Genomic DNA, 48,052 nt, shown 5'->3' on the forward strand with positions numbered 1-48,052 from the left:
ATAGAAGTAGATTTTGTTTGTTTTTGGGTGAGCCTGACGGTTCACCCTTTTTTGTCTCTACTTCTATTCTCTCAAATTCTTATTTCTGCTTCCCCCAACCGCTAGATGCGCCCGAGGCTGAAGCAGTTGATATGCCTGTTTCCAACGCCGTTGGCCATTATTCCGCACAACACATTGTCGTTTAAAGCTTCATTTACATTTCATTTGAGTTACTCCAAGAACAATTGTCTTTAGAGCGTTGCCCAGTTAATCCTTAGCTCAATAGTTTAACGGTATTCGGCTTAGGCCAAGATGGGCAGGTGTTAGTCCTCATACCTTACCTCTCTCCTATTTTTGCCACACTACTATTTTTCACCTGTTGGTTTAAGTTGACAGTACCTGATAAGTCAAGTAAAATTCTTGGCGATATCTTAAGCCAAGTTAAATTTCAACTGACTCTCAAGGAAAGATGAGGAGCATAACCCTACTCCAGTAGGCTACAAATTGTTTCAGTTAAACCAGCGAGCTACTATCACTCCCAGAATCGTTTCACTGGTGTCATAAGCTTCTCCATCGCTTGCATTTCTCCTAACAGGAATGGCAGTTCAAGTCTGAGAAGCGATGTTGCACGTAAACTCAGCGGCAATAATATCGTCTCTTCATCTACTATTCAAGTTACCGTCGGGCGAATGAAGGTACGATCGCTAAGGTCATTTCTTCCAATCCGTCACCGCTCAGCGCCGCAGGCTTCTAAACTTTCTTTACACAACTTCTAAAATTTCGCAGTGGAGGCGACGGATGAGTAGTGCCCTTGCGATCGGAGCAGTCAGCGCAGTCATTAAGAATCTGCTGGAAAATGGTTTAATTCGGCGGGGCATTGCGAGTAGTTTAGGAGACTCTCCGACCATTACAATGCTGGCACCAGAGCTAGACGGGTCAAATGCGGGTGCGTTGGCAAAAAGTCGGCTGAATCTTTTTCTCTACCAAACAACGCCCAACTTAGGATGGCGCAACATGGGACTGCCGTCACGAGATAGTCGGGGCGAAGAACTGACGAATCCACCGTTGGCACTCGATTTGCACTATTTACTGACTGCTTACAGCCGGGAAGCTTTTCATGCTGAAATTATGCTGGGTTATGCGATGCAGCTCTTGCATGAATTTCCAGTACTGACACGAGGTGGAATTCGTTCTGCTTTAGAAAGTTTGGCATCGAGTGATAGTGCTGCCGAAAGAGCCTTGGCGACATCAGAGCTGGCGGATCAGATTGAACAGATTAAGATTAGTCCCCAGAGTATGAACACAGAGGAAATCTCTAAACTCTGGTCTGCCCTCCAGTCTCAGTATCGTCCTACAGTAGTTTATCAAGCGTCGGTCGTGCTGATTGAAGGACATCGCCCAACTAAATCTGCTTTACCAGTCCGCGATCGAAACCTCATCACGTTGCCATTTAATCGTCCTGTGATTGAAACAATCTCTCCACAGATGATCTTGGCAGGGGAAACCCTCACGATTCAAGGACAGAATCTGAAAGCAGAGCTGGTGCAAGTGAGTTTTGGCATGGAAGCCGGAGTGCCGCAAAATCCAGCCAATGTGACCAATACGCAAATTCAGGTGCCACTTCCAGCGGGTCTTCGAGCCGGAGTCAATACGGTTCAGATTGTTCATCCGCTTGATTTTGGTACGGGAAGCTACTCTGAACCTCACCGTGGGGTTGAGTCCAACATTGTGGCGTTCGTATTGGCACCCAAAATTATCCCGTCTTCCCAGTCATCCCCCACCGTTCTCCAAGCTTCCCAAGGCAGTACATTAACCCTCTCAGTCGAGCCACCGGTTGGTCGTAAGCAAAGAGTGGCTTTGCTGATTGGCGATCGCGTCATCGCAATTCCTTCCCGTTCCGCCACCGGATCTGAATCGACAAGTGATCTCAGTTTTCCCATTCCAATTGATTTCCCGCTAGGCATTTTTCTCATGCGCTTACGGGTTGATGGGGCAGAAAGTGTCCTGGAAGTTGATACAAAGCTAGACAGCCCGACATTTAACCAATACATTGGACCTAAGCTTGAAATCACATGATTGTGGCAACATCGCAGAATTGGCAACTCGCGAATCAGCAGTATTTGGCAATTGCTTTGGAGAGAGTTCGGGTTGCTTTGCAACAGTATGTGGCGCGATCGCAGGGCGAGGAACTTACAGACATTGAGGACAAGACTGCACTTGCAGAACTAGAAGCCATCGCTACCCAACTTTCGCCACCGCCAGCCCTATTGAGCGTATGTAGCGCGTTTGGGCTAACCCCCTTTGAGCAGGATGTGTTGTTATTGTGTGCAGGGGTTGAGCTGAGCGCTTCTTTCGCTCAACTGTGTGGAACGGTGAACGGGACTCAACAGGCTTACCCCACCTTCAGCCTGGCACTGGCTGCCCTACCAGATGCTAATTGGGGCGCTCTCACGCCAGCACGGCCACTGCGACGTTGGCGGTTGATCGACATCAATCATGGCGAAAGTTTGACTCAGAGCCGCTTACGGATTGATGAGCGGGTGTTGCATTATCTGAATGGCATTTCCTATTTAGACGATCGCCTGGCTGGGTTGGTGCAGCCATTGACTATTTCGGCTGAACTCCCGCGATCGCACCAGCAGTTGGCAGAACGCATTGTGGATAGATGGTCTGAAGCCTTGGATAGACTGCCTATCATCCAGCTTTGTGGTGAAGACCCGGTGAGCAAATCGGCGATCGCAGTTTCGGCTTGCAACCAGCTTGGTCTTCAGCTTCACCGGATCCGGGCGGTGGATATTCCTGCTGCTGCCGCAGAACGGGAAGCCCTGGCGCGGCTCTGGGAACGGGAAGCCTTTTTTAGTCAGAGTGCCCTGCTAGTAGATTGTCACGAGTTTGATGCGACGATTCAACGCGCCACACTCCCATTTCTCGAATCGCTGCAAGGAATGGCGATCGTCACCGGACACGAGCCGCTAGACTTGCAAGAGCGCTTGAGTCTGCGTTTAGACGTGCATAAACCCACCACTGCGGAACAACGGGAACTCTGGCAGTGCGCGCTCGGTGTCTCAACCGCTAACCTCAATGGGCAGCTAGACACGCTCGTTTCCCACTTCAATCTCAGCCCCCTGACGATCCAGTCCATTACGGAAGCGTTTAAAACGCAAACTACAAACCACAAAACTCCCGACTCCAAACTGCTTTGGGAGGTTTGCCGGACTCAAGCCCGCACCCGGTTAGACAATCTGGCACAGCGAATTCCACCCGCCGCACGATGGGATGATCTAGTGTTGCCAGAATCGCAAAAGCAAACCTTGCGGGAAATTGCAGCTCAAATTCGGCAACGCACGACCGTTTATGAGATCTGGGAATTTGCTACCCACAGTGCCAACGGGTTAGGCATTAGCGCGTTATTTGCGGGTGCCAGTGGAACGGGAAAAACCATGGCAGCGGAAGTGCTGGCTCAAGATTTAAAGCTAGACCTGTATCGCATTGACCTGAGCCAGGTGGTGAGCAAGTACATTGGCGAAACGGAGAAAAACCTGCGTCGCGTATTTGATGCGGCTGAAATGGGTGGAGCAATTCTGTTGTTTGATGAAGCGGATGCGCTGTTTGGCAAACGGAGTGAGGTGAAAGATAGCCACGATCGCTATGCCAATATTGAAGTGAGCTATCTGTTGCAACGGATGGAAGCCTATCGAGGTTTAGCCATTTTGACGACGAATTTGAGAAGCGCGATTGACCCTGCCTTTCTCCGCCGGATTCGCTTTGTGGTGCAGTTTCCGTTTCCCGATGTGGCGCAACGTACGGAGATCTGGCAGCGGATGTTTCCAGCGAAGTTGCCCACCGAGGGCCTGGATTACGGCAAGCTAGCTCAATTGAGTGTGGCAGGCGGCAATATTCGCAACATCGCTTTGAATGCCGCATTTTTAGCTGCTGATAGCCGCGAACCTTTACAGATGAAACATTTACTACGAGCGGCTCAGAGTGAGTACACCAAATTAGAAAAAACCCTCACCAATGCCGAAGCCGGAGGTTGGGTATGAGCAGCGCAAACCAGATCGCACAATCAATTGATGGAGGATTGGGTGAATGAGCAGGCAGCAATCAACTTCAGCCAAAGCAGAATCAAAGCCAGTCACCACTTCAACCCAGACTCGGTTGCTGCAAAATAGTTGGGGCGATCGCGAACCCTCCCCACAAGCTGAACATGCTGCACCGACTCCAGTTCTACATGAAGCATTGGATATCCCCATTCATTCAATCGATCGTCCCATTGTTCAACGTAAGCTGAGGAGCGGATCTGCCAGCAATACGGTTGGACAGGAGAGGAATCCTCCAGGACAGACGGAGAACCAGCAATCGAATCAAACCGGATTGCCTGCTCCTCTCAAGGCTGGGGTTGAGCGCCTTTCCGGTTTCTCAATGGATCGGGTTAACGTTCACTACAACTCATCCAAACCAGCCCGGTTACAAGCATCGGCTTATACAAAGGGTACAGACATTTATATAGGACCGGGGCAAGAAAAGCATTTGCCCCATGAAGCGTGGCATGTGGTACAGCAAAAACGGGGTCGCGTCAGTCCGACGCTACGGTTGAAGGATGGAAGACCAGGCAACGATGATGAGCGACTAGAGCATGAAGCAGATGTAATGGGGGAGAAGGCTCTGCAAATGAGACGTTCCGAATACATTGCAACCAGATCATCGGCACAACCAGCAATGAAAGTACAGCAAGAAGGAGAGCTAACGGAAGCCTCAGTAGCTCCAAAGAAGACTATTGCCACATCTGGGGGAGAAATTCAAACGCATTTCTCCCCCATCATTCAGTTTGTCGCCAAAAGACCGTTAAATCCTTCTACATCTGAATCAGACGCTGAATCAGACGTCGAAACAGACGCTGAATCTAAACGCACTAAAACGGATAAGCTCGATGTTGAATATTGGCTGCGCGCAGTGGTAAAACCCAATGCATCAGCAGCAACAGTCAAGTCAGACGATGTCGTACTTGGATCGGTGTGGATTTCAGAACAACGACGACCCACAGCGCAAGAACCGCAACAAGGCGATCATTTAGTTGCATGGGCGGCAATGGTGTCGTTTTGGAGTCAAACGCTGACAGGTTTGCCGCTCAAGAAGGCGCTGGAGCAATTGCAAGAATGGCTGTTGAAGGATCAGATTTACGATGTCATGCTAGGTGGTAAAAACGAGGATAAAGATAAACGTACAACCGCACTTACCATGATTCAAAATGTTATGAACACTGAGGACACCCTCGAACTCAAGATGGTGCAGTTTGAGGAGATTGTCTCGCTATTTGTAGAGGCGAATCAACACAGCCAATTTGCCACGATCGGTAAAGCAAGTGGTGGGCATGGCGAAGCAGATGCCAGAGAAAAGCTTAAGCGACTCAATGAGCAAGCAGGAGATTCCGAAAAGTTTGATGACGTATCGGCAACTGATGTCAAGGAGTTAGCACTCATCCTGCTCGATATCGGTAAAGTGAATACCGATGAGAGTGGTGCAAGAATTGTTGAAAAGGCTGTTGCCTCATGGTATGAAATGCTGATCTCTACGTATAAGAAATTGAAAGTACAAGGCAAATTTGGGGAGCTAGAATCACATGTCATTAAGGGCAAAACTGTTGATCAATGGGTACAGGCGTCTACAGCGCAATACTACGATAAGAAAAAAGACTATCTGAAGGATACAGGCGAGCTAAAGACCCTAGCAACTAATGTGCCAACAAATCTGCTTGACCAACAGCGCTCCACGTTAGCGACCGCAGAATTGCTATCAAATCAAGCAGCAGGCATCACCGAATACAGTCCGTCTGAGGTGATTCTGGCATATATTGAGGTTCCCGATGTGCGTGCCGAAACACAGTTTGGAGACAAACAGGGGGCACACACGATTGCTTGGACATTCAAGCGGCAGAGCTTACAAAACATGTTTAAAGAAATTTTGTGCAAGGAGGCGTTAGAGGGACTTGAAGAACTGACCAATAGTGATAAAGAAAACATCGATACAATGGGTGGCAAACCGGGCGTACGAAAAAAAGTCAAGGATAAGCAAGACAAAATTCTCTCCCGTGTCGAGCGCGCAAAAAAAGAGAAGTACACGTTGACTGCATGGAAGCGATTGATCGAAGACTTACTCGGTATTTATGTAGAAGCGAACCAAATGCTGCCCGCAACTACCTATTACGGCGCTTATAACCCAACGGGACATGCTGAAGGTTCAGTGAACAAAGTGTTTGCTGACGCAAATCCATATAACAAGACTCAGCACTACGCGGCTCTTGTCAAGGCTGTGCCCCGACTTGTTGACCTGGGTATCCTTTATCTGCCGATGCTTACGGATGTCGAGAACTACGCGACGTATACCTATCTTGGCAACCCAGTTGTAGAAGGCGATGACACAAAGTTGGATAAGGTAATTGAGGACATCAGAGAGAAGGCTGATGAGATGAGGGATTCTCATGCGAATGCAACAAACATCTTTGGCTCCATACTTCAACAGAGCCCGTTTTCCTATAAAAAAGTGGGTCCTTTTATTAGCAGGCTGCCGATAGATAAATTTGATGAAGTAGCCGCTTCGATCAAGCTGCTATTTACCTATTTATCGGGTGACTTGAATTACAAGAAACCGCTTGAAGGACTTCTACTTGATGATCCTGATAAACTTCCTTATGTACGTCAGTTCACAAACAATATTTTCAATTGTTCGTCAATCGATGACTTCAACAAAAACAAACTAGGACTGGTAAAGCGGCTTAAGGGCTTATCAGAAGAAGTCATTCCAAACTACCGAAATACTAACGCTTCAGTCAAGGTTGAGGCGGCAGAGCGGCAGAAGATTCTTGGTAAAAAGCTCAAAGATCCAGTCAGCTATTTTGACAATCTCTATACGGAGAATGAGAATGTGGTCAATAAGATCATCGGCGAATACTGGCATCATTTGCCGTACTATCACAGCAAGTTTTATGCAGACTTAAAAGGCGATGAAGACTCGAAAAAGAAAATTCTTAAGAAGATATTTCTCGAACCAATGAAAGCAAGCGATGAAGGGATCGGTGTCGCACTCAGAAATCATCTGATTAGGGCAAGCTTTGACAAAAAGTATATCGAAAACCTTGAAAGTGCTATTGGAACAAAGGCTGAGGGTCAGGTGGCTACGCTGATGCCGGATCTATCAATGAGTCCATAAAATTATTTGTAGAGTTGGTGAAATCCCTCTCTCCCTTCATTATTGGGGACTATTGCAACCAAGGGTAGCTTCATGATGATTCACCCTGGGCTAATCGATGAACTGCTACAAGTGCGATCTCCCTCGCTTGAAGTGAGTTAATGAAGGAAAGCCAATACCATCATCTTTTTGGGTTAATCCAAATAAAAATGTGACCTTTGATTTCGTTTGTTCTTGCGATCCCCAACATTGATGATGGAAGTGCGCTTATAGTCAGGTAATCGCCGTGGGAAGGATAATTATTGGAAGAGGGCAATCGCATTAAGGATAAAAGAACCTCAGAGCGATCGCCCTCATAAGGTGAGGCAGATGGCGTGATAGTGGTCGATTGCCTCCTCTATTTCTTGAACCTGCACAATGACATTGCTTGGCTCGATTCTGCGTTGATTAGGAAATAGTATTAATATCCAGATAACACTATTGAGGTGGTGAGTATGCGATCGCGCTTGAAATCTCAAACGGCTCCGCAATCGCTCTTGACTGCCACTTCAAGCCGATCGCTTCAGTATCCAGTAACACCTCAACACGGTACCGCTATTGATCGACCGCCAATATTGCATGAGGCACTCAACTTGTCGGTTCCCTCGACCAATCATCGGTTGATTCAGCCGAAGCTGATGATTGGTGCAGTGGGTGATAAGTATGAGCAAGAAGCCGATCGCGTGGCAGCGCAAGTCGTCGATCGCATCAATGCCCCTCAAGCGTCTCAACCTAAGGAAACCACTCAACACCAACCAACTGATGAGGAAGACGACAGACTGCAAATGAAACCCCGATTGCAAAGCCCATCGGCAGGTATGCCTGCCACACCGGAATTAGAAGCTGGGATTGGGCGATCGCGGGGTCATGGAACTCCCCTGACTGAAGCGATTCGTAAACCCATGGAACAGGTTTTTAATGCAGATTTTAGCCACGTTAAAGTGCATACCGATGCTCAGGCAGACCAGTTGAATCAATCAATTCACGCCAGAGCTTTCACCACCAAACAGGACATCTACTTCCGCCAAGGAGCATATCAGCCAAATAGTCGGACTGGGCAGGAGGTGATTGCTCATGAGTTAACCCATGTGGTGCAGCAGAGCGGTACAGTGGTGCAGCAGAAGCGAGGGCATCGCAACCTGCACAGTCAGTCCTTAAAACAGCAAGCTCATCGCAAAGGGATTGAGTTAGCCAACCCAAAGAAATCGATTAATCCATTAGAGGGAGTTGTGCAATGCTATGACGATGTTCCAAGCCGCAGGTCATGGAAATGGGATACAAGCATGTTAGGCTACAAGCGATCGGCTGAATTAGACGCGATTGACAACGCTGTTAAGGGTTGGGACGACGTTGCTGGAAGCGGCGATCGCCTCGCCCAACGACAAGCACTTCAAACCATCCTCTACTCAATTGGATACTGGCGCAATGCCAAAGCTAAAAAGTACACGAATTCTAATTCTAATCAGAGCCGACGAGATGACAAAATTACGGAACTAGAAAATGCAGTCATTGCCAAGCAAGGGCAAATTGCAGATTTAATTAGACTACCACTAACATATCAAGCTATAACTTTTGAGGATGCTGTCAATAATGGTACTTTTGCTCGAATTCGCACCAGAGCAAGGGTTCTGAATGATAAGGATCCAGAGTACTTTCGTGAACTGCTTAAGAAAAGCATGACAGCTTCCGCTGGTACGGTAGACAAGTGGATGAAGTATTACTTCACTGCTCCTATCAATACTTATGGTCAAGGAGATTTAACCCCTGCTGCATTGGCAACAAAGAATTCTTATGGATGGATGACCACCCCTATTGCCGATGATATCATCACTAATTTTCTGACGCCTTTGAAGGATCAACCTGGTAATCGTGCAGTAGTTCAACTTTTCCAAATTGCTAATTTCTTAATTGCTTTGGAAACCCATGCAACTCCTGCCGTATTCAACAAGTTAGTAAACGAGACTCCTCAATTAGCCGTGCTGTATAACGCCAGAGATCGGGTGAAAAGAACCAAAGGTGCAGCAGCAGTAACGACGGATGTGCTGTCGATCGCGGATCAAGTCTTTGCTGGATTCATAGGAGCAACTGGAATCAGTGCCAGGGATCGCGGTATTAAGGCGATCTATTCTGCAACAACACCGGGTGTTAACCCAATTGAGATGCGAAAGCATCGGTCAGTCAAGGCAGAAGCTGCTTGCCATGATTTAGTGGCAATCTTAGAAAATATTTTCCAAACTTGGACTGGAACTACACCTACAATTGGACACGGCTATATTGATCCACCCGTGTTGACCCACAATTTATCAACCATACCTAGAACTCATGAAGGATTAATTCATAGCACTTTTCCTGGAAATGTTTTTACAGACACGGGAGGAGGCTATGTAGCAGCCGGGCGAATCTTTTTCACTGCTCAACCCCGTTCCCATACATGGCTAACGGTGAACGGTAAAGCTTATGACGTTTTGTTTGGTACGACTGCTGCTCAGGTTCCTACGGTACCAGATGAAGAATTTTCCCCTCAACCAGGTAATGATGATGTTTACGTTGGGCGGAGCACAGGACGCCGGTTGATTCGTACTCCAGCACTTTATGACCCTAGCCGGGCATATAATTTTGGGTCGGGCTATATTCTTGAACCTCCTAGTCGTTAAATCAATCATCCATTTAGAGAGGATGTGGTGAATGAGCAGGCAACTCTCAGCCTCCGTTAAGGCAGAGCTAAAGAAACCCGTTCCCTCAACACACCCTAAGTTGTTGCAGCGGGGATGGAGCAATCCCGGTCTGTCTCAATCTATGCCCTCTAAAGCGCCTCTTTTGCATGAAGCACTCAACTTGTCGGTTCCCTCTACCAATTATCTGTTAATTCAGCCGAAGCTAATAATCGGTGCAGTGGAAGATAAGTATGAGCAAGAAGCCGATCGCGTAGCAGCGCAAGCCGTCAATCACATCAATGCCCCTCAAGCGTCTCAACCTGAGGAAACTATTCAACGCCAACCCACCGATGAGGACAACGACGGTAGGTTGCAAATGAAGCCTTTAGTCCAAAGCCCATCCGCAAGCACACCCGCAACACCGGAGTTAGCAGCGGGAATTGGGCGATCGCGGGGTGGTGGAACGCCTCTGGCTGAAACGATTCGTAAACCCATGGAACAGGCTTTTGAGGCAGATTTTAGCCGAGTGAAGATCCACACCGATGCCAGGGCAGATCAGTTGAATCGATCGATTCACGCCAGAGCCTTTACAACCCAACAGGACATCTTCTTTCGGCAGGGGGAATATCAACCAGGGAACCGCAGAGGCCAGGAGTTGATTGCGCACGAGCTAACCCATGTGATGCAGAAAAGTGAGAATCCACTCACAGCAGTCATCCAAAGAGCGCCATTTCCGAATAAAGAAGCGAAGTTTAGAACCGATAATGGAGATCCGAATATCGCCAATTCCGAGTATTTGATAGACCCGCGCGGATATACAAGATATGCCCCGATCAATAAGTATCGATTACCCAGTCAGGTGTTTCACAGCGGTAAGAGAACGTTCATGTATTTCAGAAGTTATGAAACAGCGGTGGGATTTAACAGCTACTTCAGCAAGAGAAAGGTTACAGGTGAGAAGGTTGGTAATGACATCCAATTCCAATACTTCAGTTTGACTCACGACACATGGCTGCCGATTCCAGAGTCTTTCTCCGCAAAGTGGAGCCCGGCTGAAAAAATGACCGTGTTTGACTGTGATATGGATGACGATGGAAACATACGACATAGGGGTTCACATTTTGGTCATCCGGTTAAAGATTTGAATGTGCAACTACCAGAATTGGATACACCCACTCGGCTCAAGGAATTGCGGAAACTACAGGAGTGGTTAGATCAGATTATCGCAACTGGACAATTAGGCGCGGACTTAAACAGTGGCCCATTTACGGAACAGCAATTGTTTAACGCATGGGAGCGCGCACACGATACAGAAAACGTTACCCTGGTCGAGTGGAAGACTTATCTGAAATACGTCGATTATATTAATGACCTATTTGGGGCTTTAGAAGGAGAATTGCGAGAAAACTGGAATTTTTGGGGAATGAACAGATGAGCGATCGCGCGATCGGCAAAAACTCATAATCAACACCCGCTCTACTGTTCATCCAACTTTGGCAACGGGGATAAAATGATGCAATGGTGAGTAGTTACAACGCTAACGGCTCTGAAGAGTTTTGTGGTTGAATTGCCTCTGAATTGGGAACAGCCATATTCGATGAAAAGCCATTACTCTCAGAAGTTTCGCTCAACACTTCCTCTAACACCTGAATTGCCCCACTAATGCGAAGCAAAGTTTGATGTAAATTGGTCTGTTTGGCTTCCAATTCAGCTAATATCTTTTGTCCTTCCTCAAACTCAGATTTAAGAGATTGTAATCGCTGTTGAAGTTTTTCTTTCATTATACTTACCTTATTATCTTGATAAGCTAAGTTTATAAGAAGAAGTCCGCCACTTGCAACTCTAGATGCCTAATGCTTCCCCATTTGGTTTCATTCGCTGCCTTTACCGAAAAATAAATCCTGCAATTAACATCGAGGTTTTCAAACTCCGGAACTACTTTCCATTCTGTATATTCATCGATCGTGAGATTGGCGACGTAGGAATTTTTAGAAAGAGTGAAAGATGCAGAAGGGTCAGAAGAATTAACTTTAATGAATTTAATTTCCGTTTTTAATGCTATGTTTGAGCTTGGACTTGTATAGGCTGCATATTCTGCATAAAGTCGATATTTGCGAGAAGTATTAGCCTGTTTTTCAGGAACTGCTGCAACTAGTGAGCTCACCTCAACAAGCAATTTCCCTGGATCAACTTCACTTGGTCCACAACTCTGCGGTGTTCCTGAGTAAAGAATGCGCCGATGAACAATTTGCTCCATTAGTGGCTTGGTGTTTACACCTTTAATAATCCCATTTACATCTAACGCTACAGTTGGTTTTTCTACTCCAATACCGACCCTAGCCTGCTGATCAAATACCAATACATTTGAGTAAGACGTCGGGTGATGTCCAAGTTTAAAGCCCCATCGAACAATTCCTGTTTCTGTTGTCGCATTCAACTCCAAATAATACTTTTCAGGTTCTTGTTTAACTTCACATCTAAAGACTTTTCCAGAGTAGGGGTCAATAGTTTGAATAGTTAGTTTTGATATCGGATTCGTTGTACCAATACCCACGTTGCCATTTTCAATGATGAGTCCGTTTTGCTTAACGCCGTTCTTGCTATTTTCGTTAAAAGTAGATTTGATGTGTAGCGCAGTTAGAGCTTGATTGTTTCCTGTTGCCTGAAGACTTCCACTGATTTCTAGTTGTGCTTTTGGGGATGTTGTACCAATACCCAAATTACCACTAATTGCTAAAGCAGCGGTTTGATCGGCATCGTTATAACCGACTGAGGCTTTACCGTTGGTAACTACGAGTTTCTGTTTTGGGTTAATTTCTCCAATACCCAAATTACCTTCCACAATTAACCCATCATTAGGTGCAGCATTCCGAAATGAGTAATTGGAACCGATCGCCACTCCCCCTGCCACTGATAACTTACTTTGAGGTATGGGTGTGCCAACACCAATATTTCCTTCAACGAGAAGACCGTTTTCAGGGGCAGAATTACTACCCGCGTAACTATACCCGATCGCCACTTCTCCTGCCACGGATAACACACTGTTGGGTAGTGTACCAATACCAATCCTCGCTGCACGAATACTATTTTGGACAAGAAGCTGGCCATCTGATGCCGCAACTAGAGAATTGGAGCCGATCGCGACTCCTCCCGCCACCGATAACATACTTCCTGGAGATGTTGTGCCAATACCAACATTACCATTAATAGCTAAAGCAGCAGTTTGATTGGTACTGTTATAACCGATCGCCGCCTTGCCAGTGACAGAGAGATTCTGCTCGATTGTTAAACTCCCAGTCATAGTGTCGCCTGCTTTGTTGAGCAGCCCAGAGGTGATGGGTTTGAAGATCGATCGCCAATCCGCTAAGACTGAAAAGATTCCGTCTTTTCGCTCCAGCAAAGCCAGGCTACAATAACGATGTCTTATGCCGTGGGCAGATTGGGCTTCAGGCGACCATTCAATGCTGCCGGTTAGAGCACGAGATGGAATCAACCAATAATCCCCTGTTTTATAGAGTTTGCCTAATTCAAACTTGACTGTGATGCTTTGTTCTAGTTCATAAAATTCATTAAAACTCTCGATCCCGATCTCCTTACTGCAATCCCAACGACGGGCGATCGTAAGCTCCTTCAAGTTTTCAGGAGGCTGAGTATCAGGAGCCTTCCATTCAACGGTTAAGCGGTTGCTCTGCACCCGCTTAACCGTTGCCAGTATTCCGGGCTTTCCATTCAAAGGCAAGTTTGCATTACTAAACTCAACTAACGCACCTACCGGAAATGCCAAATCAGCATCACGTCCAGCATTCTTAATGATGAAGTCTTCGTCAGTACTTGCTTCTACCTGGGCTGCGATCGCGCCATTATCCCGTGACCATTTAAAGCTAACGTTATCGGTCGATTTAGTTTTACTCCCTTCGTTACCCTGATGAATTTCGACTCGGTAAAGCTGGTTTTCTGTAATCGCTCCAGGGGTCGCTTTGACGGTTAATTTTCCCTCGCTAATCGCGGCTTCTCCCTCAGGTTGCCAACCAGGCCCCCCATAATCACTTCTGTTGAGGGTGTCTGCATCTTCTAACTTGCAAAGTTTGACCTGCCAGACATTTTTGACTCGTGTGGTTGTATCTGCTCCCCCCAGCGCAATGTCTCGGATAGTAGGAGCTTCCAAAGCTGTGATGTGATGCTGACAGACATCTAAATAAACTAGGTATTTTCCATCTGGTTTTCTTTTAGATAAAAAGTCCTCAATTGTGGCATTGGGGAAATCTGGTTGGTTTGTAAAGGTGACATCGACATCTGCTGAGTATGAGTAGTTCTCAAATAGCATGCCCTCAATATAGAAGCGACCTTGACCAATCTTCAAATTCGTCCCTTCATCAATGACTGAAATTACAAATCCAGCATTGTTTTCGGGTGCACCGCTTTGCCCGATAAAATCAGTAATTTCTGTTTCAGTTCGATAGGCTGAAATATCGAGTTGCTCATTCCAATCCGCATCAAGTTGTACCCGTCCCTGCTGCATTAAGACGCGACTATAACGATTTTTAGAGTCAAACGTAAACCGGGAAAAATCGCCTTTCATAATTACCTCGAACTGCAAGTCGCTAATCACGTGATATAAAAAATGCCAATATCTAAACCAGACGGAACATACTCCTCTAAGTTGAGCTGTAAGTAGGCCCTGCGCTGCGGCTGATGCAGCAGATGAAAAACACCCATTTCAGAACCATCATCTGCCCCAGCCGCAATTTCCTGAGCACAGTGCTGACTGAGTTGAGCATAACCCGGTTCTCCGTAAGTGACAGAGGTAAAGCGGGGAGTGAGTTGTAAGAGGCGATCGCGACCATCGATTGAGGCTTCCTGAGTTGGCTGATGCAGCCACAGATCAGGCTGACAGCGATAGCGAGGGGGAGTAGCAGAATCGCTGGGAACATAACTGAAGCGAATTCCACCGGAATATTGGCGTTGTACAGCGACAGGGGCTGTAAAAATGACGTTTGAGGCGAGCGGCAATTCACCCAGATTCACCTGCCCAAAAACCGTTGTTCGTTCTAATGTGGTCACCGGTCCCGGAGCACCTGCTTCATCGGCTGCAATGGCAAAAGTATTGGCTTTTTCAGCGATCGTCGTGGCATCAGGGCGGCTATCGACCATGCTGTCTTGAATGGTCAGAATAGCGCGTTGATCAGGTAAGCGCAGAGGACCCACAATGCTGTAAGCAATCGTCGCTTGTAAGTTGACACTTTGATCGGCTTCAATTCCCCCCAGCACTGTGCAATGAATTAGGGTTAGGTTCAGGTTTCCACGAATGATGAGGTTGCCCTTTATCAGAAAACCATTCAAAATCAGGCTTGCCCCCGCCTCCGCAGCTTCAATCACAATCTGAGGGGATTGAATAGCAGGACGATTTCCATCTGCGGATTCTAGAGTCAATTGACTGAATGCAGGCAGCGTTATCGTCGTCATGGGCTGTTCATTACTGCCATAAACACCGTTGTCTAAAATCTGAATAACGCCCTTGGATTTTGCTGAAGTTTGCCAGTCTGCCAAAACACGCTCAAGACTGCTGTTCGCTGGGACTGTCTGCAACCAGTCTGAGTTAGCCAGGTTTGCCAGAGTTTGCTGACGATCGTAGGGACCTCCCCCCAGATCACTACTAAACCCGTAGCAGTAGCTCACGGATAAGGCAGTGCCTTGATTAGAATCTGGAAGCACTAAACGTCCCCGTTCAACATCGATCGCCACTTGCCCAGCTTCAAGTCTCGGTCGTTGCCAACCTTCCTGTTGCCAGTTCTCTAACCGCAGGCTAACTAACTGGCTGGGTAACACCGATCGCCCATTTCTAGTGATATTGAAACTGCGATCGGGACCATAAAAGTTGCTGTTGGGTGGTTGGTTCGGCTCTTTGTATCGCGTGTTGTACTCCTTTAAGTCTGCTGCGAGTGTTTCAACGCTAAGGGAACAGGGCAGATGAATGACCTCAGTTCGTTGAGTGATATCGGTTTTCGTTTGGGGACGGTTGAATAGGGGCATATCCCTTTTCAACGGATGAACGGTATAGCACCCCCCACTCACAGAAGCGGCAGGACTGTTTCTAATTGGATAACTTTGCAGTCGCCAAACAAACAATCCTAAATTCAAAATATTCGATTGACCTCGGATTGAATATTGCGAGGCAATACGGCGAACATCAACCGTATGAGACGCCGCATCAAACGGCGAATTTAACTGGTCTAATACCGATTTGTTACGAATATCCAACGTTCTACCTTTATCAGGACGAACATGGTTAACTGACTGAGTCACACTCACGCCTTCAAACCCTTCCACAACTTTAGATCGCCAATTGGCGACATCCATCGTGATGTTCTCTAAAATCGCAGGTGTTCCCTTGCGGCGACGATAGGCGATCGTATTTGCCACATAGGATCGATGGCTTAAGCGAGTGCTTTCCTGATCGCTAAGGTTGCTAACACCTAATAAATCGGCAATGTATGGAACAACCCACTCTTCACAGGTTTCAATAAACCAATTTTCATAAAGTCCTTCAATATCAGCTTCGATTGTTTGCAGTTCAGTTTCCATCACCGCAAGCAGCGCACGTAGTGGCTCTCCTTCAGCCTCATCTCGCTGACGATAAATAGCAGGTAGAAGGTGATAGAGGCGTTCTGCACTTGGCTGATTCATGTCCACCTCTCCAAAACAGTTCCTTCTTCAGTGGAGTTTAACAACAAAATCTGAGCAGGCTCTGCTTTTCCACCTTGCCAACGCCCTAACCCGGCTACAAGGAATGATTCGAGTAGATTAGGCTGACTAGCCTGTTTCGTCTGATTCGTTTGATTAGGAGGACTTAGATAGAGCGCATCCAAATCTACAGCCACAACTCCTTCTACAGATTGAATGATTTGAATGACCTGCGACGCTGCGACGCCCTGACCAAACTCCCGTTGGTGAAAGCTAAACGCGTGACTTAATGCTTGTTGAATTTGAGGCTTTACAGTTTCAAATCGATAGCGATCGCCGACTAATATCTTAGCTTCTAAGTTAAACAAACCTTCCTTTGGGTCGTAAGGGACTACTTGAATCGGTTGAAGGGCATTGCCCGCAGCCGCGATCGCATCCCGCAAGGTATTGCACAGCTCCCTAGGAACCGCTTTACCATTCTCATCAGCGACTGTGATGTATATTTGTCGCATCTCCCCTGTCCAAATTAGGGAAGCCTGAGCTTTACCAATGCCCGCAAAACTCCGCGCAAAGTTCTCAAAATCGCGTAGAGACACGACATGATTCAGGGTGAGAACCGTACGGGGCGCGTTTTTACGAACAATCTCAAAGGAATCGCGATCAGCGGCTCCGCCCGCAGGAAGCGGATTCGTCACTTCCCGAATGCCTAAAGGACGGTTCTGAAGTAAGATGAGTGATCCAGCTTTGACTTCACCCACATGACCAATGCCACTGCGATAGGTAGCACGCACATTCTCCTGACCACTGGGTAAGCGGGCACCCCGAATCCCATCTCCAAAAATGATGCGGGTTTGTCCTTGCTCATTGGTCTGCACAATGTAACACTGGCTGCGGGCATCCTGATTGTGCAGGGATTGAACGTGTTGCCAGAGTACCTGATTGACGTAGACCTTGAGCGTACTCTGAATGCCTGTCCCGGCTATGGACGAAACGTAGGTCAATGGTGGCTTTTTCAATCCAAACTGCTGGTTTGCTTTAGTTCCATCACCACTTCCGAGCACTTCATCTGCGATTGTTTCTCCATGCGTTGCAAAAACAACATTGGCATAAATTTTTAGGGTCGAAGGCTCATATTCAGCTGCTTCGAGCGTTTCTTTCAATACGAGTACTGTATGGCTATCCACATCTCCATAAATATCTTCAATAGTTACAACTTTATCCTTGACGCCAGAGTGATTACTACTACTGATAATAATTGCTTGTTCAGGCTTCAGATTGGGATTAACGCGATCGAGTGCGATCGTTGTTTTTCCGTTTTTTTCCTCAATTCGATGTTTGAGTTCAACCGATTGGAAAAGCTCTAACTTCTCACTTTGTAAAAAAACAGTCGTTCGGCGCACGTTAAACTCTTGTTCCTGAACTCTTGAATCAACTTCAAGTCTAGTGACTTGGCTCTCCAAACCAAATTCAGCATGAAAAATAGCGGAGCTACTAATGACTTTGCAAAGTTTAGTTTTAAGTTGAGTTGTAACAGTGCCGTTTGACAACTCAGGTTGACTTAAAAGAATCCAACTGTTTGATAAAACCCTTAGATAAGCAGCATTCAAATTAATTTGCGTTCCTTCAACACGGGGGTTGGTTCTAATATCTCCCGGTCGAATGAAACTAAATCTTTTTTGGTTCAAAGCAGGATTGAAGGGAGCGTCAACAATCAGACCTGCATCATTTATCGAAACAATGCTTCTCGTCTGGTTATCCTCAGCAATAATAATGTCACCGACTTTAAGCTGGGCTTTGAAGAGGGTATTGTCTCCACTAACGGTGCCCCGTCCCGCTGAACCTGTTCCACTGGAAATCGTACCTTCACCTTGAATCATTGTGTAACTTGATTGAGGCGCATTGTAGCCAAATAGAGCAGCTCTCTGGCGCAATACGAACACCTCAGGATTTGCAGGAGGCCCTGCCCGAAGATTAGCAGAAGGAGTTAGGACATCCAAATTCCAAGTAATTTGTGTGTAATTGGCTTGCAAATTTGGTTCAACTTCTGCGACTGTCCCCACATACCATTTATTGCTCGCTTCGTTTTCTTTTCGTTCATCGCCTACGATCAAAATGATGTCACCAGGTTGAAGTAGCGTATTTGTACCCTGTAGCTTTAGCTGAGATGTATCTTGTTTAATGGTTTGCTTAGCGGCCTCCTCTTGGTGTAGATAGGGAATGATGCAGTTCCACTCTGCTCGCGCCTCGAAATCGCTCACAGTTTCAAAGGTCTGAGGTTGTTCTCCGGGTTGGGTTGGGATACTTTGTACCTGCGTTCCTTGAGGGATCAAAACAGCAGGTTCTGATCCGGGGGAATCTTCTACAGTGAAAACAAGTGGTGCGCTGGCGGCAACACCCGGTCGCAAGCCATAACCGATCGCCTTTGACAATTCCAAGACCGAACGATCCTCGATCGCCGTTCGCAGATAACCCTCATTTGCAATCCGTTCCTGATAAAAACTCAGCACATCGGCAACCACCGCCCAGCTATCCAGCAGTGCAATCGCAGGATCATCGCGGTCGTGAATGGATAGAGCCTGGAGAGGGCGAGTTGGAGCAGTCGTTTCAGATCCCGGAATTTCTTGTTGATGCAGTCGGGAAAGTAAACGCTGCAATATCGTGGCATGAGTTCCATAGCGATAGGCGATCGCGCTCTTTCCAGGAGCATTGTTATGAATTTCGGGAACTTCAGCCGAACCAAACTCTGGAGGGTCGGTGTTCATAAGCCCCCCTGTAAGTGAAATGTAATTCTGCCATTGTTTGGAGCACTTGCCGTATTATCCAAACGGGCAATTTCAAGTGAACTGATGGGGATTTTGCCATTTTCAAGTTCCCCCTGAGCAGCAGCTCCCCAACGCTGAAATTTAATTTCCACCGGCTGATCTCCCTGCTGTGGAAGATAGACACCCGCAACTCCCGGAACTTGCATGGCAGCTTGCACGACCTGACTAAAGTAAACCGATTGACCAAAGGTAAAGCGATCGGGATGGAAAAAGCCCTGCTGACCATTTGGTAAATCAGCGTTACTAAACGCTTCCAGCAAGGATTGTTTAACTGTACTCGCAAAGTATCCGGCTGCCACTTTTACCGTTAAAGCAATATCGATGGGTACATACTGAGGCGCAACAATTTTCAAGTCATAGCCTGCCAACCGATAGCGTTCCAGGTAATTCAATAAGGTCTGCTGAAATGCCGGATCGATCGGTTGATTGCCCCGTCGTTTCACCGCCACAAATGCCGTATACCAGCTTCCCGTCCAGCGCAGGACAGCAGATGCTTGTTGGACCTCTGGATGACGCTCCGTCATCCATTTGTAGTCATCGGCGTTGATACAACGTTGTTGCTCAGCATGAAAGACTTGTGGTGCATAAAGGCGCACCTGTTCGATGTTCTCTGGATCGGTGCCGCCTTGGGCGGGTAGTGGATTTCGTACCTGGATAATTTGTTCGTGGATGTTGAGGGGATCGGCGTCAGCTGGAATCAGATGCGCGATCGCGTGCTGCCCCACATTTCCATGCGTACCATTACCCACTCGGTAGGTCGCAGATAAATGAGAGGTTTGTTTGGGTTGCTTACCCCGTACTCCATCACCAAATCGGAGGTAGGCGAATCCATCACTTTCGGTTTCTACCACAAAGTCACAAGCAAAGCGATCGCTACTCAAAAGGTCGCGCCGTGCCCACCAGGTTTCCTCATTTTCGTAAAGGTTAATCATAGGGATAGCATCCCGTGGATCTTGGACCAGCGCACTGCTAGCGGGTTGAGTTTGAGCCTGAGCGTGGTCATAGGGCACCGCATGAGTCAACTCGGCTTGCTGAAGGCGTGGACAATACCGTTGACGCTCTGGGACAGGAGGCAATGGCTCCTCTTTAATCCGTCGTCCATGTTCAGCCAGCACAATATTCCCACGAGCAACACTGATGGCTCTCAGTATCTGATTGCCTTGCCGTCGCGAAATGAAGAGGGGAAAGGGAAGCGCATCCGCTGTAATCCACTCAATCTGAGTCAATCGTCCAGGCGATCGCAGAGGATCGATTCTATCCTCGTCGTCAACCGCAACATTGGTCAAGCGAATGGGATGACGATGGTTGATATTGGCATCTTCAGCTTGGCCTGTGGTAGGGCTGAGTATTTCCTCTAAAATCAATACATCGCCCACTTTCAAATCTGAAAAACCGTTCTGTAAGACCGCACTGATGGCCCCTTTGGGCAAATAAAATTCTTCTAGCCCCCAATCATAAAAAAGTATCTGGTTATGAGTTTGCACTAGATCGATTACGTGCAACGTCTCAAACATTTGTAATTGAGGTTTCAGCGCCTGATAGACTGGCTGTGCAAGGGTTGGTTCAGCCGACTCCGTTTTAGTCGCTAGGAGCGTTCCGGGGGGTAAGGAGGCTTTGTGATCACCCCGAATCTGAATTTGCACCCAGGCGCGGGCATTACACCCTTCGTGTATGCGGTAATCGATCAATTGAGCGTGCCGTTTGACCGAGATGCGCCGTCGGGCAGTGCCTAAATAGGCTTCGGTGGCAACGGCATCCTGGTAGTAGCTGAGGCGATCGCCCGCGTAGGCTAATACTTCTACTAAAGTGGTACCTAAATCGGCTGGATGGTGTTCCCTCCACTCGGGCATCAACACCGATAACCGATCAAGCATCAGTTGCCGGAAACTGCCATAGTCCCGTGCCAGGTAATCAATCTCGAGTTCCAGTGGCGGCTTAGGTAATCGGCGAGGTAACGCAACAGAGTCAAATTCGCTGATGCGGTCGGTTTCTAGAGAAAATGTCGCCTGGGAAAAAAAGCGATCGAGGTTGGGAACATTAACCAGTTCCAGCGTGTACAGAGAGGAGCTATCTGCCGCATTGGGATCGCTGGGCGATGCATTCATTAAATCAATTCTAAGCACGCTACTACCGACCTGATGCTCAACATCAGATAGGTTGAAATTTAAGGGGGTTGTGCTTAGACCCGACGTGATTTTGATATTCTCAGGTTTGATGTTAGCCGGAACAACAGTTTTCTCAATGCCCTGAGCTGCAGGAATAAAGTGCAACAAGAGTCGCAACGGCTTGAAGTTGACTTCAATAAAATCCAGTCCAGTCAGCCTAGTGTGTTGGCTGATGGCAGTACGCCGCTGTTTACGCGATGTTTCATCCAGTTGAAACTCACTCATCCCACCTAGCTCCGTTCAAACTGGGCAACCTGTCGCTCTTGATTGCGGCGCACAACATACTGCACCGTTACCCTCACTGTGGAGTCTTCGCTTTCTACCTGGATTGCTTCTACCACAATCAAATCACCTAACCACTGCTGTAAGGCTCCTTGCACTAAAAACTGCGCCGCAGCAGCTAGCTCATCACTGTTAGGCGCAAAGACAAGCTGCATCAGTCCAGTGCCAAAAGTGGGACGATTCACTCGCTCACCTGGCGTTGTGAACAGAAGTTGTTCAATCAGCTGATGAATATGATCATCGGAATTGGATTGCGCAATGCGATGGTGGCGATCAATTTGAAATGGATAGGCAATATTGGTCATGCTAAATCCCCTTCACTCGCAACTGGGTTGGCTGCACCAACACCCCGTTTTTCGTAGTCTGACATTCCGCTTGCGAGTCTTGTAATATCACCGGCAATCCATTGGATTTAACCCTTGTAGCCGCCCTTGTCCATTGAGCGATAGCACAAAACGGTCCACCTGAGGGCAATAAAGAGCACCCGGTGATTGCATAGACATAGTTTTTCAAGACAATGGGTTGACTATCTACCCTAACCCTTGGATTAATAGGGACGGTTTGACCAATTCCGCTGTGCATACAGAGAACGGGATCACCCAAACGGAGCAGATAACCAGGCATCAGGTCACCTCCAGTGCGCCATTGTTGACATTGACATTGACATTCGCAAGCTTAACCGTAGCGCTCCCATGTTGTATGTCGAGGCTTGCTTGAGTCAGTTTTACCATCGCTTGAGCTAGGGCCAGCTCAAGCACTTCAGGGGAAAGTTTGACAGTAGCAGGGGTGAGTCCAATTTCAACGCCCTTGGGGGTGAGCTTGAGGGCAGCGGGATTGCATGTCACCACGACCCCTTGTGAATTCAGCACCAGTTTGATCGGCACCTGCACGGCTGGCGGATTGATCTCAATGGTTATGCCCCCGGCTCCTGGTGCATCGTCAAAGGTAAGGGTTATGGTGTCAGTTTTAAACATCTTTGTCGTTGGCGCGGCCGGGGGGGGCAGTGGCAGATCCCCCTTACCCCAAAAGCAACCAGTCCAAATTGGGTAATCGGGGTCACCTGCTTCAAACTCAACCCAAATATTGCTGTTAAGTTTGGGGATCGCGTAGAAACCAACACCCTTGCCGGCATAAGGGACACAAGGTAGGGCCCAACTGAGTCTGCCTTCACCTAAGATGTAAGGGACAGAAACTTGCACTCGGCCCAAGTAGAGTGGGTCGATATTGTTGACCACTTTGCCCCGATACTTACCATAGAAGCGTCTCATGGAATCACCACTGGTGTTGTTGTACCAACCCCCTCACGGGTAAGAGTGAAGCTTTGTTTGTATTCACCCAATCGCAATTGATGGGTAACGCTTTTGACGTAATATAAGCCGTCGTAAGTGCTGCCTACGCCCCTCAAACCGACGACTCCCCGTGCCTTTAAAACTCCGTTGTAACGCATCACATCGAGCTCTCCAGTGGCTTCCACCACCTGATCCATGGAAGTATCAGTAATCACCTGGGCCCGGGAGAGCATCTGAGCGTAGGTTAAACCTGGGCCCTGTTTAGGAAGCACTTTACGAGCTTTAGCCGTTTTCAACATGGCGGATTGGGTGGCCAGGGGCAGCCGCAGGCTAGAGAAGGTTTTGATCGGAAGATTACGTCCCGTCAGACTATCTTCTCCTTGCCCGGAGACAAAGGTAGGAGTCAGAGCTTTGTGCTGAATATTGATAGAATGCACATTGGTAGAGGTTCCCAAATTGACGGAGAGAGCCCGCTGGGGAATGTCTGCACGGGTTGGGGGACCCCAATAGGCAGTGTTTGTACCGGGGACAGGCCCCGGAGAAACGTAAAAGACATAGGCGTAGCGCTCCGCTAGTTCCTCTAGATATTCCAGATCGGTGCCCACCTGTACAGGAACTCGCTCCACGGGGTTAGGAACATCAATAGAGGGAGGGGGAACCACTGTGGGAATCAATCCGTATTGAGCGTAAGTAGCAATGATTTTAGGAACGATCGCAATATCCGGTTGGGCAGGATGCTCTACGATCTTTTCCTCCATATCCATCATGACGCTCACATCTTCGCCCGTGACAGTGAGGAGCCCGGAGTTGTTGCTAGAGGGAGACAACTGTTGATGAGTAATGATGCCATCCATCAGTACATGGGGCGTTGCGTTGACGGTGACGACGATTATTACTCGATTGAAGGGACGCAATAGCGGTAGTTTGAGGATGGGGTAGTCGATCGCGGCAAAGAGCCCACTACGATCGATTTTGAAGGACAGTTGAAAGCCCGATCGCTCCGCGTCCGTTTGGGTAATTTCGATGCTATCTAAGGATTGAATCAGGTTAGGGGGGGCCGGAATCGCTACGGTGGGACCAATTAGAAGAGAAAGCCGAACGCCCTGGAAAAACATAGCAACATCCCTCTAAAACTGGGTTTGAGCAATGTACAAGGTTCGCCCAATTTCAGTCGTTAGTTCAAAAGGATTCATAGCGTTGTTTGCATCACAAATTTGCCAATACTGCTCTGGATCGCCTAAGAGATTTGCAGCTAACGTGTCAAGGCGATCGCCTTCTTTTACCCGTACCTCTAGCACCCTGGATAGGGTTTCTGCTTGAGGCAAAAAGCGCCGACGTTTATAGGAGAGATGCCGCCCTTCAGGAGTGCTCAGAGTGGCGGTGTCTAACTTGTAGTAGCGACTAGTGTGTTCAAACATGATTAACACCTCTACAAAAACGTTCTTCAGATTAGCCTAAAGAGACCCAACTCCGATTAGATACTATTTTCTTGATGAAAATCCAGTGTTAGCTGATTCATCTTTCTAAACTGACTGAAAGTGATTTTTTGAGCATTTTTCTTTATCGCCATCTTCTTAAAACGCTTAGTACTCATTAAAAAATAGAAAATGGAGTTAAATCAAAAATTAGCTTAATAATTTAATGTTTGTGCCTAGCAAGTTATTCAAGCCAGTGCCTGTACCTAACGCTGCCATCGTTTCTTTGACCACTTGATGCGCCAAAAATAGATGATAGCCAGGATGGGTCACCGGGAGATCCGAATAGGTGAGGACACGCATTCCCAGAGATACTTTCGCTCGAATCGGATTGAGGTTTGTATCATGAGCTTCTTCTGTAATACTGAAGTTAGTAATATTCACTGGTAGAATACGTCGCTGTCCCCAAATGAATAGAGTTAACTTGGACGGCGACGGTATAATTTCAATCGTTCCCACTGCTAGCATCATTGTATTGGCAATCACCATCGAACTAGCAGGATAAACCAGCATTTCCAATGCTGAAAGTTGGGGATAAATACCCATATTGATAGCAATATCATTACTTTTTTCCAGCTGATCCGTGGCATCTATCTCAATCTCAATACTAATACTTTCCGCCGCCGCCCCGCTGAGTCTTAAACCAACGGTAGAACCTGCCTGCTCATTCCCCTGTATCTGCGGTTCTAGGGTACGAGTCAATGTTTCAGGATTGTATTGAAATGGAATCACCTTAGGAAGGGAATTGGTGAGATCAAAACCAACGAGCGCACCTTTAAATAAGCGAGGAGAACCAGGAAAACTTGCCATCTAGGTAACTTCAATTATGTTTCAAGGACTTACAAAAACATAAGAATAATTTCAATCTTCAGCGTTTTAATACCTAATGTAATTCACCAACTTTATATTTTTGGATTTGGTGTAAATCCTCTTCTACTTGCAAAATATTTGGTTTCATTTCCCCATTCCCCCATAAATTGCTTGCGCTACCTGGGAGCCAATTGTCTCTACTTCCATTCCTGCCCTGACATCAAACGAAACTCCCTTTAATTCTGTGATTTCATAACTGTCTGAAAATGAAGCAGGAACACCATGTTTTGTAAATAAACGAGTTAATTCTTGTTCAATTTCCTTTTGAATTCGCTCTCCATCCTTTTGGGAAAAACCGTATAATACTAACTCTTGGATGTGCAACTCAATGTTCATTTTCAGATCACTACTCATAGCTAACTCCTGCGTTGTTTTAAGTAAGTATCCAGTGATACGGCAGGACGAGAACGTACTGGAGTTGCTTTGGGTGCAGATGGAGTTGGCATCATTGCCCGAACTTCAACCCGACCGATGATGACACGGATTGTGGGAGATGCCACTACTGATTCAGCTAAGCTTTGTGGGTATGAATCTCTCAAGGCTAAGTTCAAGTTTATTGGAGCAGCGGATTGAGGCAGTGAACTTGAGTTACCTGTCATTGAGTGATCTTGATTATTTGAGCGATCGTTGTAATCTTGCAGTGTAATAGGTTGAGTAAATAAATTGTTACCAGTAGTTTTAGATTGCCTACTTGCTGTGGAGCGATCGCTATAGTTTTGGGCAGAGAGAGGTTTATCCAGTAAATTGTTAGCCTCATTTCTAGAGGCGCTTGGCGCTCCATAGTCGGATTGCTCAGTAGATCGCGAAAGATGAGTGATGACCGGAACGGATTGACTCGGTTGCAAAACTTGGAAAGGTTGTAGAGAAGCCTTTTGATTTGGTTCTTCAATCGTGAATTGACTGGTTGATTTCGAATTAGCAGTAGGAAAAATGACCTGCTTTGAGTTAGGTTGAGGCAGAGTGAAAGATGGTTGTACAACCTGGTTAGGTAGTGATGTAAGAAAGAACTGCTGCTGTACCTGCCTCTGAATTGAATTGAAGGCAATGTCATCTTCTGGTGCAGGGTGTAAAGGTTGGACAGGTTTAATGGATTGGTGAGATGGCATTTCGACGGATGGAGTAGGATCTACTGCCGTAGAAGGATGCTCAGCTTCACGATGCCAGGGCAGATCGGCTTCTTCCACCATCGCTGGTGTGGAACTAAATCTGGATACAATCATTGGTTGCACCATCGGGTTTAACCCTAGGCTACGTTCAGCCAGCCGAGAGAAGAAATTTGCCATTTAACTCACTATGTCTAGATAAAGCTGCCGCCGTGTAGCAGTCATTGACAAAATATCTACCTCGTGCCAACCATACGCTTTAGCTAGCGTATGGACCTCTTGCAGTAAGTGTCGTGCCAGGGCATCCAGTTCCGTCCAAAAAAACGAAACAATATCAAACATTGGCTGCCATTGATACTGACAGTTTGGGCAATCTAGATCTAGCAAGATTTCTGCTTGAGGATCAAAGCTGCTGATATACTGCGTTAATTGAGTCATTACTTCAACGGGTAGAGCGTTCCAGGAAACAAGAGTGCTATCCTGGCTCACTTGGAAAACACAACACTCCACCAAAGAGTGGTAAGCTTCTTCAAACGTTCTAGCATCTGCCAGCAAGGCTAAATCGTAACTATTGGGTAACCGAAATTGGCATTCAAAATCCCCGATTTGCACGATTTGAGGCGCATTGGGAGTATCTGTTAATTCAGCAACACAGATATCGGAGAGATTCAATGCAAACTCAAGACGACCACCGCATTTAGGACAAGTTGTTGTGCAATTTAGTTGAGAACCAATCGTCATTTGCCGCAATGCTAACAAGCGGCGATCTCGCTGCCCTACACTCAGCATCGCTAATTGCTGCTGAGATTGATTCGGGCAGGCAACAGACAATAACGATATTGCTCGCTCCCATGGGCATAACCGTTGGCCTAATTCCCAAATTGTAATTACGTCATTGGCACTTAAGGGACGCATGATTTAGCCCTTCTAAAAGGATCAAGAGGGCTCAACAAAACTGGGTTCACTCGGCTCAGCGACCTCGTAATCTCGCTCCCATCCCTCGTTTTCTAGCTTGAGGGTTTGGATTGCAATCGCATTCGCATTTGCATCTAGCTCAGGCAGCGCCTGGTACTCAGAAACCCAAGCACGGTAAACCTTGTAGGCAATTGCCAACTGTCCGGCTTCGTTATAGACTTCGATGATCAGATCCTTGCGGAAGTCCCTCAGGGACACTTCTGCCCCCAATCCAGCTCCATAGTTCCAAACTTTATTTGCCCACCGCTCGAATTCCGTATCATGAGTGACTCCTCGTTCTAGGGTAATCGCCTCGAAGGTGCTGCGTCCTGGAGAGAGGCGATCGCTGCTTGGATCTCCGCCTTCTCGATGTTTAACAACCTCTGTTGTACGCCTTAAAGCGCTGACCTTACTGACTCCGGCAACATATCGACCATCCCACTTGACTCGAAACTTGAAGTTTTTGTAGGGGTCAAATCGCTGTGCATTAACGCTAAATTGTGCCATTCCTGTTCTCCTCTAAGCTTAAATTTGCCCAGCCATTTGCTGTAGTTGAAGAATCACAAACTCCGCTGGCTTCAATGGTGCAAATCCCACTCTGATGTTGACGATCCCTAAATTGATATCATTCTGAGTCGTAGTTTCGCTGTCACATTTTACAAAATAAGCCTCTCGCGGAGACTTGCCTTGAAACGCACCCTGCCGAAACAGATTGTGCATGAATGCACCCAGATTCAATCGAATTTGTGCCCACAATGATTCATCATTTGGCTCAAAGACAACCCATTGAGTACCTCGATACAGGCTTTCCTGAATGTACAAAGACAAACGACGCACAGGAATATATTTCCACTCTGATGCCAAACGATCGTTACCCTGCAAGGTGCGTGCCCCCCAAAGCACCTGTCCAGATCCTGGCATTGTTCGAATACAGTTAATGCCAAGCTGATTCAGTTGTCCATTTTCAGCATCTGTCAAAGATACGCTCAATTGGGAAACACCAACCAGAGATGCCTCCAATCCAGCTGGCGCTTTCCAAACACCTCGCTGGGCATCTGTCCGCGCAATTACACCTGCAATCGCACCACAGGGTGCAAACTCTTCTATCTGGTTATTCTTTAGTGGATTGGGTTGCCGCAGACTGGGATAGAAAATAGCTGCATTTTTGCTGCGTACTCCTAAATCTAAATCCACAATTGTGCGAACATTTTTAGGCGGATCGATCAAGAGAAAGGCACGGCGTTTTTCGCAATAGCTTTTGGCAGCCTCTAGCAAGCTATTGTCACTGATATTCTCAGAATATAACGGCAGACAAAGCAGATTAAATAAATCCACTTGCTCTAGAGCATACAATCCTTGCTTGTTACTCTCAGTTCCTACTCCTGCAAAATCTGTAGCTTCTAACTGAGTACCATCAGATCCCAGAGTAACTATTGTAAATTCAGCTGTTTCATCAGGGCGCGCAGTCGGCAGGGAAGCAGCAACTCGCACTAAGTTGGACTCATTACTGAGTACATTATTGATTTGTCGAGGACTAGACTTTACTGTGAGATTACGAAACACCTCTGTTATCCCAGTACTCGTGTCTCGGACAGTCAAGTTAAATAAATCCTCTTGTTCTAATCCTGAAGCAGGATAGATTTGAAGCAATTCAGCACCCGTTGGCACGTCATGATCAATGCTAAGTTGGAGATTGTTACCCCAGGTTCCTTCACTGCTTGCGTCTAAAGTGATGGAGTTAGATGACCCAACCTGTAATCTGGCTTTTGCTGGAGACACAACTGAGTTGTCCTCGGCAGACTCAGGATTACGTCTACTCGCTCCTTGGGTGACTTGCCTAGTTTCATTTTTTGAGTGTAAAAGTCGCACAATCACTGCTTGGCTACCACCATTGAGGTAGAAGTCACGCACTGCATAACCCAAGCTACTTTCAACCCACAAGCCGCCAAACATGCGTTCAAAATCTGCAAAGCTATTGATGGTGACTGCCTGATTGACAGGTCCTCGTAAGGCGCGACCAATGAAGGCAGTAATCGATGTTGCCACACCTGTAATAGTGCACACACCACTGGGGATCTCTTCAATATAAACGCCTGGATAGGTGGGGGTAATGGGCATTATCAAGGGTCTCCCTATTGATTTTTTACCAGCACCCTATAAACCACTATGACTAATAGTGGAGGGAACTTCATCGCATATTTTTTATTTAAACCACTTTTCGAGACTTTGAGCGAGGAACACAATAATGTGTTGGGTACAACTCTATTGCTTTAGTGCAAAAAGCACATTACTTATTTCTGATTCAAGCAAATACTTTACATTAATTGATATAAGTATTTGAGCCTTAGTAGCAATTTCCTGTCTGAGAAAGACGCTGGATGTGAAGAATAAGTTCTAGCAAAAACTAAGGTTGCACTATAACAATTCTTTAAAGACGAATGATTTGCCGTACTCGTTCTCTTTATAGAGTTTATGGATCGATTTTGGTTCTATCACAAAAACTATCGGAACGAATGCATGGCTTGAGGGTGTTTGAAAAGCCAGGAAGGACGTAAAAAAGTCACTCAGTATAGGCTGCGAATAGCAAACGTCTACAGCCCTGAGTAAACCAGATAGCTCGATGCTTTTTTTGCGATTCAAGTTGCTACCGTCAATTGCCCCACCAGTCGCTCTAGCTCAGCTATCTTCTGTTCATGTTCGCTGACTACTTCACCCTTTTCAAAAATACTCGGTGCTTGCTCCAGAAATTTCTTGCGCCAACAGTTTAGAACATTTGAGTTCAGCTTGTGTGCTCAACACAGATCGCTGGCGGTTTTCTCACCACTGAGCACTTATAGAACAACTTTTGCTTTGAATTCTGCGGTGTATTGACGACGGTTTGCTGCCATAATTGCCCCCTTTCAAGAACAAGAATACTACTTGTATCTTGGGAGAGTGGCAGACCGTCTACTACTGGGTTTCTCAAAACCGGCTAAGAGCTTGGGTCGCCACACTCTTCGAAGTGCTGAGAACTCGTAAAATCGCCTGGACTCTCAGTCCGCATGGAGCAAGTAAGAGTGCAGCATTCGGCCAACTTTCATTTACTGGAGATTAAGGCACAATGGAACAGCAGTTACAATGGGTCGGTATTGATGTCAGTAAAGCTAGCTTGGATGTTTATTTGCGACCGAGTGGCGAACAGTTCCGAGTTAAAAATCAAACCACTGGCATTGCTGAATTAATTGAACGTCTCCAATCTTTCACAATCGGACAAGTAATTTTAGAAGCCAGTGGAGGACTGGAACTGGAAGCAGCTCAAGCTCTGCAAGAAAAAGAATTTGCTATTTCCATTATTAATCCTCGTCAAGGCCGAGATTTTGCTAAAGCCAGTGGTAAGTTGGCAAAAACGGATCGCATTGATGCTGCCGTGCTAGCTCATTTTGGTGAGGCGATGCAACCGGCTGTTACGGTTTTGGCTAGTGCAAGCGCACAAGCTCTGCAAGAAGCCGTTACCCGCCGTCGCCAATTAGTGGAGATGTTAACGGCTGAGAAAAACCGCCAAAGCTCTTTGCGAGGAAAGATGCAGCAGAATCTAGAGGAGCATTTGGTGTGGCTAGAGGAACATATCCAACAACTCGACCTCGAAATTGAGCAACTCAGTCAATCCCAGGAGCAATGGCGATCGCGAATTGAGTTACTCAAAAGTGTGCCGGGCATTGGTAAGGTAATTGCGACAACACTCGTTGCAGCATTGCCTGAACTGGGACAGGTAAGTGACAAACGTATTAGTGCGTTGGTAGGAGTTGCACCCTTCAATCGGGATAGTGGTAAATACAAAGGGACTCGGACTATATGGGGTGGACGGGCTAACGTTCGTGCTGCATTGTACATGGGAACACTCGTTGCGGTAAGGTATAACCCAGCTTTGAAAGCCTTTTACACTCGTCTAGTAGAACAGGGAAAAGCGAAGAAAGTGGCATTAATTGCGTGTATGCATAAGTTGCTACGAATCCTTAACGCAATGGTTCGAGATGGTAAACCTTGGAATTATCCTACTTAATGCGACAATGATAATAAGGTGACGCTTTATTTTAATAATTTCATCTAAAAGTCAATCACCTTTATATACTTGCAAAATTCAGCAGCAGCTATTTTTTGATATGCTGTGCTATTTTTTATGTTTGACCGTGCGTTATCATCTTACATTCCTATTCTTTTACTTGACATTCAAGATAATCGCTCTTAGCCTCTTGTCTGAAAATAGGGTGTCATTTCAATATCTCCCCTTAACTCAAAAAGTCTTTCTCACCGCGCTTCCTCAGAATACTCGTCATGGTGTAGCCAGGTGTGACACAGAAACACTGCACTTCACAGAGCATCAGAACTCGCGATCAATCGCTTCAGTAGGAAGTGTCAAATCTACTACTTCAATGTAAATTACTATGCCGTATTACCCATCGAAACGCTATTAGGACCCGTTTGAGCTTTATCAAGCGATTTGTGCGCCTGTCACACCTCAGAAATTTCTGGCGCGGTGGGAGGTCAATTACATCGAACTTGCCCGTCTGACCGAGACAAGCCAAAGCACAGTTGGGCACTGGTTTGCAACGCAAGGTTGCTCCCATCGCCAGCCGTCTATCCTGGTCTGTCGGCGATTAGCCGAAGTGGACCTGCTGTGGCGCTATAGCGATCGCCTCCCACCTCAGTTAATTGCACAATATATGCATCAGTCCAAATGACAATGATGTCAAAATAGCATCGAGCTATATTTCTGTACACTGAGTTAGATAGAAATCATCCTCTGTTTGTCCAGGAGTTCGCGCTGTATTGTAAAAACATCCTCTACTCTTTCTTTGATAGAGATTTAAACCCTATCTAGTTAATTAACCCAAGCTTCTCTAAGGCAGCTACAACGGCAGCTGTACGGGTTTTGGCTTCTAGCTTGAGGTAAATTCGCTCTAAATGCTTTCTGACGGTTGCAGCACTAATATACAAAAGCTCAGCAATCTCTAAATTTTCTTTGCCTTTCGCAACCCAGTACAATACCTCAGCTTCTCGAGCGCTCAACCCTATTAGCTTAAAAGACTCAATCGATAATTGAGGTTGTCGTTGCTCTTCCAAAAGCAAAACGTACTGCTCCTGGTTTGGTTCAGTGGCAAAACGAATCGTAAGCCTTTTTCCTTCTTGTTCCATAACCAACGGCAAGCGAGGGTTTAAACTCGATTCACTCTCTAAAAACAAGGACAGTTGATACTTAACCCATTGCTGTAAGTACTCGGGCAACAATTTCCCAGAACAGCTAAACGAGAAATATTGCTTCAACCATCGTTCTGCTTTGTGGCTCATGAATTGGATGTGCCCCTCCTTGGAGAGGAGCACTCCCCCAGCTGCATTGAAAGAGTCATATAACTGGACATTCTCTTGCTTTATTTGAAAGAAGACCTGAGCCGTTTGGCGAATTTGGGTCAGGTGAGGGTGCAGTGTGTTCAGAACGAGGCGATCACGCTCCGTAAAATTCCGTTGGCTACGAAACAGATTAATACATTCAAACTTAATATCTTTTATATGCTCTCCATTCTTAATGCTTGATGATATGGGTAAAGTCTGAGGCAAGGCAAATGACATGGTTTCTTCCATACCCATTAAACGAAGACAATTTTGATAAATCACTTCTGAACGCTTAAGCTGTTCTTCAGTGAGAAAATCAGAAAGCTTATAAGCAGTAAAGTCTAAGTTAGAAAAGCGCTCAGCAAATGGGTGATCATAAAAATGCTGCTGCACATGCTTATATAAATTAGAAAAATTAGGAATAGTTCCTTCTACAGTAAAGAGTTGAGCATTTGCAAAATCAATTGATGTGTAAACAGGGATATCTGCTGGAACAAGTTTTGCGATACCGTTAAGAACATACGCAGGGAAGTTTTGCAAACTATCAAGTGTGTAAATCCCATGCAGAAAATCCAGAATTTTCTGATGATCCTGTACCGTTAAGGTTGTCGTCATGATTGCTCCTGATGGTGGAAGAATTCTTAGGGCTATCTAGGATCTTAAAACACTCAATGAAGGATCTATACCTTCTCCTGGTAACAGGGATAAGTCGGAGAAATTTGAGTAGCAACTGTCCAGCCGAGTACTGCTGAATCAAGAATTGACCCATAACAGATGGCAACGAGCAATTATCTCTAGTCCTGTTCGATGGACGGAGGAATAAAAATATAAAGTTTTGTAAAACCCAAATAAAATATTCCCCTCCTCTCTGAGAACCCATCAGAAGTGATTCATACCTTCAGGAGGACTTCAAGATGGCAACTATTACACTGACCCCCTTCAATGACGTATCTACAGATAGTGCTGCGTCCAACATCATCTATGCTCTAGGCGGAAATGATGTTGTAAATGGTGGAGATGGTAATGACACTATTTATGGTGATCGGATCCCTCCTGGTGTGATCGTTATACCTACCCTGGGAGGAAACGATCGGCTATCCGGAGGAAACGGTAATGATGTTTTATATGGGGAGGAAGGCAATGATACTCTTAATGGAGACAGCGGCAATGACACCCTCTACGGCGGTATCGGACAAGATATCTTGAACGGTGGCTCTGATGCAGATCGCTTATTTGGGAATGCTGGTAATGATACATTAAACGGTGGCTCTGGCAATGATGTATTGGTTGGTACGGATGGTGGTTTGCTTGAAAAAGATACTCTCACAGGAGGAACTGGAGCCGACACCTTCTATCTTTGTAATATTCCAGGCACCGTTCCTTTTTATGCCAGCGGAAACAGATTTGACTACGCTTTAATTACAGACTTTGAACGTGGTATCGATCGTATTTTTGTGGATGGTGCCGGTTCTTATCAGTATGCCCTTACCCAGGTTGACGGCAGAAGTGGTGTTGGTATTATTAGCAATGGTTTACTTGGGCCTGATCTAATTGGCTTAGTTACGAATACGACCAGTGTTACAGATGTGCGAAATAGTGTAACCCCCATTTAAGGCTCATTGGAAGGCGCTATGTTTGCGGCTCACGTTGAGTCGTCATCCAAATGAGACCTTCCCTGGGTATCCTATAAACTTTCCCAGAAATTAGAGTCTGGGAAAGTTTTTTCCTATAAATTCAGGTACAAAGATGCGCTCGGCTCATCAAGGCCTCGATGGCTGATTGCGAGGTTTAGATGTGAAGATGCAAGAATTTATGACTTTGCATCCATTTCATACTTACATCACCAACATTGAACAATTATGGAGTGATTGCATAAAAACAACACTTTTAACTTGAGAATACTGTAGAGATGACTCACGTTCCCTTCTAAATCATGAGTTCACCCGATGATCGATCTGACCAACTGTCCCTAGATGAACGCTTAAGGCAGCTTGCTTTAATGGCACAGCGGTACCCAGCCAAAAGTCGAGAGCGGCAGCGTGCTTTAACAAAGCTATTAAGTGCAATGCAGCGATCCAATCGGTTGGTGCGACCTCAAGTGGGGCAGTTCCAGGGGTTTTACCAGGATATTTATGCTGAGGCGATGCAGCGGCTGTTTGCCTATATCTGCGATCGCATTGACGATTACACGCCTGCTCGTGGAGAAGTGTTGCAGTGGGCTAACTTCCTACTGAGTCGGCGGTTCTTTGTAGAAGCCAGCCGAGACCTGATGCCAACGGTTTACAAAGGAATGGATCCAAAGTCTACTAAGTACATCACGATTGAAGATTTAGATCGGAATAATCCTGCTGAAGTTAACCCTCAACTTACACCTTCCACTGCACAGGAGGTAGAACAGGTTTTGCAGGAAGATCCAGAAGGGCTATTTCAGAAAACCTGTATTGCGGGCCATCCTGATGCCAGTTTTCAAATACTGGCAATGAAGCGAATGGCTGGTTTTTCCTGGCAGGAGATTTCCTCAGAACTGAACATTGCCATACCCACGTTAAGTGGTTTTTATCAGCGTTGTCTTGTCAGATTTGCTCCCAAACTTAAAGAGTATTTACTGTAATCTCGATCCCAGCACCAACACATCCAGGACCATGAATCTCACCGACGACTCCATCTTTACGCTGCCACTCACTCGAGGGGCGCATCAGGTAGCGGAACAGTTTCGCCAGCAACAATCCAATCCCCAGAAAGCAAAGCAGGTGTATCTCAATACGCTGGCGGTACAAGCGGTGAATCACTATTTGGAGTGGATGGGAGTTGAGACTGATTTAGCTGCAAGTGATAGTTGGAACCCAATGCTGCAAAGCCTGGCTGATGTAGCAGATCTCACTCTTGTCAATCAGGGCAAATTAGAATGCCGTCCAGTCTTGCCTGGAGAGCGAACCTTCTATGTTCCTGCTGAGGTATGGGCAGAGCGACTGGGCTATGTTGCCGTACAGTTTGATACTGATTTAACAGAGGCAACCCTGTTAGGATTTCTGCCCTCGGTTCAGGCTCTATCGGTGTCTCTAGAAGAACTACGATCGCTCGATGAACTTTTTGATCACTTAACACCCACCCCAGCGGTTGCAGCGCCAGTGGCCTCGCCTATCATCAACCTGAGCCGTTGGATTGAAGCAGTTGCAGAGGAAGGGTGGCAAACCCTGGATCGCGTATTTGGCTCCCAACAACTTGCCTTTAGTATGCGTGGAGGGGAGGTACAGTCAGGGGATGCGGTCGCCGAGATCAACCGGGGTAAGCCTCTCATTCTGGGTTCCTATGAGGCAGGAGAACCCGTTGTTCTGCTGGTAGGCATTCTTCCTCACCAGAATCAGGAATGGGGGATTTGGGTGAGGGTTGCCCCATCGGGGGGTGAAGGCTACTTACCTACCGATTTACAGGTATCGATTCTCGACGAAATGGGAGTAGCCATTATGCAGGCTCAGTCTCGGCAAACGGAGATGATTCAATTGCGCTTTACAGGACAGCCCGGTGAGCAATTTGATGTTCAACTTGCTTTAGGGGCTGACAGCATTACAGAATCGTTCATTATCTAAACTGTTCCTATACAGCTGTCGCATCGGGAATGACCGGAAAGCTTGTCACACTGCGGTTGGATGGGGATCTGAAGCACCAGGGCTTTCAGGTCATTTTAGAGATTGGCTTTGAAGGTGAACGTCCTCAGGTAGAATTGCAGGGACATCTGCCACCAGACCCGGAATTAGCAAGCTTCCTACAGCAATGGCAGCAGAGCTACGGCGGTTTGGGAATTCAGTCTCGGATTCGGCCCCAAGAAATTGTTTATGGTGGCTCGGTAAACCGTCTGGAGAACTGCCGTCAGTTAGGACGTAAACTGGGCGATCGCTTCAATGATTGGCTACAGTCTGCCTCGTTCCAGAGATTGGATCTGCGCTTGCGGGAAGAACTGCAAAGAACTGACCTCATTCGCATTGTGCTGCGCAGCTCTCACATCGATGTTCGTCAGCTTCCCTGGTATTTGTGGGATTTGATCCAACGCTTTCCTCAGGCTGAACTGGTGTTAAGTGCCCCTACGTTTGAACAAACGGGGGTACCGGAATGTTGTGCTCATGCATCCCGACAAACGGTTCGTATTCTCGCTATTTTGGGACATAGTGCCGATATCGATGTGGAAAGCGATCGCCAGCGACTCATGAATCTCCCTTATGCTGAGGTGACCTTTTTAGCTCAACCTCGGCGGCAGCAGTTCAATGACCACCTCTGGGAGCAGCCCTGGGATATTTTGTTCTTTGCCGGACACAGCCAGACGAAGGGGGAAGCTGGACGCATTTATCTGAACCCGCAGGATAGCCTGACCCTGGAGGAGTTGAGCTATGGCTTACAGCGGGCGATCGCCCAGGGTTTGCAGTTAGCAATTTTTAATTCCTGTGATGGTTTGGGCTTAGCCCAGGAATTAGAACACCTGCATATTCCGCAGGTAATTGTGATGCGGGAGCCGGTACCTGACCCCGTTGCCCAGGCATTTCTCAACTATTTTCTGACTGCTTTTGCCTCTGGGTTGCCACTCCATCTTGCTGTGCGCCAGGCCCGGGAGCGGTTGCAAGGGCTAGAAGATGAGTTTCCTTACGCAAGTTGGCTACCTGTTCTTTGTCAGGCCCCTAATGTTCTCTCCCCAACCTGGGATGGTCTGCGAGGCTATACCGATCCACTTGCCACCCATGAGGTTCCTCCTCGCAATACGATCGCCCTCGCCAGTATTCTTGTAATTGGCCTGGTCTGGGGACTGCAAACGCTGGGCTTTTTGCAATCGTTGGAATTACAAACTTTTGACCAGTTGATGCGCCTACGTCCAGCAGAAAGGGTAGACGATCGCATGCTTGTCGTCACGATTGATGAAGCAGACATCGAGTACCAGGACGTGCAGGGGATGGCACGGCATGGTTCATTGTCGGATCAGGCATTGATGCAATTATTGCAAAAGGTGAATCCCTATCAGCCGCGTGCGGTTGGGTTAGATATTTTTCATGACTTTGAATTTGCACCTGAACTAGCGACCATGCTCAATCAAATGCCTGCTTTTGTGGCAACCTGCGAAATTGCAGCCACGGCTGACAACCCCCATACAATTGCTGCCCCACCGACTACCAAGAAGGAGAATTTAGGATTTAGCGATGTTCCAGTTGACCCTCATTATGTGATTCGCCGTCAGTTTTTAGGAATGACTTCTGTAACAGAATGCCCTACCAGCCAATCCTTAAGCTTACGCTTGGCGATGCACTATTTAAAGGCAGAGGCTGAGATCCAACTACAGCGTAATACCAAAGGCGAGATCCAAATGGGTAGAGCCATCTTTCCAAAACTGCCCTATAACGCTGGAGGCTATCAGTTACCTGTTGATGAAGCGAAAGGTTATCAAATTCTATTAAACTATCGCCAAGCTGAACCTGAACGTGTTTCGTTACGATCAATTCTGAACGGTGAACTGGATTCTCAGTTGCTGAATCTGGTTCGCGATCGCATCATTTTAATTGGTGTTACTAATTCCAAAGATGTGCATCTCACACCTTACGACCGTGGTAATTTAGCCGATCGCATGCCTGGTGTGATTGTTCATGCTCATATGATCAGCCAAATCATCAGTGCGGTTCTCGATCAACGCCCCCTGCTGCGATGGTTGCCTCAGTGGGGGGAATTGTTTTGGATGAGTGCTTGTGCTCTAGTCGGTGCGGCCCTTGTACAGATTGGATCTTCAAACTCAGGTCTTTCGAGCCGCTCCCTCTTCATGATAGGACTGAGGTTGGCGATCGCGATCGCCCTTATTTACGGCATATGTTTTGGCTTGCTCGTGATAGGGTGGTGGCTACCCTTTGTATCAGCCGCGCTAGCTTTGAGTATTGGAGGTAGCAGTGTTGTGCTCATGCACTCCCTGAATCAATCTAACTCCCATTCTGTTTACGGTGGTAGGAGGTATTATGCCCTCTCTCAACTTCCCCCTCAGTAGTGTTCTCCTCATCAGCACACTCAGTAGTGTTCTATTACCCAATTTTGATGCGATCGCGCAGACCACTCAACCAAGTCAATCTGTTGCTCCAGGCCAATTGCTCTTTAATGCCCCAGCAGAGGACTTTGAAAACGAAGGCCGACCACCGAGCCGTACCTCTGCGGGTTCACGGAATGCCTGCTTAGATTTGCTCATTGCCCTGGTGCCGGGGCAGCAAGAGGTTTCTATGGATGAGAGCGGATGTAGTGCCCGATCCGACGCTGCGATGGCATTGACAATCTCAGAACAGCCAACGCTTTGGTTTTACTTACCGGAATTTGCTCGTGAAGGGGCGATTGCCGAACTTGTGCTACTCAATGAGGCGCTGCAACCGACATTTATACAACCTGTCACCCTCGAAAATACTACAGGTATTATTGGTGTGCTGTTAGAGCAACCGCTAGAAGTAGGCCATGTGTATCACTGGGTCTTTTCTGTGGAGAGCAACACCAGTCATTCATCTGAACCACTTGTTGTAGGTGGGTTCATCAAACGAATTGAACCCGATGACACTTTAACCACTGCCTTGTCTTCTGACACATTGGATCAAGAACGTCTAGTACTTTATGCCAATCACGGCATTTGGCATGATGCCCTGACCTTGATAGTGAATCTCCGCAGAGCTAATCAAAATGATCTAACACTGAGGCGGCAGTGGAGCAGTTTCCTTGATTCTGTTGGCCTGGAAGCGATCGCTAATGCTCCCCTATCAACCTGCTGCGAGGAAGAGCAATCGCCCTGAGTCCATACAAGGACGCTTACAAATTTTGGCAGTTGGTAGGTGATTGCCAGGAACTATAGGGTACAACAGTCGGTGAATTGGCTGTTAAAACGACTTCTCCGCGATCGCTCCTGATCCATCCCTGAGCTTCAATGATGGGCGATGATGGAGAAGAAAGTGGGGTGGCGGGTTGAACTGATTGGGCAGGTTGCACTGTCGTATCGGCAAACTCTGTGGGTAATCGCCGATCATCCCAAACGCCGCTACCCCCAAGCATTGCATCTGGTCCCGGCGGAAGTCCTCCCCGGCCTGTTTCGACAAATCGGCTGGTTGTCGTGCTACCGCCTGTCTGACAGCGCTGATCCAGTTGGGCATTGACGGGCGTGCTGGCAAGGGCGACTAAGCCACGGGTGGGGTCTGTATTGGGAGCATTAATTTGAATAGTTCCGTTCACCCCTAATTCAGAACTGGCGGTAATATCACTTTGGTTGGTTAATGCGGGCTGAACTGCTATCCCAAAAACGCCTCTTGCGGTGATGGCGATTGCCCCACCTGCACCGTTATAGGCATTGGCAGTGATGTCACTATTCTCAGGTAGCGCTGTGATAATAAACCCAGAATCAATTGTGATATTGCCACCGTTTCCCCCAGTGCGCGCGCTTCCCGCGTTGGTGGAGATTTGGCTGTTATCCTGCAAGAAGATGAGATCTCTGGCTCGAAGCTGAACATCGCCTCCGTTCCCCGAAGCTGTTGCTGTCAGAATTCTGCCCCTATCCGATAACTCAATGACATTAGCTTCGATGATAGCCCTACCGCCACCACGTGCCCGGTTTTCATCCGAGTTTAGACTGCCGACGGCGATCGTGCCGCGATTGGTGAGTTGTAACCTATCTGTCTGAATCTGCAAGGTACCTCCCCGGCCTGTGGCCTCTGGAAAACCTTCGAATCCAGTGCCAGGGATGCCACCTGATGACGCAATAATACTACTGGGAAAACGGTTCTCGATATCGGCACCAGATACCCGGATAAAGTTGGAAGCCTGTACCTGCATATCGCCTGCATTCCCCAAACCAAAAGTGGTCGTTTGCAGGACAGCCCCATTCAGAATACTGAGCTGTTCGGTGGTAAGAGATAATGCGCCTCCATCCCCACGTGACCCTTGTTCTGTTCCAGCAAAAATTCCACTACCAGACGGTAAAGAACGAGGGGCAAATAGCTGACCTTCATTTAACGCAACCCCATCCAATACAACTTGGTTAGTTGTCACTTGGATTGCCCCTGCATTACCGATGGCAAAGGTGGTAGTGCTGATTTGTGCACCACTCAAAACGTTCAAGCTGGAGGTTGTCAGGGTAATCTTGCCTCCATTTCCCTCGGTATCTGGATATTCGAATCCGCCGATTTGATTAAACAAGCCACTGGGAAGCCACTCGTTGTCCTCTACAACACCCCCTTGCAGATCAATGGAATCCTGCATCGTCACTGTCAGGTTTCCGGTATTGCCTGATGCAGTGTTTATTAGGGTTATATTCGATCCATTCCGCAAGGTCAGGCGATCGCCCTCAACCACAATATTGGCCGTTCGACCCGCTCCTTCCGAAGCGGATAAAATTTCTGATGAACCATCCATCAGCACCTCGGAAGCACGAATTCTAATTTCGCCGCCATCTCGATCAAATACATCAGCAAACCAGAAGGTTTCATTCGTAAGGGTGACGCGTCTCCCTTGTGCTTGGATACTGCCGCCACCCTCGCCACTGACATCAATAGTTGCCGCATCAAAATAAATATCTTGAAAATCCTGAACTCCCTGGTAGTCAATACGCCAACCTTCATCTACCGGAACAAGACGGACAGTACTTCCGGCTCCCACGCTGCCAAATTCGACTCGACCATCTGGAACGGTTACGGCTCCTTCAGGAAAAGCCAACATCCCTCCTATGAAGGCTAATGTTCGATCCGGAATGAGCTGTAGTCCACCAGAAAGAATTGCTCCTGACTGTTCATCCAAAACAACATTGCCGTTCTCATCCAGCAAAGGGACGAGCGATTCATTACGAATGGGGCCGGGGGAAAGGCCAAACTGCAAACCAGTAGGAACGCTTACGGTGAGTAGAGAAGATCGAGTGTTAACGGCACTAAAAGCAGTCCCATCCGCGAAAGTTAGCCGTTCAGCAGTCGTGGCGAGAAACGACCCACCGATATTGAGTGACGCATTAGGGCCAAAAATAATACCGTGGGGGTTGATCAGAAAAAAGTTGGCTGGACTCACAGCCCCATTCGGTTGCAGTACCTCAATACCACCATCAATTCGGGAAGCCGCAGGCCCGGTAACACGGGAAATAACATTAGTGGTATTGCCATTGCTAAGCCGGAAGGAGGCAATCTCTCCTCCTGGCACAGAAAACAACTGAAAACTGTGGAACAGGTTGGTGCCTGCCTGAGAGCCTCCCGTAATAACCAACCGATTACCCTGAGATCGGACGAGGGTGGGATTCGGTAAGGTTCCGTCTGAACGAACCTGGGATTGAGCTACAGGTGGACATAGGAACGTGTTACCGATCGCAATCATCAAGAGTGTGAGCGACCGCAAACTGAACAAGCTAGTGCGCAGCATCACAGTTACCTCATACGTTGAGCGACTTATACAGGCGGCGGCGGAACTGGGACAATTGCACCGCGTCGTATTTGATTGGGAAGAATGCCTTGCACTAGGGCCAGAGAATCAGTTCCCAAGCGGATTAACGTTCCTGATCCCTGATCTTCAAAGACCAGGTTATTCACGCTAATTCCCTGCACCCCTCCCAACTGATCCTGAAATTGCTCAAAATCCACAATGGTCAAGATTCCAGGACCTGTTTGAAGGACGAAGAGATCTCGGCCTGCACCGCCTTGGCCCCTATCCTCGTTGGTTCCTCCATACAAAATGTCATCACCGCTACCACCGATGAGCGTGTCATTTCCCGAACCACCATTTAAGATGTCATTGCCAACTGAGCCGTTAAGCCGATCAGCCCCTTCTCTACCAATCAGCCAATCATCTCTACCGGTGCCATTTATAGAGCTGCCTGCCGGATCCGCAATAATCCGATTACCTTCCATCCCACCAAATCGGATGAAGTTCGTCGCTGAGAGTTCTGGATGACTGGCTGGATTAAGGGGAACTGTCGGATCCCGTAAGACCGCAATACGCTGCCTTGCAGCCGATCCCGTTCCATCGCGATCGAAATATAGGGTTGCAGAACGGCGATTGTAGAGAAATCGATCGTTGACATCCCGTGCCTGCACATTAACTTCTTGAGCCTGATCAAAGGAAACAAATTGATCGGCAGAGAGCGTCAAATTGGGCTGAAAAATTAAACCAGAATTACGGTAGATCCGGGAACTATTCGTTGCATTTCCTAGATAGATGTAGAGATTTTCATTCGACGGATTGAAGTCAATGATAAAATCATCCCCATCATTAAGGGGATCATAGAACTCAAAACGATCCGTCCCTGTTCCCCCCTCTAAAGTGTCTTGACCACCCCCGCCGTACAAAACATCGGATCCCTCCTCTCCAGAGAGGAGATCCGCACCTGATTCTGTCGTGTTGCCACCTCGTAGGGTGTCATTGCCTACCGAACCAAAAAGAGTATCGGTACCAGGGCCACCAAACAAAGAATCGTTACCATCTCCCCCGTCAAGCAGGTCACTACCAGCCGCTAATGAATTTGGGGCCGCTTCGGGTTCACCATATAATTGGTCATTTCCTCGATTACCGGCCAGGTAATCCGATGAATTTTGCCCATGCAGGGTGTCATCGCCATCCCATCCGAACAAGTCATCAATACCATCTGCCCCCTGAATCAAATCATTGCCACCATAACCATAAACGGCGTAACCGTATAGAGAGGCAGGTAGGCGATTTTGTGCGTTCACAAAGTCATTATTGGGTACCTGAATGGTGTCACCGTTTTCGGTACCTCGGAGAATACGTTCGGGTAGCTCATCGTCTTCAATAATGATAGTAACGGTTCGAATCGAACTATTCAGTTGCAAAGGAATATTCTGGGGAGCCGAGTCGATGAACCACTCGCTTGGCTCATCGGGAGAGCCAGGCTGGAAAATGGGATCACCAGCGATCGCCTCATTGAAAACATAGATGTCTTGGCTAAACCCAAAATTAGCATCCTCGTCGATCGTCCAAACCAATGCGCGCGTTCCATCAAACCTGTTATCCCCACGAATTGTAAACCCCATATTTTGGGTCGTTTGTCCGGGCGCAAAGATAATCTCATCCGTGACCACATCCTGTAAGTTCCAATTATCCCCCCAGTCCTCACCCCATAAGGTAAAGTCTCGCTCAGTGCGAGCATTAGCGACAGCAGTACGCCGAATTCGGCGGGATCTAACTCTTCTAGGCATAACTATCAACAGGTGATACTACTTTTATTTCAATTTCAAACGACTCTGGATTTGTCATGATCAGGCCATGTGACTACAACCAATTGCCGAGCAGGATATAAGGAGCCCAAAAGCGGGGAGCTTGATAGCCAGACGAATTTAACAATGTAATTTGGGCGCGGCGCAAGGCCTCTGCTCGTCCAATGGGGTAACTAGTATTGGCTAATTCCCGATAGAACAAGCCCATTAAATTGGCCGTTGAGCGATCATCAACAGCCCAGAGAGACGCAATTGTGCTCCTTGCTCCTGACTGGATAGCGATCCCGGCTAAACCTAACGCGGCTCTGCGATCGCCTTCAGCAGTCTTACACGCACTCAATACCAATAGTTCAATAGGATGAGGATTACTCGAATCTCGACTGTGAAGAATGGCGCTCAGTTCGTTAATAGTAATGCGTTCATCCCATGCCAGAATAAATGTCTCTTCTGGATCTGAGCTAAATTGTCCATGAGTTGCTAGATGAACGATGGGAAAGGGTGACGTATTGACCCAATCCCGCATAGCGTTGCTGGTGAACGCTTGATTCATTAATGTGCGGCTTGAAATGGAAGATTGGACTTCCCGTAACTCGGTCTCAACATTTTCTAAAGGCGCGAATCCTTCATGAGCCGGGAAGCCTTGCCGCGTTTCTGATAACCCAAAGGTTAGGACATTTAAATCAAAGGTACTGAGGGGACGTGGTTCTAGAAGTCGCAACCCAGGTGCCAGGGCAACAGCATACTGTTCAATCAGATAGTGTTGGCCATTATGGAGAATCGCCATTGGAATGTTGCGTAATGATCCATCCAGAACAAAAACTAAAGTTTTGATCTGATTTTCGGTAAGAACGGCTTCTACCGGTTGGATTAGCCAGCTATAAACTTCTTGAGCTAGAGACAAACCCGTTGGAGAAATGTAAGGACGAACCAACTCTCGTCTTAAACGTTTGAGAGTTTGGTCGATGTCTTCTGCAGATCGAGAAATGGCATGAAATTGGAGCTGTTCTGACTGTGGTAATTTAAGAATGACAGCCAGTTGCCCATCTAAAATTATGGTATAAAGAACAGCTGCGGTTGGATCAACGGACTCTTCATTAATTGCAATTGATGGAGCCAGATTACAGCGTAGAAAGTTCTCTAACTCACTAATTTGTAATGCATCAATTGATTGGGCCGCTTGTTGTAAATATTCCTGGCTAGGGTTGTTACCTTCTGCTTGTAGAAGCAGGCTAACCAGTTCTCGGTAGATTGGCTCTACTGTATCGCGAAAGGAGAGTTGTAAATCGGTTTCGATCGCCACTAAGTTCCTTCGCACGACCTGTAGCGTTTCTACAGCTGTTTGATAATGGGCGATCGCCTTCTCATCTTCCCCCAGCGCTTTGTAAATTCGCCCTAGCTGCCACTGCCACTGATAAGCGATTTCCCAGGCATGGACAGCTTGAGCCAAGCCTAATGCAGATTCCGTTAACTGTTGAGCCTGAAACAACTGTTCTGGCTGAACCAAGCCGAGATGTTCGTACAATTCCCCAAGTGTTCCTAGAGCGTAGGATTGCGATCGCTCGTCCTGTAGTTCATTGGCCTGTTGCCGTGCCCTTTGGGTCAGCTCAACAGCAGTGTTGAACCATTGCGCTCCAGCTTTAATAAGTTGCTTGGAAAAATTCAGTTGAGCCAAAATTAGGGTACGGCTTGGTGGTAAATTTGCAAGATTCGCATCTAGCAATGCTCCAATTTGAGCCTGGATCTCTGGCTGTAAATCCTTTACTTCAACGGTAGAACTGTTCTGCTGTTGCCACTGTTGAAAGTCAATGAGTAGGCTGAGCCGTTGTACTTGTGCTTGAATACCAATAATGGTGGTATAAGGATGGCTCGCGCTTTTTGTAATAGTTTCTTGATAGCGGTTCAGTGCCTGTTGAGCGGTGGCTTGGGTGCGATCGCGATCACCTTCTCGCTCCGTTCGTTCATATAAATCTTTAGCCTGGTAATAGAGGGCTCGCTCAGTATTGCCAAGGCTGAGTAACGTCGCATTTTCTATCTGAGCAGATTGCAATTCCTGGCTAAATTCCAGGCTATGCTCCAAAACTTGCTGAGACTGAGGCAAATAACCGATCAATCGTAAAACATTGCCCAAATTACGTAATCCTAAAGCGCGAATGGTCAAATCTAATTGCGTATTCGCTTGAAACGTCCGCACTAATGATTCAACATCCTCAAAAGTAATTTCTTCACAAGATGTTTCACGACCGATGGCTGCTAGCAATGTCGTACAGGCACGTCGATAACGGCCAGTTGCCTCTAAAGCCTGAGATTGATTAATTAGACTTCCAACCATTCCCACTGCATCATTAAGTTGTTGATAAAGATGAGTAGTTTGCTGCCAAGTTTCAAGTGCCACCTCCGGTTGCCCTAATGACAGCTCCAAGCGCCCTCTTGCATTCAAAGCCTGGGCTACTAGTTGTTGCTGTGGTGCGTTGTTACCAGAATGTTGGTGTAGTAGTGCCAGACTGATGGCAATCGATTCTTCAGCCCGCTGCCAATCTCCCAACTCCTGATAAGCCAGTGATAGATAGGTCAGCACCATGGCCTGGTAAGTAGAGTTTCCCTGAGCCTGGTAACTTTGAGCGGCCTCTAGCCAAAGATCAATAGCTTCCTGAAATCGATGCTCAGCATATAAGTCATTCCCCTGTTGCAGCAACCTTTGTAAGGAAGTATCCTCGCCCTGCCTCAGAGTGATTGGATTCTCACTCTGCGTTTCTTTAGAGAAAACAAAACGCGAATCATTTCCTTTAACAGGAAAACCTATAGTTCTCTCTGTAGAAACATTCCTGGGGGCAGCAACGATTGAAATCCCAGATAACTGATGAGAGACTGCAGGAAAAACTTGTAAAGCCAGGAACAGACTAATGAACATGAGTGCAGATAACCAGCGAACACGGTTCCAAGCCAACCCAAGAAAAAGCCGATTTCGCCTATTGCTTCTCCACTTTTTTAAGGTCTTGAGTTGTTGATAACCCTGTTTTCTAAGCATGATTTGTAAAATGTTTTAACACATCCACAACACCTATTTTTTGTGTAGTTATTCAATTGTTAAGACAATTTAAGTTGAACGCTCAACGAGGAGAAATTAGGACTGATCCAAAATCCGCAACAATATAGATTTCTTGAGTAACCAATGTAAATTTAGGTATTTTGAATTTTACTGGTACACGTAAGCTAATTCAGTTCCTTTTTATATAATGGCTTCCGGGTTTCAGCCTTCAGGTTGATAGCTCCTGGTATAACCACGCCTCAATTAGGCAGAATTACAGATCTCGACCATTATCTAGTTTTTCAAGAGAAGTAGTATATCTTAACAAACGTGAACATTCTCTAGAGATGTGCAGTTCAGATATAGGTGTTCTTATCACTGAACAAGTTACCTCTGCACAAGTGAACTCTCTATTAGCCATTTGCCGTATTTTATTGTTAAGCAAGAGTAACCGTAGTAATCCTAAATGAGTTGAGAGAGGATGTGGACGTAGCCCACACCCTCTCTCGCAACTCATCTCATAACTCATTTAGAGCTGGTAGGACTGGTAAACTCAAAGGTAGGTCTTCAGGAGTGAGGTTCGTGTGAGCGAGGGCGTCTCAACGGTTCCCGGAGACAATCTGTCTTTCCGTCAGTAGCGTTGAATACAACACTTAGTCTGGAACCGCAAGGCGTTCCGCTAATACCTCGACCAGAAAATTGCCCAACACCCGGAAGTGTTTCCCACCAAAACTGGGTCAGGCTATTATTTCCAGGGGTTTCGTACCTCGGCCAAACTAGGATTGGTAAGTTGACAAATTCGTTTAGTAGCTAATGGAGAAGTCTATCAACTGCGGCCCAATTTTGCTATGCCTTATAGAACCCATTTGACATCTTTACAATCTCAAATTAAGGTACTGAAATCCCTTGAACCAAGGTACCATGCCATATTCCAGCAGCCTCACTGATGAAGAATGGAACATCCTCG

31 protein-coding genes are annotated in these 48,052 nt (G+C 47.0%); 12 read left to right on the forward strand and 19 right to left on the reverse strand.

Annotated elements, in window-relative coordinates; all coding sequences use genetic code 11:
- The 6 genes from NDI52_RS26290 to NDI52_RS26315 all read left to right on the forward strand — a co-directional run.
- Window positions 1–185 (forward strand): hypothetical protein (locus NDI52_RS26290; RefSeq protein ID WP_348256565.1); only part of this gene is annotated, 185 nt, incomplete at its 5' end.
- 592 nt (window positions 186–777) lie between these two features.
- The gene (locus tag NDI52_RS26295) at window positions 778–2,055 is read left to right on the forward strand and encodes a DUF4255 domain-containing protein (protein ID WP_190775366.1); all 1,278 of its coding nucleotides are present in this window, start codon (window positions 778–780) and stop codon (window positions 2,053–2,055) included.
- Window positions 2,052–4,022, forward strand: coding sequence for an ATP-binding protein (locus NDI52_RS26300; protein ID WP_190775367.1), 1,971 nt, complete (start codon window positions 2,052–2,054; stop codon window positions 4,020–4,022). Before NDI52_RS26295 ends, NDI52_RS26300 begins: the two co-directional genes overlap by 4 nt.
- A 46-nt stretch (window positions 4,023–4,068) precedes the next feature.
- Window positions 4,069–7,185 carry a DUF4157 domain-containing protein gene (locus NDI52_RS26305; protein WP_348256566.1) on the forward strand — a complete coding sequence of 1,039 codons (3,117 nt, stop codon included), beginning with the start codon at window positions 4,069–4,071 and terminating at the stop codon, window positions 7,183–7,185.
- Window positions 7,186–7,658: 473 nt separating this feature from the next.
- The gene (locus NDI52_RS26310; protein WP_348256567.1) at window positions 7,659–9,857 is read left to right on the forward strand and encodes a DUF4157 domain-containing protein; all 2,199 of its coding nucleotides are present in this window, start codon (window positions 7,659–7,661) and stop codon (window positions 9,855–9,857) included.
- 31 nt (window positions 9,858–9,888) lie between these two features.
- On the forward strand, window positions 9,889–11,292 hold the full coding sequence (locus NDI52_RS26315) for a DUF4157 domain-containing protein (protein WP_190775370.1): 1,404 nt from the start codon (window positions 9,889–9,891) through the stop codon (window positions 11,290–11,292).
- Window positions 11,293–11,386: 94 nt separating this feature from the next.
- Here NDI52_RS26315 and NDI52_RS26320 read toward each other — a convergent pair whose 3' ends face one another.
- The 15 genes from NDI52_RS26320 to NDI52_RS26390 form a co-directional block, all read right to left on the reverse strand.
- Window positions 11,387–11,638 carry a hypothetical protein gene (locus tag NDI52_RS26320; RefSeq protein ID WP_190775395.1) on the reverse strand — a complete coding sequence of 84 codons (252 nt, stop codon included), beginning with the start codon at window positions 11,636–11,638 and terminating at the stop codon, window positions 11,387–11,389.
- A gap of 32 nt (window positions 11,639–11,670) precedes the next feature.
- Window positions 11,671–14,436 carry a DUF6519 domain-containing protein gene (locus NDI52_RS26325; RefSeq protein ID WP_348256568.1) on the reverse strand — a complete coding sequence of 922 codons (2,766 nt, stop codon included), beginning with the start codon at window positions 14,434–14,436 and terminating at the stop codon, window positions 11,671–11,673.
- Window positions 14,437–14,462: 26 nt separating this feature from the next.
- The gene (locus NDI52_RS26330; protein ID WP_190775372.1) at window positions 14,463–16,541 is read right to left on the reverse strand and encodes a phage tail protein; all 2,079 of its coding nucleotides are present in this window, start codon (window positions 16,539–16,541) and stop codon (window positions 14,463–14,465) included.
- On the reverse strand, window positions 16,538–19,300 hold the full coding sequence (locus tag NDI52_RS26335) for a putative baseplate assembly protein (protein WP_190775373.1): 2,763 nt from the start codon (window positions 19,298–19,300) through the stop codon (window positions 16,538–16,540). The genes NDI52_RS26330 and NDI52_RS26335 overlap by 4 nt, the downstream gene beginning before the upstream one ends.
- On the reverse strand, window positions 19,297–21,750 hold the full coding sequence (locus NDI52_RS26340; protein WP_348256569.1) for a putative baseplate assembly protein: 2,454 nt from the start codon (window positions 21,748–21,750) through the stop codon (window positions 19,297–19,299). The genes NDI52_RS26335 and NDI52_RS26340 overlap by 4 nt, the downstream gene beginning before the upstream one ends.
- A 5-nt stretch (window positions 21,751–21,755) precedes the next feature.
- Window positions 21,756–22,112 (reverse strand): GPW/gp25 family protein, encoded by a 357-nt coding sequence (locus NDI52_RS26345; RefSeq protein WP_190775375.1) that lies wholly within the window; start codon window positions 22,110–22,112, stop codon window positions 21,756–21,758.
- 318 nt (window positions 22,113–22,430) lie between these two features.
- Window positions 22,431–23,075, reverse strand: coding sequence for a phage baseplate assembly protein V (locus NDI52_RS26350; protein WP_190775376.1), 645 nt, complete (start codon window positions 23,073–23,075; stop codon window positions 22,431–22,433).
- On the reverse strand, window positions 23,072–24,211 hold the full coding sequence (locus NDI52_RS26355; RefSeq protein ID WP_348256570.1) for a hypothetical protein: 1,140 nt from the start codon (window positions 24,209–24,211) through the stop codon (window positions 23,072–23,074). Before NDI52_RS26355 ends, NDI52_RS26350 begins: the two co-directional genes overlap by 4 nt.
- A 12-nt stretch (window positions 24,212–24,223) precedes the next feature.
- Window positions 24,224–24,514, reverse strand: a complete 291-nt coding sequence (locus tag NDI52_RS26360) for a hypothetical protein (RefSeq protein WP_190775378.1) — start codon at window positions 24,512–24,514, stop codon at window positions 24,224–24,226.
- Between the two features lie 207 nt (window positions 24,515–24,721).
- Window positions 24,722–25,381 (reverse strand): hypothetical protein, encoded by a 660-nt coding sequence (locus NDI52_RS26365; RefSeq protein ID WP_348256571.1) that lies wholly within the window; start codon window positions 25,379–25,381, stop codon window positions 24,722–24,724.
- A gap of 144 nt (window positions 25,382–25,525) precedes the next feature.
- On the reverse strand, window positions 25,526–25,795 hold the full coding sequence (locus NDI52_RS26370; protein ID WP_348256572.1) for a hypothetical protein: 270 nt from the start codon (window positions 25,793–25,795) through the stop codon (window positions 25,526–25,528).
- Window positions 25,796–25,797: 2 nt separating this feature from the next.
- Window positions 25,798–26,661 (reverse strand): hypothetical protein, encoded by an 864-nt coding sequence (locus tag NDI52_RS26375; protein WP_348256573.1) that lies wholly within the window; start codon window positions 26,659–26,661, stop codon window positions 25,798–25,800.
- Window positions 26,662–26,724: 63 nt separating this feature from the next.
- Entirely contained in the window at window positions 26,725–27,459 is a 735-nt protein-coding gene (locus NDI52_RS26380; RefSeq protein WP_190775382.1) for a phage baseplate protein, read from the reverse strand.
- 21 nt (window positions 27,460–27,480) lie between these two features.
- Window positions 27,481–28,005, reverse strand: coding sequence for a phage tail protein (locus tag NDI52_RS26385; RefSeq protein ID WP_190775383.1), 525 nt, complete (start codon window positions 28,003–28,005; stop codon window positions 27,481–27,483).
- Between the two features lie 18 nt (window positions 28,006–28,023).
- Window positions 28,024–29,616, reverse strand: a complete 1,593-nt coding sequence (locus tag NDI52_RS26390) for a phage tail sheath subtilisin-like domain-containing protein (protein WP_348256574.1) — start codon at window positions 29,614–29,616, stop codon at window positions 28,024–28,026.
- Between the two features lie 982 nt (window positions 29,617–30,598).
- Here NDI52_RS26390 and NDI52_RS26395 point away from each other — a divergent pair.
- The gene (locus tag NDI52_RS26395) at window positions 30,599–31,537 is read left to right on the forward strand and encodes an IS110 family transposase (protein ID WP_348256575.1); all 939 of its coding nucleotides are present in this window, start codon (window positions 30,599–30,601) and stop codon (window positions 31,535–31,537) included.
- 815 nt (window positions 31,538–32,352) lie between these two features.
- Here the strand turns inward: NDI52_RS26395 and NDI52_RS26400 are convergent.
- Window positions 32,353–33,480 (reverse strand): LuxR C-terminal-related transcriptional regulator, encoded by a 1,128-nt coding sequence (locus NDI52_RS26400; protein WP_348256576.1) that lies wholly within the window; start codon window positions 33,478–33,480, stop codon window positions 32,353–32,355.
- Window positions 33,481–33,779: 299 nt separating this feature from the next.
- Here NDI52_RS26400 and NDI52_RS26405 point away from each other — a divergent pair, with 299 nt between their 5' ends.
- From NDI52_RS26405 to NDI52_RS26425, 5 genes are all read left to right on the forward strand, one after another.
- A complete protein-coding gene (locus tag NDI52_RS26405) occupies window positions 33,780–34,478 on the forward strand; it encodes a calcium-binding protein (RefSeq protein WP_190775386.1) in 699 nt (232 codons plus the stop codon).
- A 320-nt stretch (window positions 34,479–34,798) separates the two neighbouring features.
- Window positions 34,799–35,476 carry a sigma-70 family RNA polymerase sigma factor gene (locus NDI52_RS26410; protein WP_348256577.1) on the forward strand — a complete coding sequence of 226 codons (678 nt, stop codon included), beginning with the start codon at window positions 34,799–34,801 and terminating at the stop codon, window positions 35,474–35,476.
- 31 nt (window positions 35,477–35,507) lie between these two features.
- Window positions 35,508–36,452 (forward strand): DUF1822 family protein, encoded by a 945-nt coding sequence (locus NDI52_RS26415; RefSeq protein ID WP_190775388.1) that lies wholly within the window; start codon window positions 35,508–35,510, stop codon window positions 36,450–36,452.
- Window positions 36,453–36,481: 29 nt separating this feature from the next.
- On the forward strand, window positions 36,482–38,875 hold the full coding sequence (locus NDI52_RS26420) for a CHASE2 domain-containing protein (protein ID WP_348256578.1): 2,394 nt from the start codon (window positions 36,482–36,484) through the stop codon (window positions 38,873–38,875).
- The gene (locus tag NDI52_RS26425) at window positions 38,847–39,656 is read left to right on the forward strand and encodes a DUF928 domain-containing protein (RefSeq protein ID WP_348256579.1); all 810 of its coding nucleotides are present in this window, start codon (window positions 38,847–38,849) and stop codon (window positions 39,654–39,656) included. The genes NDI52_RS26420 and NDI52_RS26425 overlap by 29 nt, the downstream gene beginning before the upstream one ends.
- 16 nt (window positions 39,657–39,672) lie before the next feature.
- Here the strand turns inward: NDI52_RS26425 and NDI52_RS26430 are convergent, their stop codons facing one another.
- The 3 genes from NDI52_RS26430 to NDI52_RS26440 all read right to left on the reverse strand — a co-directional run bounded on the left by NDI52_RS26430 (window position 39,673) and on the right by NDI52_RS26440 (window position 46,752).
- Window positions 39,673–42,252, reverse strand: coding sequence for a filamentous hemagglutinin N-terminal domain-containing protein (locus tag NDI52_RS26430; protein ID WP_348256580.1), 2,580 nt, complete (start codon window positions 42,250–42,252; stop codon window positions 39,673–39,675).
- Between the two features lie 26 nt (window positions 42,253–42,278).
- Window positions 42,279–44,042, reverse strand: coding sequence for a calcium-binding protein (locus NDI52_RS26435; RefSeq protein ID WP_190775392.1), 1,764 nt, complete (start codon window positions 44,040–44,042; stop codon window positions 42,279–42,281).
- A gap of 73 nt (window positions 44,043–44,115) precedes the next feature.
- Complete coding sequence (locus tag NDI52_RS26440) at window positions 44,116–46,752, reverse strand: CHAT domain-containing protein (protein ID WP_190775393.1); 2,637 nt, start codon at window positions 46,750–46,752, stop codon at window positions 44,116–44,118.
- Window positions 46,753–48,052 lie beyond the last annotated feature (1,300 nt).

Source organism: Leptolyngbya sp. PL-A3 (assembly GCF_039962325.1).
GTDB lineage: Bacteria > Cyanobacteriota > Cyanobacteriia > Elainellales > Elainellaceae > Vacuolonema.

Excerpts from the sequence above, each read along its gene's own strand:
- NDI52_RS26360 (WP_190775378.1), bottom strand. The coding sequence starts at position 24,514 with ATGTTTGAACACACTAGTCGCTACTACAAGTTAGACACCGCCACTCTG.
- NDI52_RS26375 (WP_348256573.1), bottom strand. The coding sequence starts at position 26,661 with ATGATTGTATCCAGATTTAGTTCCACACCAGCGATGGTGGAAGAAGCC.
- NDI52_RS26330 (WP_190775372.1), bottom strand. The coding sequence starts at position 16,541 with ATGAATCAGCCAAGTGCAGAACGCCTCTATCACCTTCTACCTGCTATT.
- NDI52_RS26315 (WP_190775370.1), top strand. The coding sequence starts at position 9,889 with ATGAGCAGGCAACTCTCAGCCTCCGTTAAGGCAGAGCTAAAGAAACCC.
- NDI52_RS26345 (WP_190775375.1), bottom strand. The coding sequence starts at position 22,112 with ATGACCAATATTGCCTATCCATTTCAAATTGATCGCCACCATCGCATT.
- NDI52_RS26385 (WP_190775383.1), bottom strand. The coding sequence starts at position 28,005 with ATGGCACAATTTAGCGTTAATGCACAGCGATTTGACCCCTACAAAAAC.
- NDI52_RS26335 (WP_190775373.1), bottom strand. The coding sequence starts at position 19,300 with ATGAACACCGACCCTCCAGAGTTTGGTTCGGCTGAAGTTCCCGAAATT.
- NDI52_RS26320 (WP_190775395.1), bottom strand. The coding sequence starts at position 11,638 with ATGAAAGAAAAACTTCAACAGCGATTACAATCTCTTAAATCTGAGTTT.
- NDI52_RS26400 (WP_348256576.1), bottom strand. The coding sequence starts at position 33,480 with ATGACGACAACCTTAACGGTACAGGATCATCAGAAAATTCTGGATTTT.
- NDI52_RS26350 (WP_190775376.1), bottom strand. The coding sequence starts at position 23,075 with ATGAGACGCTTCTATGGTAAGTATCGGGGCAAAGTGGTCAACAATATC.
- NDI52_RS26370 (WP_348256572.1), bottom strand. The coding sequence starts at position 25,795 with ATGAGTAGTGATCTGAAAATGAACATTGAGTTGCACATCCAAGAGTTA.
- NDI52_RS26355 (WP_348256570.1), bottom strand. The coding sequence starts at position 24,211 with ATGTTTTTCCAGGGCGTTCGGCTTTCTCTTCTAATTGGTCCCACCGTA.
- NDI52_RS26380 (WP_190775382.1), bottom strand. The coding sequence starts at position 27,459 with ATGCGTCCCTTAAGTGCCAATGACGTAATTACAATTTGGGAATTAGGC.
- NDI52_RS26410 (WP_348256577.1), top strand. The coding sequence starts at position 34,799 with ATGAGTTCACCCGATGATCGATCTGACCAACTGTCCCTAGATGAACGC.
- NDI52_RS26390 (WP_348256574.1), bottom strand. The coding sequence starts at position 29,616 with ATGCCCATTACCCCCACCTATCCAGGCGTTTATATTGAAGAGATCCCC.
- NDI52_RS26310 (WP_348256567.1), top strand. The coding sequence starts at position 7,659 with ATGCGATCGCGCTTGAAATCTCAAACGGCTCCGCAATCGCTCTTGACT.
- NDI52_RS26425 (WP_348256579.1), top strand. The coding sequence starts at position 38,847 with ATGCCCTCTCTCAACTTCCCCCTCAGTAGTGTTCTCCTCATCAGCACA.
- NDI52_RS26430 (WP_348256580.1), bottom strand. The coding sequence starts at position 42,252 with ATGCTGCGCACTAGCTTGTTCAGTTTGCGGTCGCTCACACTCTTGATG.
- NDI52_RS26395 (WP_348256575.1), top strand. The coding sequence starts at position 30,599 with ATGGAACAGCAGTTACAATGGGTCGGTATTGATGTCAGTAAAGCTAGC.
- NDI52_RS26415 (WP_190775388.1), top strand. The coding sequence starts at position 35,508 with ATGAATCTCACCGACGACTCCATCTTTACGCTGCCACTCACTCGAGGG.
- NDI52_RS26405 (WP_190775386.1), top strand. The coding sequence starts at position 33,780 with ATGGCAACTATTACACTGACCCCCTTCAATGACGTATCTACAGATAGT.
- NDI52_RS26305 (WP_348256566.1), top strand. The coding sequence starts at position 4,069 with ATGAGCAGGCAGCAATCAACTTCAGCCAAAGCAGAATCAAAGCCAGTC.
- NDI52_RS26420 (WP_348256578.1), top strand. The coding sequence starts at position 36,482 with ATGACCGGAAAGCTTGTCACACTGCGGTTGGATGGGGATCTGAAGCAC.
- NDI52_RS26295 (WP_190775366.1), top strand. The coding sequence starts at position 778 with ATGAGTAGTGCCCTTGCGATCGGAGCAGTCAGCGCAGTCATTAAGAAT.
- NDI52_RS26325 (WP_348256568.1), bottom strand. The coding sequence starts at position 14,436 with ATGAAAGGCGATTTTTCCCGGTTTACGTTTGACTCTAAAAATCGTTAT.
- NDI52_RS26340 (WP_348256569.1), bottom strand. The coding sequence starts at position 21,750 with ATGAGTGAGTTTCAACTGGATGAAACATCGCGTAAACAGCGGCGTACT.
- NDI52_RS26365 (WP_348256571.1), bottom strand. The coding sequence starts at position 25,381 with ATGGCAAGTTTTCCTGGTTCTCCTCGCTTATTTAAAGGTGCGCTCGTT.
- NDI52_RS26435 (WP_190775392.1), bottom strand. The coding sequence starts at position 44,042 with ATGCCTAGAAGAGTTAGATCCCGCCGAATTCGGCGTACTGCTGTCGCT.
- NDI52_RS26300 (WP_190775367.1), top strand. The coding sequence starts at position 2,052 with ATGATTGTGGCAACATCGCAGAATTGGCAACTCGCGAATCAGCAGTAT.